Origin of the sequence: Neolewinella agarilytica (assembly GCF_900110645.1) — a bacterium.
GTDB lineage: Bacteria > Bacteroidota > Bacteroidia > Chitinophagales > Saprospiraceae > Neolewinella > Neolewinella agarilytica.
Genome location: NZ_FOFB01000039.1, coordinates 1 through 49216, shown reverse-complemented (window position 1 = coordinate 49216; position 49216 = coordinate 1). Strand labels below are relative to the sequence as shown.

The window sequence follows — 49216 nt, the reverse complement described above, 5'->3', positions numbered from 1 at the left end:
AGGTTGACTGTTCCCGTAAAGCCCGCCGCCGGGGTGTACGTTACGGCGGAAGGATTATTCGTCTGTGCCGTGCTGCTCAGGGTGCCGCCGCCGGAGACAATGCTCCAGGCACCGGTGGCTGCGCCACCACCAACGCTGGCGCCCGAAAGTGGTAGGGCCTGTGGGGTATCGGTCTGACAGAGGTTATCGGGGCCGCCGGCTTCGGCGGTGGACAAAGCAATAACTTCCACTTCTATCTCCTCTACCGGATAACAGTCTCCCACTACGGATTCATTTAAAATAGCGTAGACATAGTAAGTTCCCGGCGAAGGAAAATCTGCCGGATCATAATTGTAGGTAGCAGTGTAAAGCTCAGATGCGCCCGTTGGTGTGACGGTTTGAAGGACCGTTCCTCCATAAATATTATTTGCTTCTGCCTCCGTAGGTAAATCTCCTGCCATCTGATCCGTGGCAAATCTGACAAATCGAATGCTGTTCGCATTATTCACGTCCGTTTGCACCGTAATATCATCGCCAGTTTCATTTAAGCAGACAGTTTGATCCTGTCCGGAATTGATCACTAACTGGCAAGGCTGCAAGGACATGCCCAGTAAGTAGCGGTCTCCGGAGAACGCATTGAGAACCGTTGAACCTGCCAAAGGCACAAAGCCAAGTTGAGAAGACCACATCACTTCATTCCCATTTGCCGCTGCAATAGGATTTCCGTTTCCATCTCTTATGTTACCACCATCTCCGGTGAGATAGAGCCGAAAGGTGACTGATGTGATGCCGAAACCGTTAATAACGATACTACCTGTAGCAGCACCACGTATTATGTTAGATACATTTCCCGGAGTAGTTGGTGCTCCATAGAAAGTATTCGTATTTCGAATCGTAGTTGGGGTAACCGCCAAACCTGCATTTCCGGAAATTCTGGTCAGGCTCAGGCCTGGCGTCAGCAGATCAAGATCTGTCGTAAAGCCAATCGAATAGTTTATTTCGTTTGCAGTATTCTGATTTGTAGTAAATTGATAATGACCACCAAGACCTACGACATGGAGGATGGGGTTATTTACTGGCCTATTAAAAGTGATGGTCAGATCAGAAAAGTGAACCCTTGCGTTCAATGGTTCAAGATTGTTGCCTGAATTATCAATCAGGGCATCAGAGGAACTAAATAAATTTACGGCTTGATTGTTGACAACACTTATTCCCGTGCCTGGAGTGCATTCAGCACAGCTGGTAAAGTTGCCGTCTGTTGGAGCACTTACACCATTCATTGGGCCATAGGTAGCAATGGAGACTGCCGTATTATCTAATGGGTTGGGGCCTGTACGTATCGTTGTACCAAAGGTTGATCCAGGGACGGTTGGATTGCCTTCAACAGAGGTGTACTGCTGATTGGAATAAGAAAAGGTAGCCGTTATTGGTGGGTTAGAAGGAGTTGTAGCATTTTGGTAAAAGGTAATTACCTGAGGCGTCGTAGTAGGCCCCATCATATTTGGGCCTGAACCGGCACCAATAAACTCTACGGACTGCTGCGCCAGCACCGGACTGACAAAGAGTATCAGCAGGAAAAAAAGCGGAAAGCAAACATGCTTTTCACCTCCCCGAGTGTCGGAGAGAAAAGATTTTGGGAAGTTCATAGATAAATATTGCACGAGAGCAAAAAAGCAAGGGGAACTGTCAGGATAAACAAGAACACACAGTAGCTTATAAAAGAGTTGTTGTGTCAAATGGGATACCCAACAACTAAAATTTCAACTTAATCCTTACAAATATAACAAATCTTATGGGTTAACCTGAATTTTCATCTTTAAGACCCAGGGCAAACGCATCAAATCTAAAACTGTAATCTAATAATTGATTTTTGTTTCGATCGAACGCAGTGAGCTGTCACTTGCGGTAGCAAATCAAGAATCAAATATCGAGAATCGCCAATCGCCAATCAAAAACGTAGCAAACGAAGTTTGATGCGTTTGCCCTGCTTTAAGACTAGTCAGTCACCGTTGAGTCACCGTTTGCTCTAAATGCCTGCTGCTGTGAGAATAGCACTGTAACTGGAATTGCACTTTCCGGTACTCTATCCAAGCAGGCCTTTTGCCGCTTAGACAACCACAATTCGGTCAGCCGGGGAATTATAGCGGACCATGAAGTTGAAATATTCTCCTGATGAGTAAAAGCTTTTTACCTTGAGGCCCAGAACCAATGTTTAGTCGATCCATGCTCTCCAAGAACTTCCTTTGCACCTGCGTCCTCGCCCTTCTTTGCTTTGGCACGCTCTCCGCCCAACAATTTAAAGCTCTGCTCGTCGTCCAGACCGCCGGCTGGCAACATGAAAGCACCTTCAGTGCCCTTCCGGCTATGGAAAAGATGGCCGCCCGACATGACTTTAAACTCGATCTGAAGCAACGCGCCATGCCCGTCAATGATAAGATGCTGGCCAACTATGACGTCGTCATCTTCATCAACACCACCGGAGACATCTTCAATGACGCTGAGCAAATGGCCATGGAAAAATTCATTCAGTCCGGTAAAGGCTGGGTCGGCGTACACGCCGCCTCTGACACGGAGTACGACTGGAAATGGTACACTGACATGGTCGGCCATATGTTCAAAATCCACCCGGTCGTGCAAACGGCAATGGTAGACGTGCACGACAGCAGTTTCCCCGGCCTCGAAGGCTGGCCGAAGCGCAAAATGTGGACCGACGAATTCTACGAATACAAGGACGGCACTAAAAAGGAAGGCTTTAATTACCTGGTTACCGTTGATGAATCCACCTACGACTGGCAGGCACAGTGGGGCCCGGATAACAAAGCAAAGGGCCACGGCGATTTCCACCCCATGAGCTGGAATCATGAATACGACGGCGGACGGGCATTTTACACCAACTTCGGACACGTACCGGCAGTGTTCGAAGATCCGGACTTCCTGCAGCACCTCTACGGCGGTATTTGGTGGGCGGCTAAGGGGAAGAGGTAGTCTCGTGGTTCAGTAGTCTGGTAGGCTGCCGTACTTTGGCGACTAGCGGGTGATTAACCATGATTACTAACACCAACCAAGGGCTACCGCCTCATTTAATCAGAAGCAGTTATTCTCACACGATGGCTACATTGCCGCCTATTAAATGCGGTAGCCTACAAGACAACAAGACTACCAGACCACCTCCCGTGCATCCCAACAACCGCTATCACTCCCCCCACGATTTTCCCGCCCTGGCGAAGGTTGTACCTGCCCTGGCGGACTACTTCCTCAAAGCGCCAGATGGTCATTTAACCCTGAATTTCGCGGAGCCGGACGCCGTCCGACTGCTAAATAAAGCCTTATTACTGCGCGACTATGGCCTGAAGCACTGGGACATCCCCGCGGGTAACCTTTGCCCCGGTGTTCCCGGCAGGTTGGACTACATCCACGTCCTGGCCGACTTACTGGACGGAAAAAAGGGTAAGGAAATCAAAGGTCTCGACGTCGGCACTGGTGCCTCCCTCATTTACCCCATTCTCGGCCACAAAGAATTCGGCTGGCGCTTTGTGGGCACTGACGTAGACGACACCTCCCTGAAAGTAGCCAGTGCCATTGCCAAATTCAATCCCGGTCTGGCAAAAGCCATCAGTCTGCGGAAGCAGCCGGATCGCACGGCGATTTTTAACAACGTCATCCACGAAGGGGAAACCTTCGACTTTACTATCTGCAACCCACCTTTTTTCGAATCCGCCGCGGCGGCAGCCGCGGCCGCCGAAAAAAAATGGACCAAGCTCGGCAAAGCCCCCTCTCCTACCCTCAACTTCGGCGGACAGGCCAATGAGCTCTGGGCTCCGGGCGGAGAGCCCGATTTCCTCCGGCGGATGATTAGGGAATCCGTAGCCTTCGGCCAGCAAGTCGGCTGGTTCACTACCCTGGTGTCAAAAAAGGGTTACCTGAAGATAGCAGAAGTCGAATTCGGAAAGGCCGGAATCACCGACTATCGGGTAATCGGCATTGGGCAAGGAGGGAAGATCCGGCGGGTGTTGGCGTGGAGGGGGAAGTAGGTTTGTAGGCTGCCGCACGGTCCTCGTAGCTCGCAGAGCTTGGTAACACAGGCTGCGGCTTCAGCCATAGTAAGGAGGTCCCAAAAACCTCGCATTGTTAGGCTATCCAACGAAACAGGCGTTACAAAAGCAATACGATTGCCTCTGTAACGCCTATCCCATACGGTAGTCTACCAGACGACCGAACTACAAGACTAACTATACTGCGTCAGAATGTTCTCATACAGTTCCTGCCGGCCGCTACGCTGCTTAGGCTCACCGGTAGCGTGGCCGATTTTCGCGAGTTGCTCCAGGGTAAGAGTACCGTTTTCGAAGGCCTTACCGTTTCCGGCGTCGAAGGAGCTGTAGCGTTCTTCGCGCATAGCTTTGTATTTGCTGGAGGTAAGGATCCGATCCGCGGCAATGAGGCTGCGGGCGAAGGCATCCATTCCACCGATGTGTGCGTGGAAAATATCTTCCATATCCGTGGAGTTACGCCGAACCTTAGCGTCGAAATTGACGCCACCGCCCTGAATACCTCCGCCTTCAAGAATCACGAGCATGGCTTCCGTCAGCTCCGGCACATTGGTGGGGAACTGGTCGGTATCCCATCCGTTTTGGTAATCGCCGCGGTTAGCGTCGATGCTACCAAGCAGGCCTTCAGAAACGGCTACGGCCAGTTCATGCTGGAAGGTATGCTGCGCCAGCGTAGCGTGGTTTACCTCGATGTTGAGTTTGAAATCATCCATCAGGTCATACTTCCGAAGGAAACCGGCAACGGTAGCCGAATCAAAATCGTACTGATGCTTGCTGGGCTCAAACGGCTTAGGCTCGATGAAGAAGGTTCCCGTGAATCCCTGTGCACGTGCGTAGTCACGTGCCATGGTCAGGAACTGTGCCAGGTGGTCTACTTCCCGGCCGAGGTCGGTGTTGAGCAGACTCATATATCCTTCCCGGCCGCCCCAGAAAACGTAGTTCTCGCCACCAAGCTTGATGGTAGCGTCAATCGCATTCTTGAGCTGGGCGCCGGCGTAGGCGACTACCTCAAAGTCCGGGTTCGTACTCGCGCCATTCATGTAGCGGGGGTTGCTGAACAGGTTAGCGGTTCCCCACAAGACCTTGCGGCCGTCTGATTTCATTTTGGCGGCGAGGTAATCCGTTACTTCGTTCAGCCGGCTGCCGTAGGTATCCAGATCGGCGCCCTCCTCATCGAGGAGGTCAACGTCGTGGAAACAGAAGTAATCCATGTCTAAGCGGTCGAGGATCTCGAAGCCAGCGTCCACTTTGTCTTTTGCCCGCTGTACGGGATCATCAGCTTTTAGCCAGGGGTATTCAGCCGTTCCCGGTCCGAAAGGATCTCCTCCCGTATTACAGAGGGTGTGCCACCAGGCCATGGCGAATTTAAAATGTTCGTTCATCGTTTTGCCCGCAACGACCTTCGTCTTATCGTAGTACTTAAAGGCAAATGGATTGTCGCTTTCGGCGCCTTCGAAACGAATCTTAGGAATGTCAGAGAAATATGCCATGATCTTTTTTGGTGGTTTTTGAACTGGTAATGCCCGCCTTTCTGGGCCGGACTGGCCAGGTAGCTCAGGTAATTAATCCGAAGGTAGCGATTGAGTTGGATTAGGCAAACCATCACAAAAATTGCAATCGGTTGGCCCCAGCTGACAGCCCCAAAAAAATGAAAAAGGCCTCTGTTCTTAACGAAAAGTGGTACAAAAAGGGCGCTGTTTCACCAAAGTGATCTTGCAGGAAGGCTCTGCGTTCAGGCTCCGTTGAGCCAACAGGAAGGTTGGCTCCAGCTTAAGACGGAGAAAGTAAACAGGTCTCGTAGTAACTGCCCAGCTCAGGGTCTGAGCGAAAAGATCATCATCAAACCTCCCCTTCCTTCGGAATGGCGCCCGTTGCCTGCCCGAAATAAAAGACAAACTGCTGCATCTGATTAGCCAGCTCCTTATTGCCGGTGGCCCGGAAGTAAGTATCGGCCAGACCGCGAAGCGTCTGGTACATAAAGCGGTCCATTTCCACCACCTGCATCTCTTTAGTCCACAGGTCGATCTTCATCGTCTCCTTACTCTGCTCGTTGAAAAGGGCAAGAAACATGCCTTTACACGCTTCTGCAGGGCCGGGTTTATCGCTGGCGTTCCAGAGAAGTTCAGTGGGCATTTTATCGGCATCGAGACCGACATTAACGGTGATGGTACTGCGCTTTTTGACAATTGGCTTAGCCATAGTAAGATAATTTTGCGCGAAGGTACGGCCTTAAAGCATGTTTGGGCGCGGACGCAGGTGCAAGGGCAGGGCAAACGCATCAAACTTCGTTTGCTACGTTTTTGATTGGCGATTGGCGATTCTCGATATTTGATTCTTGATTTGCTACCGCAAGTGACAGCTCACTGCGTTCGATCGAAACAAAAATCAACTATTAGATTACAGTTTTAGATTTGATGCGTTTGCCCTGGTGCAAGGGGAAAATTATAGAGCAGTGGAGGTAACAGTATCCTTTAGCGTTGATTGCAGACAACTGCCTACGCCAGGATTCACCTCCAGCTCCCCCTGCCCTTAATACGTCCATTGCATCCTGCGGGCGCGCCACCACCACTGATCGCTATTCGCTTTCTTAATACTGGTCCGGGATGAGGGGAAGAACCTTTGTGCCCTTTACGGCGCTCCGCTTACTACGGCAAACCTCTATTCTGATGACACCGCCAGATGCCGGTCAAAGTACTCGATGATTTTGCCAAACAGGTAACGATCATAATGGCGCTCGCGGCTCCATGCGTGCGTCGCACCCGGCGCAAACGCAAAGTCGAAGTTTTTGCCCTGCTTAATCAATTCTTCGGCTAATGTAGCCGTGGTTTTGAACGGCACCACATGATCCTGCATACCGTGGATAAACAGGAGTTTTCCTTCCAGATTCGCCGCATATTTGAGTGCTTTTCTTTCGAAGATTTCCGGGTGTGTCTGTGGGCGACGAACAATGGCGACGTCATCGGTGCCAAAGAACACCGGATCAACGGCCGCAGCTGCGGCAACACCTACCTGGAATAAGCCCGGCTTCATCAACATAGAATAAACGGAAAGTGTGCCGCCATAACTGCTTCCCCAGATGCCGATGCGATCGGGATCTACGTAAGGCAAGGACTCCATATAGGCAACGGCACTCGCGTAATCATCAATATCCTCCCCCGCAAAGCCCAGCAAAAATTCTTCGCGAAATGCCCGGCCATAACCGTTGCTGCCACGGGAATCCACCTGCACGATGATATATCCCTTTTGGACCATTAGCTGTTGCACAAGACTGTAGTTACCGGCCCATCGATTCCTCGCTGTATTTGAATACACAGGCCCGAACACCACTGGATATTTCTTACCGGGCTGCATGTTGGCCGGCTTCAAAATCCGGGCGTGCAGCGTGTAGTCATCGATAAGACTGGGAAAACTGACGTATTCCGCAGCCGCCCAGCTTCGTTCCGTGAAGGCGGGCAAGGGTGAGTGAGTTACCCGCACAGCGTCTCCCCTTTCGCTGCTCACTACGTAAAGCTCGGTCGGTGATGTATCGTCGTTGTGCATGAACACCAGGTGCCGGCCATCCGGTGAGGGGTAGCCGTCGTTACGGCCCGCAAGGCGCGTTATCTGCTCGGGGTCGCCGCCGGATGTATTCAGGCGGTACACGTGCTGCTCGTATGGATTAACACCGTTGCCCGGATAAAACATTGTGCCACCAGCAATTGCGGGGGCGGACAGAACATCGTAAGACGGGTCCGTCAGGAGCTGCGGCTCATCTCCGGGCGACGAAGGATCAATGACGTAAAGGCCATAGCGATCCCCCATGTCACTTAAGAAAATGACCTGTTTTCCATCCGGATGCCACGCAGAACCGAAGGAGGTATACATGCGGCTCTCCCGAACGCCCCGCCAGATCTCGCGCACCTGGCTTTCTCCGGGTGCAAGGATGAACAACTTGCGTTCAACCGATGTGTCGGAGGCGATGTCAACCAGCAGCGCACCTTCCGGTGACCAGTTAAAGTCAACGACCTGGTTGGCGTGCGGGTCCGGTAAATCAAGATAGGTGATACTACCGCTTTCTACATCGAGCAGACCAACTCTGCGAATCTCGTTGGAATCACCCGGGTACGCCCGGCGTACCTCGTTGGGGTTGGTTTCGGCAGCGAGGTAATCCGGGAACGGCACCTTTCGCATCTCCCGCCGGTCGACGGCGTGGAACGCGATGGTTTTGCCGTCCGGAGACCACTTATACGTTGGCCCGCTCCAGATGCCCGGACCAATTTCACGGTCCGGTCGGCTGTATCGTCCCTGCGGCACGCTCGAGATACTGGCGACGCCGATATCAGTAAGTTGACGGTTCTCTTCGGAATGCAAGTCAGCCAGCCACAAGTCACCGTCTATTATGTACGCTGCCTGGCCGCCGGCGGGCGATAGCGACAGCTTATGCGCCCCCGCCCCGACGGACATAAGCGGGAGGTCTTCTTCCTGGCTCAGCGACGTCTGCCACAGGTGGTTGCCCCGCAGACTGACAATTGTGTTCGCGTCGGTCCAGGCGATATCGCGCACTGATGCGGATGACGTATCGGAACTGAGGCGCACATCCTTCCCGTCGCTAGTGGATACCCAGAGGCCACGCCCCGGTATTCCCGGTTCACTCCAGGAAAAGGCAAAGTGTTCGCTGTTCGGTGCCCACGCAGGCCGGGACGGGCTTGTCCCCGTCAGTTTTGGCATAGCGAACAGGTCATCAAGGCTGAGTTCCTTTTCCTGTGCCGCAACTGTTGCGGACATCATCATCAGCAGCAGGCCCGCCACTATCCATGTTTGCCAAAAAGAGATACGATGCATGTGTATGTTTTAGTAACGGTCTGGTAATATGGTCTTATACGGCTCAAACAGGCGCACCCCGCCGTTGAAGCATGCGCTTTCTATGGGTCTCAATCAGCTTGGTTCTGTTGGGTTTTCTCGCCCCCCTCTTCCCTGGTGTGGAACGAAAGGCGGGTTAACAAATCCCTGGCTTCAACCCATTTACAGCCCTGAAATCAGCCAGGCAGCACCAGCCACCCGGTCGCTCGCAAAGTACGGTATAAACCATAAGCTTCGTAAGCAGTTTGCGGTGGCAAAAAAGGTAAACTACTGACATAGTTTATGTAATATTCCCCAAGGAATCATCTTCACACGAAGCCCATCATGTATGTAGTTCCCGTTAACCAGACCTACTTGATGACCACTTTCTTAGTTATTACGGGACCGGTCTTTAGCTTCAGATAAAAAAAATAGATCTGTGGCACCAATTCTATCTTAAGGTCATTTACCCCCTTGAGTACAGGCAGATTTTCATAAACCAATTGACCTTTTGCATCGAACACGTTCAGGACTCCGTTTTGCGGGCAGTCCAAAATCACCTGTTCAGCTGAAGGATTCGGGTAAATTTGAACCAGATCTTTATCGACTAAATATTCAGTACCAGACAAGGGTGAATTGTTTTGCTGAACAGATAAGTCAGCGGACCAAATGATGTCTGCCAGCCCATCGTTGTTCAGGTCTTCGGATTCCACAACACTAATAAGGGTTGGCTCATCCTGAATAAGATTTGGCGCACCAAAGTCACCTGCCCCGTCATTTTCGTATAAGTAGAGATCAAAATCTTTGATTATTATAAAGTCCAGGTCACCATCATTATCAAAATCCTTTAGTGTGCCCGATCTTATATTGATTGCCGTTGAATCTATGATCAGTAAATTGGCAAAATTGCCGGCGCCATCATTTTCCATCCATCTGACACCCGTTGAGTTATTGTCTTCACTAAACAGATCCGCATCCCCGTCATTATCTATATCTTCTAACCGAACGAAGAGGTTGAATAAGCCAGGTATCTGATTACTTCTCAATGAATCGTAGACCAATGTTCCACTACTGTTTTTATACACAGAGATATTACTGCCACCAGTAATAACGTCTTCAAATCCATCAGCATCAATATCCCCTACAGTAAGATCAAAAAAATCTTCTATTGGTCCCTGTATTATTTGAGTTGTGAAATTTGACATGCCATCGTTATAATAGACTTTTAAAGTGGTCCCTCCGACGGCAACAATGTCCAGGTCATCGTCATTGTCTAAGTCAACGACATCAATATCGCTTTCGAAAAATGTGAAAGAATCGAGTTCTTCTGCAGAAAAGGACAATGCACTATTCATGTGCATTGTCACAGCGTTTCCAGCATCACCAATACTGACAATATCAAGCCAGCCATTGTCGTCGAAATCTCCTACGGAGATATTGGTAACCTGGCTACTACCTGTGGCAATTGTAGCTTCCGGACCAAAGCTAAAGTCACCCTCGTTCAGGTAATAAGAGATAAGGTTGTTGGCCGAAAATTTCCTCGTAGCTATGATGTCTTTTAAGCCATCATTATTAAGGTCTGCCGGCACAATGTTAGTTATTTGCCCCGTATTCGGCTCAATCAGAATCGGACTTGAGAATTGTGCATTTGCTATGGAGGAAAGCAGCAATGATAAAAATATTGCGAAGTAGATTGAAATTTCAGGCAAATTCATCCTGTTAACTTTTGTATGGCGGCTAAATCTGATTGACGTCTCCCCTAAAAACCGTAACCACTCAAAATTAGAAAATTTCAGCCGATCACTTAACTTTAAACAACAAAGAATCGGTTATGAAGAAGTCAAAATTTACAGAGGCTCAAATCACTTTTGCTTTAAGGCAGGCAGAACAAGGAACTCGGGTTGTTGAGATTTGTCGGAAGATGGGAATTAGTCAAGCTACTTTTTACAACTGGAAGAAAAAATTTGGCGGTATGGGAGTTCCAGAGCTTAGGCGCTTGCGCCAGCTGGAGGAAGAGAATAGGCAACTAAAGCAGTTGGTAGCGGACCTGAGCTTAGACAAACAGATGCTTCAAGATGTCATAAAAAAAAAGCTTTGACGACTCAGCAGAGGCGTGGACTGGTAACTTTCTTACTTGATGAATACCAAACATCAATTAGACGTGCCTGTAAGGTTATTCCGTTTAGACGAGAAACTTGGTATCGAAAAGCCAAAGGTAGAGATGATTCAGCGTTGAGGCGACGAATCAAGGAGATCGCTGCTTCCCGAGTTCGTTACGGTATATGGCGCATAGTAACTCTACTGAGGAGAGAAGGCTGGAGGGACAATCATAAGCGTATTTACCGTATTTACTGCGAGGAAGGGCTCAATCTTCGTACTAAGCGACCAAGGAGACGTAAAGCTTCCGCTCATCGCCAAAACCATACTCCAGCATCAAGTATTGATGAATGCTGGAGTATGGATTTTGTCGCAGATCAGCTCTTTGATGGCCGAAAATTCAGGGCCTTAACTGTAGTAGATAACTATAGTCGACAGTGTCCGGTGATCTACGTTGCTCCTTCAATAAAAGGGGGTGATGTTGTTAATACCTTAGCACAATTGAGTAGACGTCCAGAGCGAATCAAAGTAGACAATGGGAGTGAATTTATCTCTAAGGCTCTCGATAAATGGGCATATGAAAATAATATCACCTTGGATTTCTCTCGTCCAGGCAAACCGACTGATAATGCGTTCATTGAATCCTTCAACGGAAGCTTACGCGATGAATGCTTAAATACAAATTGGTTCTTATCTTTGGAAGACGCCAGGGAGAAAATCGAATCCTGGAGACGGGATTACAATAATTTTCGACCGCACAGTTCATTAGGCGGTATACCGCCTAATGAACTGTGCCAACTAGACAGCAAAACAGGCTGATTTTCTAGTTTAGGTGGTTGCGCTTTAAGGGAATAGGTCAAATAAGGTTATCTTTCTACTAAATTGTGGTTGCGCTCAATGGGAAGCGTACATCCTGAAATGGTCTTGGGTACTTCAGTAGGAGGGGCAAACCAAAACAAGCTGGTTCCTAACAAAACCAAGATGCCAATAACAAATCCTAATTTTCGCTTATAAGCATAATAGCATGCAGGTATAATGAATAGTGGGCGGGAATACCAAGAGAACTGGTTTTGGTGCCTGTTCCATATCCATTCACCAATGTGTACTCCATTCATCCATGCATTAGCTAACAATATGGCGGAATAACTAAGCATGGTTATTAATACAACTATGACAAAATGGTCCATCCACGTTTTTGTCTTTTTCATTTCCATAGAATATTTGCTATATAATTATTTGGCAGTGTATCAAAAATAATCATGCCCATTAAGTTAAGCCACTGCCAACAAATATAAAAATATCTCGAAAGACCGCTCACTGATTTCACTCGAGACAGCCCGCTTACCTTCCCTAGAATGGTAGCACTGATATGTGGACTAATGCGCAAAACCACAGCCATAGAGTTGTATGATTTTTTTGAACGCCTGAAGCAGTTACCCGTTACTAAGTCCGCTTTTTGCCAGAGGCGTAAACTCATTAAGCCAGTATTCTTTTTTGATCTCTTCAAGCTTTCCAGTACTATCTTCTATAAGCAGTTTCAGTACTACAAAACATGGAAAAATCGATTGCTATACTTGACATTTCCAGCCGACGAAAATATAGCTACCAAGTCAATCGGAACGTGACCGCCAGATTGATAAAAAGGTGTATGTCGGCCATTTTCCTGGATAGCAATCGACGATGGGTTAACCGTATCAAAGAACTGCAGAAACTACTCCTCAAACATCTCGAACCACAAAGAGTCCGTCCAGGCCGTGATCGAAAAAAGCGGATGATACAAGCTCAAGATCGCCATGTTTACGAAGGAAATTATCGATCAGCTATGTAAATGAACACCCATTTCTGAGGTCTCCTGCACCAACCACATCATGGCTGGAAGGGAATTCTTTATTCCAAATTTACGTAATTTTAGGCTGTTTCAATTCACTCCAAAAATGGTTGAAATCGAAGGTTAATGAGCTTGATCTAAAAGCCTTAACTTAATGGAATTGCTGCGGCCACAGTAGCACTCGTATAACGAGGGCAGGCTAGAGATTTGTTCAATCGGAATCTAAAAAAATACACTTGGAGAAAATGATAAAAACTAGCGGACACCGTCTAGCTGAGAGACTTGGATTTGAGCTTAGCTTAATGATTTTGGCTCAATGTTAGGTGCATTTTTAATATTCATCACGCATCTGTATCAAACACTTCAGATCCATAAGGAATAAGAAAACTTGGTATCCCCCATTTTCCCTTTTCAGCAATATAGCTATTCAAATAGTCACCGAAAGAGATAAAAGATTGAGTCCTTCTTGCAATTACTTCCTGCATAGATCTTGCCTTAAAGTTGGTCATATTTACATGATGCCAGTACGATTCAATTATACTTTCAATTTTTACTTCTCTTCTTTTCAATAAATCCTGAAATGATATCAATCCATCAATGTTAATAATGACAGGCGGAGTTATTATATTTTTTAGATTATCTACACCACTTTCTACAATTTCTGTTTTCCACCACTCTTGAATTAAGGCGTTTACACCTAGGCTATCAAATTGTCTGTCATTTACTATTATAATTGGATAGATTCTACAGTTCTCTTCTTTACAATCTGAGTCCAAATGATGATATTCTTTATTGGTAAAGCTAAGTATCATTTGTCCTAATTGCCTTACTGATCGGCTCACAGTTTTTGTAGCCTTATCTTCATACCACAATTTCCTTGCTAATGCAGGGGAAATATCATAATAGTTTCTTGACTGTTTTATATCTCCACGTAGTACAACATCTTTACTTTCAATTAAGAAGACTTTATTTTTAAATCGGATGTAGTAGTCTGGCTCACCTGAATGCCCCGCATTGAGAAAGTCTTGTCCAGAAAGATGAATCATTCTTTTAGGAAAAGCATCTTTCATCACGTCGTATAAAATAATATTCTCAGAAAAATTACCGCAAAACTCGGAACGAAAATTTTTAATCTTGTTCTCCTTTGATACTTTATTATTAACATCTAAACTAAACTCAAACGTGACGCTTTTGAACGTCTTTTCAACTGCGAATAGCTTGTAAATTACTTGATATGTATTCTCATTGATCTTAACTAGTGGATTACTTCTCATATTAATGAAGTCAGGTAAAACATGATCATCCGCTTCATTGATTGTTAATGCTTCAATAAACAATTTATTTTTTATATAATCTTCTGATTTCTCATCTAGTAGTAGGTCATAATGAGTGCCTCTGTATTCTTTCTCAATAAGGGGTAAGATAAAAGCATAGAATTTTTTAAGCCATTCTCTCCAATTATCAATCCCATACTTGACACAAAAAACTTCAATATGCTCCGATAAATTATTATTTTCAAGGTATTTGAAAAATTTGGTAATCTTATAAATTTGACTACTTAAAACCACTCTAATATCATAATTTGAATAATCATAATCTGAATAAGAGATAGAAATCATAAAAGCAATTTGCTTCTCAATATTATCTAAGTTAGGATCATCATCAAACTTAGGAATACATAAATCTTCTTTTTCTTTTTGGCTATTGTTTAGCCTTAAATATGCTTTTAAAAGCAATAATTCAGTCTCCTCGTCAGGTTGTTCGTCGACCTTTTCTTCATCTCTTGACAGAATGCACTCTGTTACTTTCAAACTACTATATGCATTCAGAATTTTGTATCCATCTTTATAGCCAGCTACTATTTTATCACTAATCGAAGTCTCGAACTTACTTACCCATTTTTCAATAAATTCTTCTTCGGACAATGGGAATTCTCGATTAAAAGTTGCCTCTATTAATGCACTTCCCAGTCGAAGTCCAATTGTTTTCTCGATTGAAAGAATGTAATCATCAATAGTTAGACCATCTTCTTCAAAGACGTGTTCAAATAACAATCTTTTACCTAATGTGACCATAATATCTTATTAATCAAAGCGAAGGTCAATAAATTTTAGTTATGGCCCTTTGCACCTAACGGATAGTGTATGCGGCGTTGCCAGCTTTTGCTGGCAATGAACGTTATACACATTGTTCTACCTCGTTTTTATTTTTTATTTTTTATTTTGAATTTCGATTATTTGATTATATACTTTTCTGGCATTTGGTATCAATTCTAATTGGGGATTCATTTTCATTCCTGGCCACCAGTTCATTCCGCTTCCCCAAACCATAAATGGATTCTTTGGTCCAATTGAAATTGTTCCAGTTCCGTTGCCTTTTTCACTTAATTCAATATCGCTTAAAGTTCTAATGTTTAAGGATTTTATATTCTTCGAAAAAACACCAGATTTTATTAGAATTCTATTTTCTGTTAATCCATAGACCGTATTTTCTCTTTGTTTAGAATCAATTATGAATCTTCCGAAAACGAAAATTAGTCCGACTATTACAAATGGAACTCCAAATAATGCAAATATTCCTCCTCCTTGTGATGCCATTATCACCCAAAATATTGCAAATCCACACCATAGAACACTAAATGGTATCATAAAAATATCCGCTGTTCTGAAAATGATTCCTGATTTAGGTTTCCCAGTCCAAAGTAGAGTTTCATCTCTATCTAAATGTTCTCTTAATTCTGATTGTAGATTTCCTAGCATTTTGCTTTTTTCTTTATTTTAATGAGGTAGAACGGTCTCGTATATGCGGCGTGACCAGCTTTTGCTGGGCATGACCGTCATATACAATGTTATGCTCAGGTTTCTTTTTATTCTAATTTAGATTTCGCTATTTTCAATGATTCGGTAATTTCTTCTTTTATTTCTTCTGAGGAATTCGACATTTCGATTTTCTCAATTATATCATTTATATCAAATCCGTCGTGAATCGGATTTTCAAATTCGCTTTTGATTAAGTCTTTATCTAACGAATCATTTTTATTTAAAATCTGCAAAAGAAAGTCTGGTTTGTTTTTAGCTACTTCAAAGAGTAATTCATTTGACCATTCTAAAAACTCGACATTATTTGCACATTCATTATGAAATGATGCAAGAAACTCAGCTACAGTTACTAAATCTAATTTATTTATGTTTTCGGATGTTTTCTTTAAAACTTCTATCGAACACCAAAATTCAACATAAGAAGAATCGGGTTTGAATTCCTCTTTTATTGGCAAATTGGTTTCCTTCTTTTTTTGATTGATTTCAGTATTTACTTCTTTATTTGCTGATTGCTTGTCTCCGCAACTAATTAAAACAATTGAAATCAGTATTTGAATGAGTGGTTTCATTTTTTTCTTACTTGAGCATAACGGTCTCGTATATGCGGCGTGCGACCGCTTAGGGAGCATGACCGTCATATACTTTGTTAGCTGCTGTGTTTTCTTCTCTTTAGAATCATTTCTTGTTGTTAAACCAATTCACAAAAATATAGCTTAAAAACAATCCGAGATTTATTAAGGTAATTGAATTGGTATCTTCTAATTTTTGATTTGCAATTCTTTTTAATTCTAAGATGTCATCTCCTGTTTCAAAGGGAGAAATCAAATATTTTTCATCTAAACCATTGTTTACTAAAAATAGAATATTCAATATTAGAATTGACACTACGATTAATATTAAGATGATTTTTTTCATAACAATTGATGGTTTTTTAGCTACTGCGTTCGCTTCTTTCTCTTATTTTTCTCAATCGTGACGAAATCGCTCCTTTATTTCTTCCCACAATTTCTCTAATTTCTTTTGCTGTTTTTCCTTGATTAGACAACTCTATTATTTTTCTTTCTTCCTCTTCATTCCAAGGTCGATAAGCATTTTGATGTGTATTTCGTATTTCCGAAATCGAATATGCTTTCTGAGGTTTATCCGCCTTTCTTTTTTCTCTCGAATTGTAAATTGGTTTTAATTTCTCCACCAATCTTTCTTCAAGTTCTTTTCGTCCGATTTTTACTACAATCGCTGAAACTTCAAAATTATCTTCAAATATCCTGTTTAATTTTTCTTCAAATTTATCTGGAAATTTTTTACTCGCTGTTCCAACTACATATCCTTCTTTATCTGAAAATCTTTTATTTCCAATCGTCCGTCGCAATGAATGATTTCGGGTATCAAGTAAATCTTTCATTCTTTTTCTGATACTTCCTGTTTCTCCAACATAGCAAAGTTTTCCTTCTTCTCTTATCGCATAAACTCCCGCTTCTGTATCAAAAGTCATCAACCAATCTTTCGAAAATTCAAATAATTTCCAATTTCCGTCTGTTATTTCGTTTTCTAATTTGGCTAAATACTTTTCGATTTTGTCATCCATTTCGTTGGTTTTTTTATTTTTTTCATAGCAGCTAACGAACGTTGAGAAACGCAGTGTCCTGACGAAGTCGGACATTGACGATTCTCTGACGTTCCGCAACGTTTGCGTTTCGAAGCCAAAAGATATTTCTTTTTTTTTGAAGCGTCAGCTTCTTTCTTTTGGCGGTTTCCTCCAGATAAGGAAGTATGGACGTGACTACGGGTAGTCTCGCCGTTCTTCCGGAGGAATCGTTACGCTGCGCCGAGGAGAAATGATCCACTGATCGTTTTCCAATGTCCGGCAGACGGACGGTTGAATACATCTATTCTCCCGACTGCCGGAAACAAATATACCGAATGCAAAGGAGCACTTTTTAATTTAACTGGCCGGTGGCCCTAAACTTTTTCCCGACTCGCATCGTTCGCAAGCTCAAGTCTTACAGACCTGTAACGACTGGTAGCCAAGTGCTACAAAAGCTTCTTTTGCCGCTTTGTCTGCCCTGCCGCTAATGATTTGCCTTGAAAATCAGGGCTTGCGAACGATGCGATATTCGGTCTTCCAGGCCACCAGCCCTTTGTAGTGATCCTTTGATCAAACATTCGGACGGGGCGATAGCCCCACAAATATTTGTTGCGCATATGTTGCGGAACATACTTGTAACCGCATCTATTACACATACAGCCAATATCTCAATCACTAAATTGCGCATACAGGACCAAATTCTGGAGCAAAACCGCAACTTCATCAAATGATTGTCGTGAACGATGCAATTTACGGTTACGAGGCCATATTGGGTACTGTTGACGCAACTTTTCACAACCGATTTTCGAAAAAATCGCTTGCACGCTCCTCCGACTATACTGCCCGCCACTTTGCCCCTCAAACAGACAGTAGGACGGCCGATACTCCTTGTAGTACTCCCGCAGTTCTACCAATAAACTATCCGAAAGCGTGGTGTATCGGTCTTTCTTACCTTTGCTGCTCAGCAAAAGGGGCCGGGGGGCATAGCTAAACCAACAAAGGAAGTCATCCCGCAAACAGCAGCGCCCATCCCCTGCTCCTTCCCCCCCCCCTGCACCTGCGGTCCCGCGCCCAAAAAAAGACCCGGCCGTCACCGAAGCAACGACCGGGTCCCAACCCAAATTCAAAACTGATTAATTACTGTTTGATGATCCGCTTGATGGCCAGGCCCGTTTGACCTCCCTCCAGACGCAGGAAGTACATTCCTGCCGGGAAGTCATCAAGGCGTAATGGATGGGTAGCAGAGAGCCCACTCAGCTTTTCGCGTAGTAGCACCCTACCCTGTCCGTCCAGAACGGTAAGGAGGTCCGGGCGGAAATCCGGGCTCCAGCTCAGCGACACGAATCCGGTGGTCGGATTAGGAGCCACCCGGAAGGCCTTGTCGAATCGAAGCTCCCGGTTGGACACCACCATTTCACAGTCTTCCCATTCCCAGCAGACATCATTGGGGTCATTGTTGTTCAGCTCGGTTTGCAGCAGGCAGATGCTCGGAGGAATGGAGCCCGTGTAGCTGTGGCTCACGGGGAAGCCCCCCTGGCCGACCTGCACCGTAGTACCGTCTCCCCAGTCGATATCAACGAGCATACAGGCGCCGATCAGTGGATTGTCTATCGTGATCGTGTTCCCGATCCGGTTCACCTGGTAGGCAGCGGTGGCATCAAAGAAGCGCATCTCATCACAGCAGTCGATGCTGTCCGTTCCGCTACACAGGTTCCCATTCTGGTAGTTGGGCGGCACGGCGGTGAGGCCGTTGGTGGGCACAGGTAGCTGGTAGAGGGTATCGGGCACCTTCGTGCGTTGCATCTGGATCATGTTGCCGACGTAGACCAGGGTCGTGTCTACCAGACAGGTATCGGCCAGGCTGAGCGAGAACGAGCCGTGGAAGACGTCGAAGTCGCCAAAGCCATCGGGGTGGTCCTGCCGGCCATCGGTGTAGTAGAGGCGGCCATCAGCGGGCGTGGTGTACAGGCGTGCGCGGAAGTAGTCCGCCGCCGGTTCGTTCAGGTAGCGGGTCTTGTTTTCCAGTATCTGCTGGGTCGCGGCGTTGTAGGTGTAGTTGAGGATGAGCGGACGGCCGTTGCGGTCCGTCGCCGTAGCGTAGAGCTCGCCGTTGGCACCGAGTTCGATGTCGGTGAGCAGGCCGGCAGACTGGTTTACGTAGCGGAGATCATCCAGTTCCTGGCGCAGGCTTGCGTCAAAGAGCCAGATCATGCCATCAAAGACAGTGGTATTACCACTTCTTTGGTACCGGCCACCGACGACAACGATACGTCCATCGGGCAGCTCCAGCGCATCGCGGAAGCGGATGTCCTGATCGGTATAGAAAGCATTGATGGTTTCTCCGGTCGGGCCGAAGACGAGGTGAAGTACGCCTTTGCGGTCCTGCTCGTCGCCCACCAGCAGTAAGTTGCCGTTACGGAGCGGTGTCATCCCTACGATCTGATCATCGCTGCTGTCCAGGTTGTCCGTTGGGTCCACGTAGGTATACTCCTGACCCCAGTTGATGTTGCCAGCATCGTCGATGTTGTAGAGGTGGGCTTCGTCGTTGGCACTGTTGTTGGTGCCATCCTGGTTCTCGAGGCCAAGGATGTAGTAGCGGTTAACGGGGTCCGCTGCCCAGGGATGATTGATGATGCGGATGAAGGATTCCCGCCCCAAATTGTCATACTCCCGGATAAAACCGAGGGTGCCGTTGGCGTTGATTTTGGCCAGCGCGGAGCGATTGTTCTGCCAGCCATTGCTCAGCAGAGGCGTCGTGCGGCCCACCAGCAGGAAGTCTCCGGCGGCGGTGGGCGTGAAGTCCAGCATTTCTACTTCCGCCGTCAGCTTGGTTTCCCAGATGAGGGTACCGAAGCCATCGAATTTGGCGAAGACGGAGTGGGTTTGTCCGGCAGCATCGGTCTCTTTGGCCAGCACGAAGTTGTGGCCAGCGAAATGCTGAATGCGCTGCGGCACGTTGGCCAGCTCATTGCCGTAGACCCAGAGGCTGTCGCAGCAGTCGCCGAGGTCTTCCATTGGCGGACATTCGGGAATAATGATACACGTCGTATCCCCGTGGCAGCAGAAGTTGCCATCTGGCGGCGTGTTGATCGTGTTGTAGATCGAAGCGCGCAGACAGAACTGATCGCCCGGGTTCACGTTGCTGACGTTGATGGCGGGCATACTGATCGGGGCAACGTTTGGCGGAATCGTCACGGCGAAGGAGTACGGTGCACCGGGCGTGATCACCCCGCCCGCTGGCGTCGTGTAGCTCGTGTGCACGTAGATGTGCGTAGCGGTGGTGTTACTCTGGTTCACGACGTCCCACTGATACGCATAAGTGCCGTCGGGCAGGCAGATGATGGTGTCGTTCAGGATTACCAGACAAGTGTCCGGCGGCAGTGGCGCACAGTCGAAGGTCAGGCTGTCCTGACAAACAATGCTGTCCTGCATATCGATCCAGTTGATCTCCAGCAGTTGTGGCAGCACGATCGGGTTATCGTAGTTCGTCAGGCAGAACTCGATCTTATTGTTGATCGGGCCGGTTGGAATCGGCGTCGTGCCCGGAGGCGGCAGCAGTGGCTGGAAGCGGGTCACGGAGTTGTTCAGGTTCTGGAAGAACCAGCCGGAACCGGCGCTGAGGGTGCGAAACTCCACGCCGCCCTTCAGGTTCAGCTCGATGCTCTTCATGTCGATCAGGCAGGGATTCTCGATGTCGAGTGCCCAGCAGCAGGTGGAGTCGGGGCCGATTTTCGTGGTCGTGTATTCCAGGTCTTCACAGCCATCACAGGGGCATTCCGGAATCTCCATCCGCAGGGTATCGGAGAAGCAGAAGCAGCAACTATCCTCGAAGAACTGGAGTTGAAACTCCAGGAAGTTCGCCGTGCCGATATTGTCGAAGCAGAGCGTTCCGCTTCCCGTTCCGTTGGGGCTGACCTCCGGGCTGAAGCTGATGCTGGTCGGGGAGACCGTCGCTCCGCTGGGGTCCAGGTAATTGACGGTCAGCGATTTGATGTCTTTGTCCCAGCAACTCAGGAAGTCGAAATCGTATTTATACTGTCCGTTCTGGTCGCAGTAAAAAGTATCGCGGGTGATCTTGGCACAGCCGGTCGGTTCCTCAATCGGGCAGAAGAAATCAAGCGTATCGGAGCAGGCCTGCCCGTCGCAGGTCAGCCATTCCACCTCCACTTGTTGGGGGCTGCTCGTGTAGTTATCCAGACAGATGGTGACGGGCGAGTAAGTGCCCGTAGGCATAAAGGCCAGGCCGCTGCCGGGGCAGGCGTTGCCCTGGGTTTGGATCAGTTGCAACTCGCTGGTCGTTTGGCTCAGGTAGAACCAGTTGGGGTCGGTGATAACGGGACTGACGATGCTGATGCCACCGAGCGCCTTCACGTTCACCTGGGTGAACAGATCGGGGCGGGTGTTGGTCAGCAGAATATCGTAACAGCAAGGTCCGCTCATCGTATCAACGGCACTTTGGGCGCTGACGCCGGTGCAAAGATTGGGACAACTAATGGGGCAGTCCGTGACCAGGGTATCACTGCAAACCACTTTATCGAACGAACAAGGCAGGTCTACGTGGTAGTCAATGATGACCGACTGGGGGATCTGCTGGTAGGAGCAGATGTTGGTCAGGTCAAAGTCGACCAGCTGCTGGGCGTTCGTGCGCGGAATGGGGCCGCCTCCGGCCACCTCAATACAGATCTCCGTCGCCTGCGGCGGGTAGAGTGCGCAGTACTGGTAGCCCGCCTTCGGGCTGGAAGCGCCGAAGGTGACGCCGTTGGTGGTGCGCAGGTGTACCCGTTGCAGGTCGAGGCAGAGATTGTTGTCAATCTCCAGCTCATGGGTGCAGTTGGGGGTGGTGGCGGTTTGGGTCAGACGGCTGGCTTTGTCGGCCGCGCAGTCGATGTCGATGGTGTTACCGAAGTCGAGGTTGAAGTGGTAGCTCTCGCCGTTGGTGCTGAAGTCGTGGCGGCGGTTGGCCGCCGCGCTGGGGAAGGTCTGGCTCCAGCAGTTCTGGTTGACTTCCCGGACGCTGTAGTCTCCCGCGCAGAGGTTGCTGAAGGCGTAGAAGCCGGCGGAGTTGGTCGTGGCCGTTTGCACGACGATACCGGTGATCCGATCCACCAACTCGATCTGCCAACCACAGAGGTTGGGGTCGAAGGGATCTTTGACGCCGTCTCCGTTTGTGTCCTCAAACTTCACTCCGGAGACGTAGGCGCAGCAGCCGGAGGGGCAGGGGGTTCCGGGAGGGCCGCTACCGCAGCCCGTCGAGCACTCCGCCTGGTGGCGGCCGAGGATGGCCGTTCCCCAGTCCTGAAAGTTCACCACTTCCACGATGCCGAGGGCATCGACCGGTGCACAGTTTACGTCCGGCATCGGCTCTTCGAAGGAAGCTTCGAGCGGATCGAAGCAATCGCAACTCGGCAAGATGCCGTTGGGGTCTACGCGGACGGCCCAGATGTCGTTAGTATACGTACCGACGGGGACCGCACTGCGGAAGGTAGACGTACGGCCGGCGGCGGCGAAGCCCTCGCCCACTGCAATCAGTTTTTCCAGGTGATTGGCCTCATTGTATTGGTGTTGCCAGCGGGGATCCCCGCTGTCGTCGACCTGCATAATGAAGGGTCGGCGGCGCTCGGGGCCAATGCCAACGACACCACCCGCGTTCAGGTCGCCACCAAAAGTATATAGCAGGTTCCCCCCTTGCACCTGCGTGCGCGCCACCAAACTGTTGACTTCTTCCTGGTCTCCCGGAAGGTCATATACCCGGTTCAGTTTCACGTTGTCGCACTGCGGTAAAAGGGGCAAGCGGAAGGTGGTCAGGAACACCTTTGACGATCCCTGAAAGCCGCCCGTTTTCTGATCACCGACCACCGCTAATTGGTTGTTAGGCGTCAACACGATGTCCTTACCCGTTTCTTCCGTCCCGCCGTTTGCGTCCACGTCCACTACTTCGGTGTGGATCACGTTCAGGCCGTTGTCCAGCTGCATCACGTACATCTTTTTGTCCGGCGTCTGCCCGGTGATGAACCAGCTTTTGTTGGCATCATCGTAGGTGATCGCCTCGCCCGTCGTGCGGGAGGTGCCCGGCGCATTGATGGCAAACTCCTGGCGGTTGCGGGTAACGCCGGTGGTGGAGCTGAAGCAAATTCGTTGTACAAAAGACTTCGTGGTTACCGGCAGATTGCTGCCGTCCCGCCGCGTGCCCACGATGCCGAGGCAGTTGGTTACGGGGTCGTATTCAATGTCGTGCACGAACTCGTCGGGGTCAGACTCGAAGATCTCCTCCATGGCAAAATCCAGCGTTCCGTCCGCCTGCAGGGTCACGACTACGTAGTCGTACCGATTGCCTTTCTTGACGGTTGCTACCGCAACATATTCAAAAGGATTGGTCACGTCATCCAAAGCCAGCCCCTCGCCAATGGTGCTCACCACGCGTACATCCTCAATCTCGTAGGGGATGGTCCGGTTAGCGCCCGTAATTATGGGCAGACTGGTCTGCTCTCCGCAGTCATCAATATGGGAAAAGTAGATGTTCCCGTTGCTGCCGAGTTCATTGAGAAAACTGGTGATTCCCGCGACGATGAATCCCGGGTTCCGCTCGTCAATCAGAATGTCGTAGCCTCGCTCTTCGTAATCGACCGGGTTGGCGGCATCTTCCTTTGCTTTGATCGTGGTGCTGAAGGTATCGCCCTCCGGCTGGCAGCTCGTACACGTCAAATCAACGGTCTCCGTACAGACCACGGTTGGCCCGATGAGCCACTCTACCTCGACGGTTTCCGGGCCGGTTGGCGGTGTCGCCAGGCAGAAGCGGAAGGCGGGGGTCACGCCCGTCGGCAAATGCCGCGCGCCGGTGTAATTGAGGTGTATTTCGTTAATCGTCGGCGGGGCAGGCAATCCCCAGTTCGTCGCATCGAAACTGGCGAAAGGGTTCAGGTTGCCGCTGGCGGACCGTAACCGGACGCCCGTAAAGAATTGATTAACGGGGTTGTCCAGGCTCAGCTCGAAGCAGCAGTTGTCTACATCGGTGAAGATCGCCGCGGGGCCGGTGCAGCAGTCGGCCCGATCGATGGTTACTGCTTTGCAGATGGTCTGCGTCGTCACCCCGTTGGAAGCCGTCAGGCAGGCGTTAAAAGTGCCGTCAATGCCGTAGAAATGGACGGGGCTGGCGGCGGGGTCCTGGTCTCCGTCGCCGAAGTCCCAGTTCTGGGCCACCGGCGTGCCGCCGGTAATGGTGAAGGCTACTTCATTACAATTACTCACCGTGAAAGTGAAATCAAAAGGACTGGCTGCCGTAGCCGCCAGAGGGAAAAACAAAAGCAAAATCCCTACACTAATTTTGGATAAGAGCGAACGCATTGGGTTGTCATTTGGTGATATAATGCCGGCGGGTTGGAGCCGGATTTTTCACCTTATTGCGTGTTGGGCGGGATGCTTACCCTGGAGGAGAGATATTTTTTGATCTTGCTAAAAACCTCTCCCCCGGCCCCTCTCCGGCAAGTCTCGCCTACGGCTCAACGGAGAGGGGTGACCCTTCGCCAAAGACGTATACCAAGCAGGATAGATGTATGTTATAGTCTTGAAAACGACCTGGCGGAAAAGCAGTCGCCTCCGTGGACCTCTGTGTCAACCTCTGAGCATCTCTGTGGTTCCCCCTCTCGCTGCGCAGCAGCCCCAGAAACCTCTCCCCCGGCCCCTCTCCGGCAAGTCTCGCCTACGGCTCAACGGAGAGGGGTGACCCTTCGCCAAAGACGTATACCAAGCAGGATAGATGTATGCTATAGTCTTGAAAACGACCTGGCGGAAAAGCAGTCGCCTCCGTGGACCTCTGTGTCAACCTCTGAGCACCTCTGTGGTTCCCCTCTCGCTGCGCAGCAGCCCCAGAAACCTCTCCCCCGCCCCCTCTCCGGCAAGTCTCGCCTACGGCTCAACGGAGAGGGGTGACCCTTCGCCAAAGACGTATACCAAGTACGATAGATGTATGCTATAGTCTTGAAAACGACCTGGCGGAAAAGCAGTCGCCTCCGTGGACCTCTGTGTCAACCTCTGAGCACCTCTGTGGTTCCCCCTCTCGCTGCGCAGCAGCCCCCTCAAGGCCGCAACAACTCCTGTGCCTCCACCGAAGCATTCGCCGTAGCATAATTATAGGCCGTTTCGCCATATTGATCTACCGCTTCCCGGTCCACCAGTTCATTATCGAGCAGGTAGCGGATCAATTCGGCATTATCTTCCTCAGCAGCGGTATGCAGCAGGGTTCGGCCGGTAGTACAATCGTTCTCCAGCGTGGCACCTCGTTCCAGAAGGAAGGCCAGCATTTCAACGGTATTGGAACTATGGATGGGTGTACAGCCGTACTCATCGTCAAAATCTTGCTGGGTCATGTCAGCTCCATGGTCGAGCAGGTAGCCCACGAGCTCCAGATCTCCTCCTCCGATGGCGTAACTGAGTGCGTTCTCCCCGATGGCATCCGTACCGTTGATATAAGCGCCGGAATCCAGCATCATCTTGACCAATTGTAATCCATTATCCGGACAAGCAGCCGCCTCCGGTAATTGATGACTATCCCATAATTCGGTGTTAGGATCAACACCTCTGGCCAGCGTTTGCGCCATCAGCATGGAATCACAATAAATCGCGGCCAGCTGAAAGACGTGAACGTTGGTCATTTTCTGATACTCCAGCGCCAGGTCAGCAGCCGTAATCTCCAGGTGTGCGACATCGTAGCCCGCTATCCGTTCAATGATGGGCGGCGGTGTTGGATCAAGATATACTTTTTCCACTTCAATATTATTAGCACAAGCCGCCAATAGAAGCAGCGATAAAACAGGAAGGTAGTTTCTAACGGGCATAGTCGGGAAACGACAGAAGTAGGGTAAAAAGTTCTTTTTGGGCGCTACCGCAGGTGCAAAGTAAAGGTAGAAAAGCAGGGAAAAAACGGGCTTTGATTATCTTTATCCGCCGACTAAAGTCGGATGTACTAAAAATTTCCCCACCTACTCTTTGATATATCCCTGAGGCTCTTAAGTTTATACCTGAATGAATACAAACATTGACAACCCTTCCATCCCTGTCACCTACCCTGTCACCGAAAAAATTGAACATACTGATCACTATGGCGACGTCGCCATCCGCGACGATTTTCACTGGCTCGAAGACGACAATGCCGAGGCCACCAAAGCCTGGGTCGCTGCCCAGAACGAAGTCACCTTCGGCTATCTGGAACAAATCCCTTTCCGGCAGGCCTTTGCTGACCGGATGACGGAACTTGTCAATTATCCCCGCGTAGGCCCGCCCAGCAAAGTGGGCGATTACTACATCTGGAGCAAGAACGACGGCCTGCAAAATCAGTCTGTTTTTTACTACAAAAAAGGTCCGGAGGGCGAAGAAAAGGTCTTTATGGACCCTAACACCATGAACGAGGCCGGCACCACCGCCATCGGTTTGTTGGGGTCCGATAAGCAGGACCGCTACATGGCCTATCGCCGCAGCGAGGCGGGTTCCGACTGGGGCAAAATTTACGTCCGCGACCTGGCCACCAACACCGATCTCGACGATGAGCTGCAATGGGTAAAATTCGGCGGCACCGGCTGGTACAACGATGGCTTTTTCTACAGCCGCTATCCCGCTCCCGCCGAAGGCGAAGCCCTGAAGGGCAATAACCTTATGCACAGCATTTACTACCACAAGCTCGGAACACCGCAGGCGGAGGACCAACTGATTTACGAAGACAAAGACAACCCCACCTTCTACCACTATGGTGGCACTACGGAAGAAGAGGATTACCTCATAATGTATGCCGCCCCGGGTACGAATGGTTTTGCGCTCTATTACCTTCCCCTTGATGGCAGCAACCTGCCCACCGTGGCACCAATCGCCATCTTTCCGGAAACTACCCAAAAGAGCAGTGTGGTTCACAACGAAGGCAAAGATTTCTGGATCATCACTGACGTCGACGCCCCTAACTACCGGCTGATAAAAATCAACCTCGACCGGCCTGCACCGGAATACTGGGAGGAAATCCTGCCCGAAAGGGACAACCTTCTGGCTGGTGTCACCACCGGTGGTGGCTACCTCTTCGCCAACTATCTGGAAAAGGCAACCGACCGTTATTACCGCATGAACTATGACGGCAGTGATCAGCGCCCCATCCAACTCCCGGGCCTTGGCGCTGCCGGAGGCTTCAGCGGGGAGAAAGACGAAAAGAAGCTTTACTATGGCTTCACGAGTTTCACCTATCCTTATACCATCTTCGAATACGACGTAGAGACCGGCGCCAGCAAACCCTTCTTCTCGCCGGAGCTGCAGTTTGACCCGACGGACTTCGAAGAAAGCCAGGTCACCTATCAAAGCAAAGACGGCACGCCCGTTACCATGTTCCTCGTTCACAAAAAAGGTCTGAAGCTGGACGGGCACAACCCCGCCTATCTCTATGGCTATGGTGGTTTCAACGTCAGCCTGAGCCCGAGCTTTTCAGCGCTGCGGATCCCGATGCTCGAGAACGGGGCGGTCTTCGCCATGGCCAACCTTCGCGGTGGCGGCGAGTACGGGGAAGCCTGGCACCAGGCGGGCATGCTGAAGAATAAGCAGAACGTCTTCGATGACTTCATCGCTGCTGGCGAATGGCTGATTGAGCGGGGCTATACCCGTAAAGAAAAGCTGGGCATCGCCGGCGGCTCCAACGGTGGCCTGCTGGTGGGCGCCTGCATGGCGCAGCGGCCGGATCTCTTTGCCGTCGCCTTCCCCGCCGTTGGGGTAATGGATATGCTGCGCTACCACAAGTTTACCGTCGGCAAGGGTTGGATTCCCGAATACGGATCTAGCGAAGATCCGGAGATGTTCGACTATTTGCTCGCTTACTCCCCGCTCCACAACCTGAAGGACGGCACCCATTACCCCTCCACGATGGTGACTACTGCTGACCACGACGACCGCGTAGTGCCCGCTCATTCCTTCAAGTTCGCCGCCCGCCTGCAGGAGGCCCATGGCGGAGATAACCCCGTTCTGATCCGCATCGCCGTCGACGCCGGCCATGGGGCCGGCAAGCCCATCTCAATGATCATCCAGGAACAGGCCGACATCTGGAGTTTCTTCTTTTGGGAGACGGGGAGTGGGGTTCTTTACGAGAATCAGCCCTAGGTCCTCCACTAAAAACCCGTAACTTTATCTTACCATAACTCGTTTGATTATTATGGAAGCTTTAGAACTCGAATCACGGCCCTATTCCAAAGAGGAATACTTTACGCTACTAGAGCAATCATTGCATAAACTGGAATTCTTGGATGGGGAGGTCAGAATGATGTCGGGTGGGAGTATTTCCCACAACACCATCATGGCCAACACTTTCGGTTTTCTTTGGGCTAAAAAAGGCTCTTGCAAAGTTCATAATAGCGAGAACGCCGTATCTGTTTCGTCCATAAAAAGTTACTTTTTCCCTGACCTAACCGTCACTTGTAATCAACCGACCTACGAAAAAGGTGGCATCGCAAAACTTACTAACCCCGAGCTGATCATTGAAGTCCTATCCGAAAGCACGGCAGATTATGACCGGACGGATAAGTTTACCGCCTATCGCCAGCTCGAAAGCTTTAAGGAATACATTCTCATTGATAGTCGTAGGATGCGCGTCGATACTTTTTACCGCGAGAATCACCAATACTGGCATATCGGTTCCTATTTCAACCCGGACCATGAAGTGGAAGTCCGAACCCTTGGGCTGAAGCTATCCATGGCGACCATTTATGAAGGCGTTGAGTTTTCTACTTACCAATGAGAAAGCTCCCTCCCATCCTACTCGACCTCGGCGGCGTCACCTTCCAGTCTACCGGCGTGTCCAATGAGGTTATCAACTGGACCGAAGTATCAAAACTCAACTACAAATACGCCAGAGAGATGAGTGTCGGGGACGTAGGCCTAACCGCCTTTCTGGCGGACTACAATGCCGCAACCAATCAGCAGCTCGCCGACGAGGAATTCCTGGACGCCATCTGGGACACCCTGAAGATGAATACCGAACTGGTTGATTACCTGCGCACCCGTTACGAGATCATCATCGTTAGCGATAATTACCGGGAGAACATCGAGTACGTTGCCAAACGCTTTGAGTTTGACGCCTGGGCCAGTCAGCAGTTTTACTCTTACGATTACGGCCTACTGAAAGAAGACCCACCTTTTTTCGAACGCCTGATCAACGAGCTTCCCTACCCGCCGGAAGAACTCTACCTGATTGATGACAGCCCCAACAAACTGGCGTCAGCCGCCAAAGTCGGCATTGGCGGGATCTTGTTTACGACTAATGAGGAGGTGTTTCGGACGCTGGAAGGAGAGGGGTGACGGTCTGCCATCAATGCCTTTACACCATTATCCTTTCTCGCAGCATCTCCAAACCATGAAATCAACCATTAGCATTCTTCTAACGAGTGTAGCTCTGACCACTGGTGGTTACCTGGGATGGCGGGAATGGCAGCCCAATCTAACCGGACACTGGGATATTGTCGAAGAGCCTCTTGACGAACACTATTCGACACTGGCCTGGATGGAGACACTAGACATCACGAATGACAATACCGTATACCTCAACTATTCCCCGGATTCTCCATCCCCGACCATTGGAGCAGTCAACCGTCTTTTCAGAAGTATGTACATCGGGCCAGGTTGCTTGAGCCTCAATATAGACTATCACCCCGATGGCAACACACTATTTCTTGAGATCGAAAATCCCATAGATAATTCGTCGCCATATCGATTTACGGCAGTTAAGCGTAGCAAGTGTCCTCATAGCTGGCGGCCCGAAGCGAATTATATAAGATAATCTTGCGCGTCGCTTGCTAGCGCACGACTAAAGTCGTGGCTACCGAACCACCACCGGCCAGCCCGGAAACTGCTCTGCCTCTGGCTGGGAGACATCCACTTCACGGGGCCAACACTCAAAGACGACTTCCTCCGTAGCCGGGCGGAAGCGGATGATGCCGAAACCGGCGCCGTTGGATGCCGCGTCCGGGTTGGCGTAAGCGGCCATCCGGATGTGATTATCGAAGCCATCGCGGTAATCCCCCGTCCAGGGCAGCGGAGAATCCGGCACGGCATTAGCGCCGGCTTGTTCGTTTTCGGGCCACCACCAGCGGGAGTAATAGTTATTGACGATGGCGGGCACGATGAAGGCCCAGGGGCCGTCTCCCGGCGCATCAATACCGTGCTTAATCACGGTGGGCAAGTGCTGGTCTCCGCCGATGTGGACCGCGCCAGCTGCTTGAATCAGTGATAAGGCTTTATTGCGCCCCGTTTGCGGCCAGCCATTGGAGTCCATATCGGCGTGGAGACGATTGTCGATCTGACCGTGGATGTGGGCACCGCCGCAGAATCCGGTTTGTGAGAGCACGGCTTTCATCCGTCCGGGGGCCTGGTCTTTGCCCCAGGCATCGAGAAAGGTCAGTTGGCGGTCTCCGAGTAGTTTCAGGCCGGGCACATCAACGGAAGCCGGGTCGTAATCGGGGTTGCGGATATGGTCCGGTCGGGGCCCTTGCTGGGGGATTTTGCCGTTGGGGCCAGACTTAAACTTCCGGTCTTCGATGATGGCGAAGTCGACCGGTCCGAGGCGATAATTCGTGTAATAGACACCGATTCCCTGTTCAATCAACCGGCCATCATAAGGGTCCGGCAGGTGACTTGTCTGGCAGCGCTCCACCATCTTGACGTACTCGTGGTGGTAGAAATAGCCGCCGTCGTGGCCGGCAGGATTCTTAGCGACGATTCCGTTTTCGCCCCAGAGGTTGCCCTGGCCGATGTCGTGGTCGTCAGGGATAGAAACCATGGGCCGGTGGCGGAAGGTTTCGCGAAACTGGAGGCCGAATTTCAGCCAGGCGGCGGTGTGTTCTTTGTGGTCATAAGACTGGTCTCCGGCGAAGAAGACGAGATCGGGGTCAAGGTGATTGAGGTTGCGAACGTAGTTTTCGCGCATTCCCCGGTCTTTGTTGGAATTACAGCTCAGGGCGGCAAGTACGACTTCTTCCTCGTTGGTGGGCAGGGCACGAATCGTACCTTTATAGCTGGCCTTTTCACCGTGGCGGAGACGATATTTCACCTCCTCAGTCATATCCCAACCGGTCACGCGGAAGCTGGCCGACCAGCCCAAATCGTGTACGGCCTGAGTGGCTTCAGGCCTCCACTTACCGTCTTTCCAAAACTCCAGGGTGACGTCCCGGCTTTCAGCCGGGTAGAGTGGGTAGAGCTGAGCCATTAGCTTTAAGGTGCCCTCAGAGACGGTGTAAGCTCCGAAGGCGATGACGGAATCGCGACTGACTTTCAGGTCGATGATCGGGTTCCATTTCCTGTTCCACCAGTCGTTGGTGGCCAGGGTGTCCAGACCAGAGAAAGGGGCCTTCAGGTAATCGCCCTGGGTAAGATCACCGGTAGCAGTGGGTGACGGCGCGTGATCACTGCGCTCACCGGACGTGCAGGTGCAAAGAAGGGTTAAGAAGGCAAGGAGGCTTAACAGTCGATATTGCATGAAGGAGTTGTAGTGGATTCCTGACGAATGTAAGGTTTACAAAACATTGCCCCTTAACTTAGCTGGCATCCTGCGTGCGCGCCCCTAAACTGGTTAAAATTATGCCATCATCAGACAAATCGTAGAGACAGCCTCATAAATAATGAGCTTTTCGGGTAGAAGTACCCTCAATTTTCGGGTACATCTACAGTTATACCCGAAATGCTTAGTTTGCCCTACTTCCACCACCGTTTCTGACTAATACTCTCTGGAATATGACCGCAGATTATTCCGTTCATCAATTACTGCCGGCTCCCCCACCAATCCTCATTCGGCTCATAACCTTCGCTGAGCATTTCTTTGCGCTGCCTTTCCAGACGAGGAAGTAAAGTATCCCGCCTGAATGCCGCCACCCCTGCTGCTTTTACCGGATCATAGAGCGGGTCCCGGTCCGGGAAACGCGCCCCAACGGAATTGAGATACTCCATAAGCTCCGTTTTCAGTTCCTGGCTCACCTTAGGTTGCTGTTCGGTTACCGAGAGGCGTTCACGGGGATCTTTGTACAGGTCGTAGAGTTCATCTTTGCCCGTCTCGTGGTAATGGATAAGCTTGTAGTTGTCGCGCAGAATGATCGAGGAAGGGTCTCCGCCCTGGTTCCCGTAATGGGGGTAATGCCAATAGAGAGAGCGGCGTGGGGAGATACCGCGTTCAACGGCTTGCACCATATCCATGCCGTCCATCGGCTGTCGGTCAGCGGGCGATTGGCCGGCTAAGGACAGTAAAGACGGGTATAAGTCCGCCCCTGAAATGGGCACAGAAGATTTCTGCCCGGGGTCTACCCGGGTCGGGAAGCGGAGTAAGAGCGGCACCCGCAGCCCGCCTTCCCATTGGTAGCCCTTGCCGCCGCGCAGCGGCGCGTTAGAGGTGGCATAGGCGTCGCCGCTGGCGACACCGCCGTGGTCGGAGGTAAAGACGACGATGGTGTTATCGGCGATCCCGGCCTCTTCGAGGGCGGCCATAACCAGACCAACGGCATCGTCCATCTGTTCCACAAGACCGGCGTAAACCGGGTTGTCCTGCTGCAAACGAATCGGCAGGCGTCGCTCCATTCCGAAACCGTGTTCCGCCAGTCCATGCTCAACGGCTTTGGCCTGATATTTAGCCCATTTCTCTTCGGTCGTTTGAATGGGGCCGTGCACGGCATAAAAAGAAAGCATGGCAAAAAAAGGCGCGCTACCGTCGCGTTGGTTGATGAAGTCAGCCGTTTCCCGCGACAATCGCATACTCAGGTTTTCACCGGCTTCCTCGTTGGGCAGTACGGGGTTGTCCCAGGGAGAGAAGTAGCCGCCACGGGGGGAGCCACTTGAATAGCCGCCCTTATTGATGGCGAAGCCGTGGTCCTCAGGCCGGGATTGTTCCCCGCCGATGTGCCACTTCCCCGCAAAGAAGGTCTCGTAGCCAGCGGCAGCAAATGCCTCGGCCATTGTGTAGTGGGAGGTATCCATGTTGTGGTGATAATCGGGCGGAAGCAGCTGATTGTGTCGGCCGACTTTCCGCCAGTCTTCTCCGGTTTTTGCGCCGATCCAGTCGGTGATGCCGTGTCGGGCGGTAAACTGTCCGGTCATAATGCTGGCTCTGGCGGGGCTGCAGACGCGACTGGCCGTGTAGGCATTTGTGAACTGCATTCCGCCTTTGGCCAGGGCGTCAAGATGGGGCGTTTCGTAGTAATCGGAGCCGGTAACGCCGAGATCGTGATAACCCAGATCATCCGCAATAATAAAAAGGACGTTGGGCGGCAGATCGGGCTCGGGAGCACAGGCGGTGAGCAGGAGCAACAGGCAAGGCAAAGGGAGGAGGCGGAAGGTAGACATGAAGCTAATGTAGTGGGTTTTGTGGGGAGATTCTCGGTTTTCGGGTACATCTACAGTTATACCGGTTTGGCGCGGACGCAGGATGCAAAGGAAGTTAATAAGAGCAATGCCTTTACCCCTCCCAAGCTACCAGTCCCTATTTTTACCCCATGGACAACGCCGCACTCATCAATACCTTCTATCAATCATTCGCCAATCACGACGCAGAAGGCATGGTGGCTTGCTATCACGACCAGATTGAGTTTGAAGACCCTGCCTTCGGGCCACTTAAAGGAGACCGCGCTAAAGCCATGTGGCGGATGCTGCTCACGGGCGCCAGCTCAAAGGTTACCTTCAGTAATGTTCAGGCAGAAGGGAACAAGGGCTCCGCTGACTGGGTAGCAGAATACACCTTCGGGCCAGATAAGCGCCCCGTGGTCAACGTCATCCACGCTGAATTCGAATTCGCTGATGGTAAAATCATTCGCCACACCGATACCTTCGACCTCTGGAAGTGGAGTGGCCAGGCCCTCGGCATGCCGGGCAAATTACTCGGGTGGTCAGGCTTTATGCGCAACAAGATCCGGCAGACGACGCATGGGCGGCTGGCTAAGTTTATGGGGAAAAAGTAAGTCGCTGAGCGACGGGTTTCCTCAAGCAGAAAGACGCAGAGGAGACATCCTAGCGTGTAATACATTTCCTTAGCTTTTACATTCTGTCTTAAGCTCAGAATAAATAAATTCTACGTAGCCTTTCTCTCCAAGGAAAGCCAAAGAAGCTTGAAAATCCATGTATACCGCCAGAAACCATAAAGCGTCCTTTCCATTAGAGCATCGGAAACAACTCGGATTAAGCCTATTCTTTTCAGAGCTCACCAACTCTCCACCGTAATTTTCCCTATAAACCTCACTAATAAAAATTATAATGGGGAGATACAATTCTTCCTGAACCTCCTTTCGAGTAATACTGCTATTTGATAACTTGTCAACCAAGAGCTTATCTACGAGTGCTATCTCTGACTCTTCAAGCGTGAATTCTACTCCGAGCTTTTTTTCGAGTTTCACGAGTTCTCTTTTAATTTTCTCACTATTTTCCATATTGATGAAGGTTAGAGACAGACATTAAAAAAACGTAACTGTTTAGAGATGGGCCTACAATCAGCCCCTTCGACAGGCTCTGGGACCGGCTCTGTTGGATGGAAACAATCATAAATTCGCCTCAGGCGAATTTATGACAGTAAATCATGATATAATTCGATAGCTGAGCCTGTCGAAGCCACCTACCTAAACAATTACTAAAAAACAATATTAAGAAGAGGGCACCGAATTTTCCTGGACATCCTAAGCATCCTTTTTTCTAATCCTAAAAATCCAACTCCCCTAGCCAGGCAACTTGCAACTTTGCAACCTGCAACTTGACAACCTGAACCTTGCAACCTTGCAACCTGCAACCTGCCCCTACCCCAACCATTTCCCCTCAAAGCCCGGTCCCTCGCTCATTACCAGGTCCAACAATGCACCTGCGTCCGCGCCTACGTGCATTCGGTCTCCCTGGGAGTCCTTCAGGAATCGCTCCGCTACCATGTGGCCCAGCAGGGCCGATAAGTGATCGTAGTAGCCCTTCACATTGTACAGCCCGCAGTGTTTGTTGTGGATGCCCAGTTGGGTCCAGGTAAAGACCTCGATGATTTCTTCCAGGGTTCCGATGCCGCCGGGCATGGCGATGAAGCCGTCGGAGGCTTCGGCCATGATACGCTTGCGCTCGTGCATCGTTTCGGTAACGACCAACTCCGTCAGGCCGCCGTGCCCCACTTCCATGTCCATCAGAAACTGAGGAATGACGCCCAGCACCTCGCCGCCAAGCCGTAAGACTTCGTCCGCCACGATCCCCATCAGACCGACCGAACCCGCACCATATACCAATCGTAAATCGCGATCAACAATGGCGGCCGCCATTTCCCTGGCGGCGTCAACGTAAGCGGGATCAGCACCGGAAGAAGATCCGCAGAAAATGGCAATGGAGGGCATAAAAGTTGATTTTAGAAGCGCAAACTTACGGATCAGACTTTTAGCATTTAGCCCAGTTCATCAAGCCACCGCCGTCAAGTCAGGAAGCAGGCTAATGTCTGGTCCTTCGGCCTCGTCCTCTTCCCGGGAAACAGGATACAACAGACCGTGCAGTAAATACTGACAGCGGGCAACATCTGCCGCGTAACCAAAGCTGAAAAACCGCCGTAACTCATCGTTCATCAATCGAAGCACTTCCCCTACTTCTGCCGTCGCCGGCCGACCGCCATAAGAGGCATTTACGCTCTGGAGGTATTCCCCTACCGGCCAGTAGATCAGGCCTTCATAACCAAAGGGAGACAGAAAGTAAAGATCCTCTCCCACCCGCAGCATTTCCTCTTCATTAGCCCAGGGCCGACGACCCAACAGTTGCCGCAGCAAACTGCTGACGACGGCATAAAACTGGAAGTCAAAGCGGTCCTGTTCCTGCGCGAGCCGGGAAATTACGTAGCGCGTGAAACCATTCAACTCCGTACGTGGCAACAGCTGTAAAGCCTGCTCAAACTCCGGTACGTCCGTCAGCTCCCCATTGGAATACCGATGCGGAAATCGCCGTAAATAGGATAGGAAAAAGTAACGGTACAGCTGCAACGAATCCTCGTCTGCGTCTAACCGAAACTCGTACCCACGCTCCCTCCCACGGAGCCGTTGCACGTGATCAATCAGGCTGGAAACATAGTCAGACAAATGGGCGAAAAGGGAAAAATCTGGCATAAAGCAGGTGTGTTTGTTTCTGTTATAAAGATACGAAAAGAAACACACTTTTTACACTATTTAGCGTATTAAAATTACAATTATCATCTTTTTGAATACAGAAATAAATTTCACTTTTTCTGCCCTTTTAAGGTCACCTGACCTTCATCCGGAAAGTCCTACCCAAATCTTATCAATCGTGATCTATTTTTGCCGCCTATGCCCATTCCCTCTCCCACTCCTTTCCTCGAAAAATTACTGAACCATCTGGAGCCAACGCCCGGTTTCCTCGATCACCTCTTCCTCGATCACCTTTGCTATCGCGTAGAGACGGTGGATTCCTACGTCAGGCTGCGCGATGGGCTGACAACGGAAAACGAGCTGCTGGTGGAAGGTCTCATCGGCGGACGCCGTATCTCTACCTTTAAAATGAAAACGCCTTTCCACTTTCGGGGAAGGGAGATCCCCTTACTGGAATTACCGGAGCCAAAGGACGGGAGCTTTTACGCCGAAGGATGGGAGCACGTGGAATTCGTTACCGACCGGCCACTGACAGACTTTGCGAACTGGCTGGTGGCAGAGCTCGGCATTGTCCCCGAAGCAATTGACCGCTCCGGGATGAACAAAGCCCGTAATGCCGACCTGCGCTTACGCCTGCCTGATGGACTTAGTGTTAAGTTTCACGAGCAGTCACTTGAAGCAGTAATCCGGGAAGAATTGGCGGAGTAACGACAAACTAAAACCGATACCGCACACCAGCAGCCAGCTCTGGCAACACATCAACCCCCAGGCTTATGCGCTTGTGGACCTGATACTGGACTCCTACCTGAGCAGTTACGTTCAGGATGAGCTCTCTCAGCCCTGTATTGGAGTTGTACCGACTGGACAAAAATTCTTCAGAACGACCATCCTGCCCTCTGAACAAATAGCTCTTGCGCTCTCCTTCCTGATAGAAGTCGAGTCCAATTCGAAGACCTAAATAAGGTCGTACTTTCCGACGGCGCAGGAAGGTGTACCCACCCGTCATGAAGGCGCTGAAACGCTTCTCATAAGACCAATTATAGGTAGCAAACTCTCCCTCCAGAAGCAAAGGTGCCAGAACATCGTTTGGGTTATTCAAACCTGACAGGCTGTAAGGTGAATAGGCCATTCCCAGCCCCAACCTGACCCCACTGGCAAACTGCCGGGCACCTTCCAGACTCATCGATGCCAGTTGCAGTTGCTGCCGTACCTCCTGATCAAAAATATCGTCGGCAAAGAGTTCGATTTGTTGATTATTGAAATTAAAAACCTGCGGAGCATTCCCATTATTCTGCTCCGTAAAAACCCGTGAAGTAACCCTCGAATTCGTCAGGCCCGGAGCAAAACTGAGCCCGACTTCCCAACGGCCAGCGGGCGTTGGCCGGCGACCGATCGTCTTCGGAAGAGGGATGAAAGCACTGCCAGCGTATTGCTGTAAAGTTGCCATTGATTTATCCCGCTTCCTCATCCGGGGGAAAGTCTTCTGCGGCAAGGTAGCCAGCGGGATAGTTTTAAAACGGCGGGGCAACTGATCTTTTTCGGCGCGGACGCGGGTGCGGGGGGAGTTTAGAATAGCAGGGTTTTCAACCTCCGGGCTCCCCTGCTGTATTTCTCCGTCAAACTGACTAAACCGGAGATGCTCTCCAACAGCATCCATAACAGGCTCTGTTGTCGTGACCGTTCCCCTGGAAGTAATCCCCGGGGAAGCCTCACTAACAGCGGGAGATACGCGCCGTTCAAGTTTATCGGCTTCTACAGCTAACTCCCTGGCGGGCATTACAACCCTCGGGAGACTTTCTTCTTCCTCTGCTTCAACCAGGGGCAGTGCGGACAGCGATTGCTCCGCAGCCGACAGTTCTTTGTTTACAGTTTCTGATTCAAGCGCTACAGGATTATCAACGGCATATATCGTAGTATAATACCACATCGCAGAGCTGCCAATCAGCAGCCCCACCAGTAAACTACCGACCACCCAGTAGCCGGCAAAACCTGAAGGACCAGGCTTTACCACCAGTTCCCTCCGCTGAATTTTTTCCCACTGCCCCGGAGGCGGGTTAGCATCCGGAATATTTTGGAGCCCTTTGCGGAAATAGTCATCTAACTTACCAGGCATTTTTATACATTTTATAGCTTGAAATAAGGACCGGCAAGGCTGCGAAGACGCTTTCTCGCTTTGGAAAGATTTGATTTGGAGGTTCCCTCTGATATCCTCATTCGTTTTGCTATCTCAGGATGAGACAGCCCCTCCAGGACAAAGAGATTGAACACCAACCGGTATCGTGGAGGCAACTGTTGCAGGAAGCGAAATACGTCCTGTTCTTCCAGCTCTACTTCTGCAGCGTTGACGGAATTACCCACCTTAACCCGACGAAGGTTATCCGCCAGTAAACTCCGGCGCTTCCGGGCCCGGTAATGATCGATACCAGTGTTGACAATGATCCGCCGGAAGAATTTATCGAAGTTCCCCGTAAAAGCATCCGCTTCCAGATAGCGAAAGAGCTTGATGAAGGAATCCTGAACGATGTCATCAGCACCCGATTCATGGTCGGCATAAGGAAGTGCCACATTGCGGGCAAAGGGGTAGTATTGGTGGTACAACCTACGTTGAGCATCGGCCGTCCTTCGGTGGCAGGCTTCCAGTAACTCTGGCAGGGATAGCTCTTGTAAGGTCGGCGTCACACCCATGAAGTTAGAGATGTTTATTTAAATGTCTGACGAATGGGACCTGTCTGCCGTTGCCCGGACAGCGGTTTTATTTACGCATTGAGTGAAAATCTATTTTCAAAAGCATAACAAGAATTTTCTGGATGAGTAATTACAAAACAACAAATTCCCCATCTTCAACCTTATCATTCCAAACCACCTTTTACCATGCAACGTCGAGACTTCCTGTTCACCAGCGCAGCCGCCCTTGCTGCTACTCCCTTTACGAAACTCTTCAGCCGGGATTTCCGGGCCCCGCTGGACGGTGACTTTCAGATCATCCGCGGCAATGTGGGCTATTACACCAATCGGGGTGGCACCATTGGTGTCTACTTACCTGACGGCAAACCCGAAGGAGGAGTCATCGTTGATACCCAGTTTCCCGAAGCGGCCCAAAGCCTGGTAGATGTGCTCAAAGAAAAAGGCTCCCTCTCCCAGTTTGCCCTCCTGGCCAATACCCACCACCACGGCGATCACACGAGCGGCAACACCGTTTTCGCCCCACTGGCCAAACAGCACGTCAGCCACGCCCGGGCGAAGAGCAACCTGATCGATAATCTGGCTAAAAACGACAAGGCGGGAACCGTCCCGCTTCCCGGCACCACTTTTGACGCCAGCTGGTCCACTAATCTCCCGGACGGGAAGGAAGCCATCAGCCTGCGCCATTTCGGCGCAGCGCATACGGGTGGAGACGCCGTCGTCCACTTCGAGAACGCCAACGTTGCCCACGTCGGTGATCTCATCTTCAACCGCCGCTTCCCCTACATCGACCCCGCCTCCGGCGGCGACCTCATCAACTGGGCCGGCGTGATGAAGAAGATCCGCAAGCACTACGGCAAGAACACAATCTACATCTTCGGCCACGCCGCTGAAGGCTACCCCGTCTTTGGCACCGCCTCTGACATCAAAGCCTTCGAGAACTACCTCAAGTCGCTCCACAAATACGTCAAGAAGGAAAAGAAGCGGGGCACCAGCCTCGAAGACCTCCAGAAGAAGACCGTCACCATCCCCGGTGCGCCGGAGTGGTCCTTCGGAGAACGGCTGCGGGATGTGAACCTGAAGGTGATGTTTGAGTCGCTTTAGATAGTATGTTAGTAGTGGTAGTTTGATAGTACCCGCTATCAGTAATCAATTTATTCTCCGCATCTGATGACCGCCAATCCTACTTACCAGCTAATCGCCTCCCCATCCCGGAAGAACCCGCCCGAAGGCCCGCCCTCCGGCAGGAGTGCCGCCCAGATAATGCTGGCGGCGCCTTCCTCTACGGAACGCGGAGCATTCTCTCCGCCCATCGCCGTACGCGTCCAACCGGGACCGACGCTGTTGACGAGGATGTTGGTATCCTGCAGGTCAGCGGCCATTTTCATCGTGAGCATATTGAGCGCTGCTTTAGACATGGAGTAGGCCGGCGTGCCGGGCCAGGAATCTTTGAACGAGCCCGAACTGGAGGATACATTCACGATACGTCCGGCAGTGCTTTTGCGAAGCATGGGCATCAATGCCTTACTCAGCTTCCAGGGCCCGAGGGTATTAACGCGAAGCGCTTCCTCGACGATGGACATATCCGCATCCAGGGTACTCTGAAACGTATCGTAGTGAATGCCGGCGTTGTTGATCAGCACGTCGAGGTGGCCGTATTCGCTGGAGACAAAGTCAGCCACTTCAGCAATACTTTGCCCGTTACCAACATCCAGCTGATGAAAAACGACATCGAGGCGAAGGTTCTTAAACTCCTCGGCAACTTCCCTGCCGGCTTCAGAGCGGCTGGTGAGAATAACGGTAAAGCCTTTCTGAGCTAATTGGTGGACAGTCTCTTTGCCCAGTCCGCGGTTAGCACCAGTGACAAGGGCGATTTTTGGGGTTGACATAGGTCTTGTTTTATTGGATGGCAAGTCGGAAAATTAGGTAGTCAAGCAGTCAATTAGTCAGAGAGTCAATCAGTGCTTCCCATAGTTCAGTAGCGACTGTTTGACTGTTTGACTGTTTGACTGAAAACCCTGCTTTTTGAAAAACGTTGCCTGCATCCTGCGTCTGCGCAAAAGTAGTCAAGTAGTCAGAGAGTCAAACAGTGCTTCCCGTAGTTCAGTAACGACTATCTGACTAAAAAGCTTCGCCTTTTTTGCCAACGACGGTAAAGCGCCGTAGCTGAGACCAAAAACCAGGTTCCCTCAAGTAAGACAAAGGGCAGGTACTCCATGATGACGGAGGCCAGGCAGGCCAGGAACGCCCCAACGAAATTAAGCAGGACGTACAGGAGGTGATCCGTGTCAAGTATCTTCTTCAGGTTAAGGAAATAAGCCAGCAGGATCATGGAAACACCCGCAAAACCAAGGTAATCAGTAGGAGTCATTGGGAAAGCATTCATTTGGGTAGCGCACATAATTACACTTCAGGAACGGCCTACGTTGTGCCTTTTAGGCCAGGACGGAAGTTTTATCGACAAAACAGTCAACTCCCGTTAGTAGCTTTGGTAAATGAGACGTTTTTTATTGCCAATAGCCACTTTCCTACTCCTCTTTTTTGCCTGCCAGGCGAAGGAACCCGCGACTACTGAAGGCCCTGAAGTCATCCTTAAACTGGACGACGCCTGGTATGAAGACGGGCTGCTACACCCCGGTTGGTTGCAAACCTTCGACTACCTCAACGAACGCGACATTACCGCCACCATCGGTATCGTCGGCGAACGAATGCAGGATGCCCCACCCGCTTACTACGACTGGCTGCGCGATCAGGCTGACCGCGGACACGAGATCTGGAACCACGGCTGGTGCCACTGCAAACCGACCGTTAACGGAGAGGAAGTTCGGGAGTTTCGGGGCACTTCTTATGACTATCAACTCAGCCATCTACAGCAAACCCAGCAGCTGGCCAAAGAAAAGTTAGGTCTGGAGTTGACCACTTTTGGCGCTCCCTACAACGCCGTAGGCTCCAATACAAGCAGAGCCCTGGCGCAGCTACCCGAGATTGGAATCTGGCTTTACCCTCCGGCAGGCACTTCAACGGAACTCAAAGCACTGCCCCGCACCCCCGTAAATATCGAATACCCCGTTCATCAGCCTGATTTTGCCAGTTTTCTCAAACATTATCAGGAAAATCAGGACGAGCCGGTCTTCGTCATCCAGGGTCATCCACGGAGTTGGGTGGAGCCCGAAAGCCGGATGGTGGAGTTTCAAAAGATCGTCGAGTTTCTGGTGGAGGAGGGAGCGGATTTTGTTACGCCAGCGGAGTATTTTGAGTAGCAGATCGCTCACCAATTGCTCATAGGTACACGTAAATTATTTCAGGCACCTATGCAGGTGCAAAGGAAGGGTGGAGGGCAGGGAAAGGCGGGATTAACCCCAAACTGAATTAGTCTTCAGGTTCTATTTCTCCCCAAGCCCCGCCGAAAACAAGCGGTGCAGATGGTGCACTCCTTTCTCCCGGGCCGGGGAGAAACGTCCGGTCCGGTAAAACTGGGACCGCAGACCTTTTTGCACGGCCTCCACTACAAACTCATCCTCTCGCTCCGTCTTCTCCGCCAGCTGAGCGCCGTTCATCTGCTGAAAGGTCTCATCGTCATGGATGTAATACAGGAATTCCACCTTAGTGAAGGTTGGAGACACCGGCCGAACGACATTAAGCTGCACGCCCCAGGGGTAAATATTGAGCATAAAGTTGGGATATACCCAGATATAATAAGCCGTTACGTCGCGTCCGTAGTCGGGGTGATCCGCTGGAAAGTCAAAGGTAAAGTCCTCCTTGCTGGCGTAGCCGATCTGCCAGATCACGTCGCCATCAGGAATAGTGGTATAGCTGCCATAATCCAGCAATGCCCCCAGGTCGTTGTGCACAAAAGGGACGTGGAAGCCCTCCATATAATTATCCAGATATAAGGCCCAGTGGGCGCTGACATTGTAGGTCTTAGAGAGCTCCGGCCGGAAAGTAAAGTTCTCAAAGTCCAGAAAATAGAGCCGGCTTTCCAGCTTCTCTACGATGGCCTCAAAGTCTACCGACGGATCTACACCGGAGAACAGGAATTGCCGCCACTTTTTGAGAGGCAACTCGTGCAGATGGTCGCAGGGACGGGGAAAGTCTTCCGCCCCCTTAAACTCGGGCATATGCTCGAACTGTCCGTCCAGCCCGAAGCGACGGCCATGGTAGGCACAGGTAATCTTGCGGGCTTGCTTCGGGTGCTGAGCCAAAAGCATCCCCCGGTGAGTACACACATTGCTGAGGCACTTAATGGATTCGTCCTGCTGCCGGGACAGTAGCAGCGGCTCATCCAGGTAATTCTCCAGCAAGGAGAGTGGATGAAGATTTTCCGGACCGGCGAAGAGTAGCTGTTCGTCGCCCAAAAACTGCCAGCTTTTGACGAAGATGCGATCACGGCAGGCTTCCCAGGCTTCAGCACTCAGGTAGAAATCAGTGGGAAGGGTTTCTGCGCGGGCGGGGTCGGGATGGATGGGGTACATGGAGGGGGCTGTAGAGCGGTAGACTGTAGACTGTAGACTGTAGACTGTAGACTGTAGACTGTAGACTGTAGACTGTAGACTGTAGACTGTAGACTGTAGACTGTAGACTGTAGACTGTAGACTGTAGACTGTAGACTGTAGACTGTAAGAAAAAGTAATCCCCGCCAATTTCCAAATATGATGCTACTTTCTCAGCTCAAATTGCTGGGGATTGTTCATCATCCATGTCAGTAATCGGCCAACCTCTTCGGCTTGACGGGTAAGCGCATTGTGAGACTCTTCGGTGATGTAACCTGATTGTAACGCAAAATCCAGCCAAACCTGGGTTTCTGCATTTTCGCCTGCACAATCTGTCAGCTTGGATACAAAATGTTTAGGGTATCTACGCTTCCAGAATGCTTCCGCCAGATTGGCACAAACAGACCGGGAAGAGCGCCTGACCTGGTCCGTTAAACTGTATTTTTCCTCCTTAGGAAAAGAAATACTAAGGCGAAATATATCAGTTGCTAATTTAAAACTCTTAGCGTATGCCGCCCACTTTTTGAAATTACTGAATGCCATGTCAAATTGGTTTTTAGTTCGACACAAACATCCGGACGGCAAAAAGGAATAGTCGTTTTTTAAACGTTTACTTACGTTTATAAAAGTATAAATACGACTAAGGGCCACCATCTACCGCACTACCGTCTAAAAAACTACCGTCTACCGCTCTACCGTCTACAAAACTACCGTCTACCACTCTACCGTCTACAGCTCTGCCGTCTACAAAACTACCGACTACAAAACTCCCCCCTCACTCCCCAATCGTCAACACAATTTTCCCCACATTAGCATTAGCTGCCATGTAGGCATGAGCTTCGTCTACTTGCTCCCAGTCGTAGATGGTATCGACTACGGGCTGGAGCGTCCGGTCAGCGAAGGAAGGCCAGATGCGGTCGCGGAAGTCGGCCGTAAGCGCAGCACGGTAATCATCCGAGCGGCTACGCAGCGTCGTTCCGCTGATGGTAACCCGCTTAGTGACGATTCGAACCATGTTAAGATGCTCCACCCCCGCTCCACCGAGCAGGCCAAGGCAAACAATCGTTCCGTCCATAGCTACTGCGTGCAGATTCTGTTCCAGGTAGGGCCCGCCGACAAAATCGAGGATGATATCCGCCCCCTTGCCGTCTGTTTTAGCCAAAACTACTTCATCAAACTTCTGGGACCGGTAATCAATACAGATTTCCGCCCCCAGGTCCTTCAGTCGGGCGTGCTTCATCGGGCTGGCGGTAACGATGGGCGTAGCCCCCGCCAGTCGGCAGAGCTGAATGGCTGCCGTCCCCACCCCACTGCCTCCGGCGTGGATCAATACGGTCATCCCTTCCTGCAAGTCCGCAATCCAGTGCAGCGCCTGAAAGGCGGTAAGAAAGGTCTCCGGTACTGCAGCAGCCTTCGTAAAAGACAGCCGCTCCGGCAGCCGCAGCAACATCATCTCATCCACGCAGATCTGCTGGGCGTAGCCACCACCCTGGACGAGGGCGCACACGTTGTCGCCCACCTCAAAGTCGGTTACCGCTGAGCCCAGACCGATAACGGTGCCGGCCACGTCGAGGCCCAGTAATTCACTCGCGCCCTTCGGCGCGGGGTAATGGCCGGCGACCTGCATCAGGTCCGCCCGGTTGAGAGAGGTCGCCGTGACGTGCAGCAACACTTCCGTTGGCCCGGGCGTCGGGTCAGCAATTTCCAGAATCTGATATTGCCCGCGGGCCGGGCTGTTGTGGTGAATGGCTTTCATGGGGGTAAGGTAGGAAGGGTTTGTGATTTTACAGAGGCAAACAGCATTTTCACTCCACCCCCATCTCAAAAGGCGTCACCGGCAGCCCCTCCTTCGAGAACAGGTTAGCATCCTCCGGATTATTCGCCCAGGCGTAGCGAACAGTGACAATTTTGGTGCCAGCTGGGTTAGCGATGATGACAGCGTCCTGTTTGGCATCCAGCAATGCCTGCGCGAAATGCCAGTCGCCCTGGTCGTCTTTCACCGTGAACCCTTTCAGGTAGCGGTAGCGATCGCCATCTTCTTTGATCATCAGTCCTTCGCCAACTTCTTTGAAGTTGACGATCACCAGGTCTCCCAGCCGTTCCGTGCTCTCCGCCACGGGGCTGGACGCCTGCACCTCCTTCCCGTAAATATCCTTCAGGGCGTGGAGAGACAGCCGGCGGCCGACTTCCCATTTATTTCTCGGGTGAATATCACCCGCCTCACCGATGTCAATAATCACGGCCTGGCCCGTGAGGGGCAGATCCGTAGCGGCGGTCTGGCTCTGGCGCAGGATGGCCCAGCCGGGTTCGTTGGGGCTGCTGGCGGCCTCGCGAAAGTTGGCCAGTTGCACCCAGTAAAAAGGCAGGTCCGGATGGTCAAAAAAGCCCCGCCATTGCTTCACCAGTCCGCGCATCAGGTCCGCATATTTCTCAGCGTCACCGGCACCGGCGTTGCTTTCGCCCTGGTACCAGAGCACACCGGTAAGCGGATAGCCTTTGAGCGGAGCGATCATGGCGTTGTAGAGTACGACGGGAATCTGGTTATAATTGCCACCAACGGAGAATTTGCCAATGTTGTATTTCCAATCGCCTGCGAGACTGACCTTTCCGGAGCTTGTTTCCAGCAAGAATTTATCCTTTGTGGCGGAGAAACCGCCACCGCCGCCGCCGTCCGTCACCCGGATAGCGATGGTGTTTTCCCCGGCGCGGAGTTTACCGTACCCAATCTTATACACCCGCTCCGTTGAGTAAGCATTTTTATAGCTACCCACCAGGCTGCCATTGATGAACGTATAGTCTCCATCATCAATGGCCCCTAGAAAGAGGGTGGCGGGATTAGCCGCCTGCTCCTCCGTCAGCGTAAAGGTCCGACGGAAATAAAAGGAACCATCCACATTAGGATAGCCCGCTGCTTCCCAGAAGGTGGGCAGGGTCATGCTTGGCCAGCTTGCGTCGTCGAATTCATCCTTTAGCCAGCCCATAGACTCGCCCTTGTCTTCGGTCGGGATGCCCTGACCGGGGAACTCCCCGGCAAATTTCTTGCGGCCTCTGGCACCGGCGCGGTCCATGATGTCACGGTTTTTACTCGCGAATTCGTCGGCGTCCATCCCCAGCGCCTCGGGGCTCATCCAGGGCTCAATACGGCTCCCGCCCCAACTGGCGTGAAGGAGGCCGATGGGCACGTCGACGTCCTTGCGCACGTAGTGGGCGAAGTAACTTCCGACGCCGCTGAAATTCCGGATGCCTTCAGCCGAACCGACCATCCAGTCTTCGCTATAGTTTTCGTCGATGTCGAGGTGCTCGCGCTCTACGCCGTCATAGGCCTTTTTCACTTTCAATTCGCGGATCATCGGGTCCGCAATGGCTTTGGCACGGCTACCGTCGGGGTCAGATTGCGTCAGCCGCCATTCCATATTTGACTGTCCGGAGAGCAGGTAAACGTCTCCGAAATACACGTCATTCAGCGTAATCGCTTCCCTGCCGGAGGAGACCGTGATCAGATGCGGTCCGCCGGCGGGCATGGCGGGCAGCTGGAGTTGCCAGCGGCCGTCTTTCCCTGCTTTGGTCGTCATCGTTTGATTGCCGAGCGTCACGGTGACTTTCTTTTTCGCCCTGGCCCAGCCCCAAATCGGATGGTCTACGTTTCGTTGCAGTACGGCATGATCGGTGAAAGATTCAAAGAGCTGCAGGTTTTGGGCGCTGACGCTGGTGCAGAGGAGGGTTAAAAAAGCAAGGATGGGTAGTCGCATGTGTTGATCGATTTAAAGATTGTTAATATCGGAAAAATGTCCGCCTTCCCTAAATGCCGAAAGGTAATTGTCTAATTTCTCACCACAACTCATCGAAAAAAACACAAGCCTGGCAGATAGAATACCGATAATGCATTTAGCCCCGCACTCTGCTGGCAAAAGAAAAACCTAAGTCCAAGTGGCAAAAAAAATCTTTCAGGTAGTATTGATTACTGGTTCCCTGGCCTCCTTATACTTCGTACCCTGGGTTTTAGTGTTTGCCTGGCTCTCACCTCTGCCAGATACCGTAGAGGAACAACTTGACGAAGCCATTGAACGGGGATTTGACGGCATGATCGTTTACGTGGACCAGGCGGGTAAGCCGCCTGAATTTTACGCTGCCGGCTGGCATGACCGGGCCAACAAAATACCGGCCTACCCGCAGGCTTTGTTTAAGATTGCCAGCATCAGCAAGCTCTATGTAGCGGTGGCCATTACCAAATTAGCCCATGCCGGGCGATTATCCCTGGATGACCAGCTCGCTGATTATTACCCGGAGCTTGTCGGGAGAATCGAAAACGCCGAAGAAATCACCCTCCGGCAAATGGTACAGCACCGGAGTGGCATCCCTAATTTTACGGACCATCCCGGCTTTTGGTCAGATCAACCCGAGGGCAGTGACGGAGCACTTCAGTATGCCCTTGACCTGCCGGCCAACTTCAAACCAGGCGAAGGGTATGCTTATTCCAATACCAATTATCTGCTGCTGTCGGAGATCATTGAAAAAATCGTGGGGTACAACCGGCATCAGTTCCTCAGGGAGGAGATTCTTATACCTCTTGGGCTGAAGAACACCTTCGGCTCACTAAGCGAAGTAGACACTACCCAACTGATGAGTGGCTACTACGTGGGTATTGATGAGGACATGAAACTACAGAATGTGGGCATGATCGCCACTGCGGAAGATGTAGGCATATTCCTGAGAGCACTAAATGATGGCTCCCTGTTTGAGGACGGAGAACAGGCCATTTACTCCTCCATTTATGAGTACGAACATACCGGATTGGTTCCCGGCTACCAGAGCATCGCCAAATATCATGAAGACATGAACACCGTTGTCGTTCAGTTCAATAATACCACCGACTTTAATGGATATGAATGGAATTTAGCGGAGATTATGTACGGACGGGTAGTAAAAATAGTGCGTCGCAGAAAAGAATAGAAGCAAAAAGTATTACTTTTCTCTCTCAATAGATAGCCAGGCGGCTAAGATCGTGACTACAAATTGCCCGATAAGAAAAGGCTCCAATCAACTATACCAGGCTTAAATCTTAGAAAAAACAACCCCCATGAAAGACGAGGACATTTACGAAAAGGCCAACAAAAAGGTAAAAGCAAAAAAGGGATTCTTTTACCACCTTCTGGCTTATGTGCTGACCATCGGGATGCTTTATGTAATCATGCAATACGAGAACAACGGAGAAATTCTTCCCGTCCTCATTGTGGGGCTGAGTTGGGGGATCGGCCTGGCGGCGCATTACCTGACGGCTTTTGGAACGGAGAACCTTGAAATTTTTGGCATCAGCGCCAACTGGGAAGAAGAGGAGTTGGAAAAAGAGCTCGAAAAACTGAGAAGAAAGAGAGAACTAAAAGAGGAGATCAGAGCAGAGAAAGAACTGCTAGAGGAGCCCGAAGGCTTAGCCTTGAAGGATATTGTAAAAAAACCATTAGAGCGAGACGACTATGTTTAGTGGCTGACCATCAACGTTCGGCTCCACATCGTCTTTCTCAGAGCGGTAGCTTCTTGCATATAACTATGGTCCGCTATGATTTTGATTATTAGACATGATTGATCTATTGTACTCCGTTAAGCTTCCCGTCTTACATGCCTGCCGGCGGCCTACTTTTGAAGGGCAAAAGGTGCTATGTAAAGATCCAAGCTTTTGAGCGGAAAGTTTTATCTTTAATGAATAAAGCCGCCGGCTTGCGCCGTCGAGCTACTGCAGGCAGTCCATCAGGGCTGCCTGCTCTGTTTTCATGTTGTTGTTGT

The 49216-nt window shown here is 50.7% G+C and carries 38 protein-coding genes and 1 pseudogene; 13 read left to right on the top strand and 26 right to left on the bottom strand.

Annotation, left to right across the window (positions count from 1 at the left end; genetic code table 11):
• Positions 1 to 1625, bottom strand: a pseudogene (locus tag BM123_RS22680) (hypothetical protein); the annotation flags it as partial.
• A gap of 577 nt (positions 1626 to 2202) precedes the next feature.
• Here BM123_RS22680 and BM123_RS22675 point away from each other — a divergent pair.
• Both BM123_RS22675 and rlmF read left to right on the top strand, forming a co-directional pair.
• Positions 2203 to 2964, top strand: coding sequence for a ThuA domain-containing protein (locus BM123_RS22675; RefSeq protein ID WP_217642209.1), 762 nt, complete (start codon positions 2203 to 2205; stop codon positions 2962 to 2964).
• Between the two features lie 188 nt (positions 2965 to 3152).
• Positions 3153 to 4010, top strand: coding sequence for a 23S rRNA (adenine(1618)-N(6))-methyltransferase RlmF (rlmF, locus tag BM123_RS22670; RefSeq protein WP_217642208.1), 858 nt, complete (start codon positions 3153 to 3155; stop codon positions 4008 to 4010).
• A gap of 194 nt (positions 4011 to 4204) precedes the next feature.
• Here rlmF and xylA read toward each other — a convergent pair whose 3' ends face one another.
• The 4 genes from xylA to BM123_RS22650 all read right to left on the bottom strand — a co-directional run bounded on the left by xylA (position 4205) and on the right by BM123_RS22650 (position 10558).
• On the bottom strand, positions 4205 to 5515 hold the full coding sequence (xylA, locus tag BM123_RS22665) for a xylose isomerase (RefSeq protein WP_090173252.1): 1311 nt from the start codon (positions 5513 to 5515) through the stop codon (positions 4205 to 4207).
• A 349-nt stretch (positions 5516 to 5864) separates the two neighbouring features.
• Positions 5865 to 6224, bottom strand: coding sequence for a gliding motility protein GldC (locus BM123_RS22660; protein WP_090173250.1), 360 nt, complete (start codon positions 6222 to 6224; stop codon positions 5865 to 5867).
• Positions 6225 to 6683: 459 nt separating this feature from the next.
• Positions 6684 to 8813, bottom strand: a complete 2130-nt coding sequence (locus BM123_RS22655) for a S9 family peptidase (RefSeq protein WP_245748660.1) — start codon at positions 8811 to 8813, stop codon at positions 6684 to 6686.
• A 401-nt stretch (positions 8814 to 9214) separates the two neighbouring features.
• The gene (locus BM123_RS22650) at positions 9215 to 10558 is read right to left on the bottom strand and encodes a T9SS type A sorting domain-containing protein (protein WP_090173246.1); all 1344 of its coding nucleotides are present in this window, start codon (positions 10556 to 10558) and stop codon (positions 9215 to 9217) included.
• Between the two features lie 116 nt (positions 10559 to 10674).
• Between BM123_RS22650 and BM123_RS22645 the strand changes: the two genes are divergently transcribed.
• Positions 10675 to 11759, top strand: a protein-coding gene (locus BM123_RS22645; RefSeq protein WP_406603256.1) for an IS3 family transposase whose coding sequence is annotated in 2 segments (ribosomal slippage) — positions 10675 to 10930 and positions 10930 to 11759 — 1086 coding nt in all. Because the reading frame shifts where the segments join, the coding sequence is not laid out codon by codon here.
• Positions 11760 to 12144: 385 nt separating this feature from the next.
• Here the strand turns inward: BM123_RS22645 and BM123_RS24090 are convergent.
• The 8 genes from BM123_RS24090 to BM123_RS22600 all read right to left on the bottom strand — a co-directional run bounded on the left by BM123_RS24090 (position 12145) and on the right by BM123_RS22600 (position 26003).
• A complete protein-coding gene (locus BM123_RS24090) occupies positions 12145 to 12417 on the bottom strand; it encodes a hypothetical protein (protein ID WP_139212066.1) in 273 nt (90 codons plus the stop codon).
• 692 nt (positions 12418 to 13109) lie between these two features.
• Complete coding sequence (locus BM123_RS22630; protein ID WP_090173240.1) at positions 13110 to 14843, bottom strand: hypothetical protein; 1734 nt, start codon at positions 14841 to 14843, stop codon at positions 13110 to 13112.
• A gap of 135 nt (positions 14844 to 14978) precedes the next feature.
• Complete coding sequence (locus tag BM123_RS22625; RefSeq protein WP_090173238.1) at positions 14979 to 15527, bottom strand: PH domain-containing protein; 549 nt, start codon at positions 15525 to 15527, stop codon at positions 14979 to 14981.
• Between the two features lie 107 nt (positions 15528 to 15634).
• Entirely contained in the window at positions 15635 to 16156 is a 522-nt protein-coding gene (locus BM123_RS22620; RefSeq protein WP_090173236.1) for a hypothetical protein, read from the bottom strand.
• A gap of 106 nt (positions 16157 to 16262) precedes the next feature.
• Entirely contained in the window at positions 16263 to 16502 is a 240-nt protein-coding gene (locus tag BM123_RS22615) for a hypothetical protein (RefSeq protein ID WP_090173234.1), read from the bottom strand.
• A 16-nt stretch (positions 16503 to 16518) separates the two neighbouring features.
• On the bottom strand, positions 16519 to 17172 hold the full coding sequence (locus tag BM123_RS22610) for a GIY-YIG nuclease family protein (protein WP_175489516.1): 654 nt from the start codon (positions 17170 to 17172) through the stop codon (positions 16519 to 16521).
• 1137 nt (positions 17173 to 18309) lie between these two features.
• Complete coding sequence (locus BM123_RS22605) at positions 18310 to 24513, bottom strand: SdrD B-like domain-containing protein (protein WP_090173230.1); 6204 nt, start codon at positions 24511 to 24513, stop codon at positions 18310 to 18312.
• A 731-nt stretch (positions 24514 to 25244) separates the two neighbouring features.
• Complete coding sequence (locus BM123_RS22600; protein WP_090173228.1) at positions 25245 to 26003, bottom strand: ankyrin repeat domain-containing protein; 759 nt, start codon at positions 26001 to 26003, stop codon at positions 25245 to 25247.
• Between the two features lie 187 nt (positions 26004 to 26190).
• On the opposite strand from BM123_RS22600, the gene BM123_RS22595 reads away from it, so the two are divergent.
• From BM123_RS22595 to BM123_RS24085, 4 genes are read left to right on the top strand one after another with little or no spacing between them, the layout of a single operon-like run.
• Positions 26191 to 28290, top strand: a complete 2100-nt coding sequence (locus tag BM123_RS22595) for a prolyl oligopeptidase family serine peptidase (protein ID WP_090173226.1) — start codon at positions 26191 to 26193, stop codon at positions 28288 to 28290.
• A 52-nt stretch (positions 28291 to 28342) separates the two neighbouring features.
• Entirely contained in the window at positions 28343 to 28924 is a 582-nt protein-coding gene (locus tag BM123_RS22590; protein WP_090173224.1) for a Uma2 family endonuclease, read from the top strand.
• Positions 28921 to 29484 (top strand): HAD family hydrolase, encoded by a 564-nt coding sequence (locus tag BM123_RS22585; protein ID WP_090173223.1) that lies wholly within the window; start codon positions 28921 to 28923, stop codon positions 29482 to 29484. Before BM123_RS22590 ends, BM123_RS22585 begins: the two co-directional genes overlap by 4 nt.
• Positions 29485 to 29539: 55 nt before the next feature.
• Positions 29540 to 29962: a hypothetical protein gene (locus BM123_RS24085; RefSeq protein ID WP_139212065.1), complete on the top strand. Its 423-nt coding sequence runs from the start codon at positions 29540 to 29542 to the stop codon at positions 29960 to 29962.
• Positions 29963 to 30001: 39 nt separating this feature from the next.
• On the opposite strand, the gene BM123_RS22580 is transcribed toward BM123_RS24085, so the two are convergent.
• Both BM123_RS22580 and BM123_RS22575 read right to left on the bottom strand, forming a co-directional pair.
• Positions 30002 to 31657 (bottom strand): alkaline phosphatase D family protein, encoded by a 1656-nt coding sequence (locus BM123_RS22580; RefSeq protein ID WP_090173221.1) that lies wholly within the window; start codon positions 31655 to 31657, stop codon positions 30002 to 30004.
• A gap of 281 nt (positions 31658 to 31938) precedes the next feature.
• Positions 31939 to 33507 carry a sulfatase gene (locus tag BM123_RS22575; protein ID WP_090173219.1) on the bottom strand — a complete coding sequence of 523 codons (1569 nt, stop codon included), beginning with the start codon at positions 33505 to 33507 and terminating at the stop codon, positions 31939 to 31941.
• Between the two features lie 149 nt (positions 33508 to 33656).
• Here BM123_RS22575 and BM123_RS22570 point away from each other — a divergent pair, with 149 nt between their 5' ends.
• Positions 33657 to 34118: a nuclear transport factor 2 family protein gene (locus BM123_RS22570; RefSeq protein ID WP_090173218.1), complete on the top strand. Its 462-nt coding sequence runs from the start codon at positions 33657 to 33659 to the stop codon at positions 34116 to 34118.
• Between the two features lie 69 nt (positions 34119 to 34187).
• Here the strand turns inward: BM123_RS22570 and BM123_RS22565 are convergent, their stop codons facing one another.
• The 3 genes from BM123_RS22565 to BM123_RS22555 all read right to left on the bottom strand — a co-directional run bounded on the left by BM123_RS22565 (position 34188) and on the right by BM123_RS22555 (position 36266).
• Complete coding sequence (locus tag BM123_RS22565; protein WP_090173216.1) at positions 34188 to 34583, bottom strand: hypothetical protein; 396 nt, start codon at positions 34581 to 34583, stop codon at positions 34188 to 34190.
• A 360-nt stretch (positions 34584 to 34943) separates the two neighbouring features.
• Entirely contained in the window at positions 34944 to 35513 is a 570-nt protein-coding gene (locus BM123_RS22560) for an LOG family protein (RefSeq protein WP_090173214.1), read from the bottom strand.
• 60 nt (positions 35514 to 35573) lie between these two features.
• Positions 35574 to 36266, bottom strand: a complete 693-nt coding sequence (locus BM123_RS22555; protein WP_090173212.1) for a hypothetical protein — start codon at positions 36264 to 36266, stop codon at positions 35574 to 35576.
• Between the two features lie 198 nt (positions 36267 to 36464).
• On the opposite strand from BM123_RS22555, the gene BM123_RS22550 reads away from it, so the two are divergent.
• Positions 36465 to 36974 (top strand): VOC family protein, encoded by a 510-nt coding sequence (locus BM123_RS22550; protein ID WP_090173210.1) that lies wholly within the window; start codon positions 36465 to 36467, stop codon positions 36972 to 36974.
• Positions 36975 to 36981: 7 nt separating this feature from the next.
• Here the strand turns inward: BM123_RS22550 and BM123_RS22545 are convergent, their stop codons facing one another.
• Together BM123_RS22545 and BM123_RS22540 are read right to left on the bottom strand one after the other, a co-directional pair.
• Positions 36982 to 38379 carry a hypothetical protein gene (locus tag BM123_RS22545; protein WP_090173208.1) on the bottom strand — a complete coding sequence of 466 codons (1398 nt, stop codon included), beginning with the start codon at positions 38377 to 38379 and terminating at the stop codon, positions 36982 to 36984.
• Between the two features lie 11 nt (positions 38380 to 38390).
• Positions 38391 to 38945 (bottom strand): RNA polymerase sigma factor, encoded by a 555-nt coding sequence (locus BM123_RS22540; RefSeq protein ID WP_175489515.1) that lies wholly within the window; start codon positions 38943 to 38945, stop codon positions 38391 to 38393.
• 192 nt (positions 38946 to 39137) lie between these two features.
• Between BM123_RS22540 and BM123_RS22535 the strand changes: the two genes are divergently transcribed.
• Entirely contained in the window at positions 39138 to 40052 is a 915-nt protein-coding gene (locus BM123_RS22535) for an MBL fold metallo-hydrolase (protein ID WP_090173203.1), read from the top strand.
• An 83-nt stretch (positions 40053 to 40135) separates the two neighbouring features.
• Here the strand turns inward: BM123_RS22535 and BM123_RS22530 are convergent, their stop codons facing one another.
• Both BM123_RS22530 and BM123_RS22525 read right to left on the bottom strand, forming a co-directional pair.
• Complete coding sequence (locus BM123_RS22530) at positions 40136 to 40837, bottom strand: SDR family oxidoreductase (protein ID WP_090173201.1); 702 nt, start codon at positions 40835 to 40837, stop codon at positions 40136 to 40138.
• A 224-nt stretch (positions 40838 to 41061) separates the two neighbouring features.
• Positions 41062 to 41319, bottom strand: coding sequence for a CBU_0592 family membrane protein (locus BM123_RS22525; protein ID WP_090173199.1), 258 nt, complete (start codon positions 41317 to 41319; stop codon positions 41062 to 41064).
• 124 nt (positions 41320 to 41443) lie between these two features.
• On the opposite strand from BM123_RS22525, the gene BM123_RS22520 reads away from it, so the two are divergent.
• Positions 41444 to 42208 carry a polysaccharide deacetylase family protein gene (locus BM123_RS22520; RefSeq protein ID WP_090173197.1) on the top strand — a complete coding sequence of 255 codons (765 nt, stop codon included), beginning with the start codon at positions 41444 to 41446 and terminating at the stop codon, positions 42206 to 42208.
• Positions 42209 to 42331: 123 nt separating this feature from the next.
• Here BM123_RS22520 and BM123_RS22515 read toward each other — a convergent pair whose 3' ends face one another.
• The 4 genes from BM123_RS22515 to BM123_RS22500 all read right to left on the bottom strand — a co-directional run bounded on the left by BM123_RS22515 (position 42332) and on the right by BM123_RS22500 (position 47187).
• The gene (locus tag BM123_RS22515; protein ID WP_090173195.1) at positions 42332 to 43420 is read right to left on the bottom strand and encodes an aromatic ring-hydroxylating oxygenase subunit alpha; all 1089 of its coding nucleotides are present in this window, start codon (positions 43418 to 43420) and stop codon (positions 42332 to 42334) included.
• Positions 43421 to 43603: 183 nt separating this feature from the next.
• Entirely contained in the window at positions 43604 to 43981 is a 378-nt protein-coding gene (locus BM123_RS22510; RefSeq protein WP_090173192.1) for a four helix bundle protein, read from the bottom strand.
• Positions 43982 to 44213: 232 nt separating this feature from the next.
• Entirely contained in the window at positions 44214 to 45194 is a 981-nt protein-coding gene (locus BM123_RS22505) for an NAD(P)H-quinone oxidoreductase (protein WP_090173188.1), read from the bottom strand.
• 49 nt (positions 45195 to 45243) lie between these two features.
• Positions 45244 to 47187, bottom strand: coding sequence for a sialate O-acetylesterase (locus BM123_RS22500; RefSeq protein WP_090173186.1), 1944 nt, complete (start codon positions 47185 to 47187; stop codon positions 45244 to 45246).
• A gap of 178 nt (positions 47188 to 47365) precedes the next feature.
• Here BM123_RS22500 and BM123_RS22495 point away from each other — a divergent pair, with 178 nt between their 5' ends.
• The gene (locus BM123_RS22495; RefSeq protein WP_090173184.1) at positions 47366 to 48388 is read left to right on the top strand and encodes a serine hydrolase domain-containing protein; all 1023 of its coding nucleotides are present in this window, start codon (positions 47366 to 47368) and stop codon (positions 48386 to 48388) included.
• A 127-nt stretch (positions 48389 to 48515) separates the two neighbouring features.
• Positions 48516 to 48917 carry a 2TM domain-containing protein gene (locus BM123_RS22490; RefSeq protein ID WP_090173182.1) on the top strand — a complete coding sequence of 134 codons (402 nt, stop codon included), beginning with the start codon at positions 48516 to 48518 and terminating at the stop codon, positions 48915 to 48917.
• The last annotated feature ends 299 nt before the right edge of the window (positions 48918 to 49216 follow it).

What these genes read in the sequence shown, in the direction of transcription:
- BM123_RS22585 (WP_090173223.1), top strand. Translation starts at nt 28,921, where the DNA reads ATGAGAAAGCTCCCTCCCATCCTACTCGACCTCGGCGGCGTCACCTTC.
- BM123_RS22610 (WP_175489516.1), bottom strand. Translation starts at nt 17,172, where the DNA reads ATGGATGACAAAATCGAAAAGTATTTAGCCAAATTAGAAAACGAAATA.
- BM123_RS22675 (WP_217642209.1), top strand. Translation starts at nt 2,203, where the DNA reads ATGCTCTCCAAGAACTTCCTTTGCACCTGCGTCCTCGCCCTTCTTTGC.
- BM123_RS22535 (WP_090173203.1), top strand. Translation starts at nt 39,138, where the DNA reads ATGCAACGTCGAGACTTCCTGTTCACCAGCGCAGCCGCCCTTGCTGCT.
- BM123_RS22555 (WP_090173212.1), bottom strand. Translation starts at nt 36,266, where the DNA reads ATGCCAGATTTTTCCCTTTTCGCCCATTTGTCTGACTATGTTTCCAGC.
- BM123_RS22520 (WP_090173197.1), top strand. Translation starts at nt 41,444, where the DNA reads ATGAGACGTTTTTTATTGCCAATAGCCACTTTCCTACTCCTCTTTTTT.
- BM123_RS22630 (WP_090173240.1), bottom strand. Translation starts at nt 14,843, where the DNA reads ATGGTCACATTAGGTAAAAGATTGTTATTTGAACACGTCTTTGAAGAA.
- BM123_RS22550 (WP_090173210.1), top strand. Translation starts at nt 36,465, where the DNA reads ATGCCCATTCCCTCTCCCACTCCTTTCCTCGAAAAATTACTGAACCAT.
- BM123_RS22595 (WP_090173226.1), top strand. Translation starts at nt 26,191, where the DNA reads ATGAATACAAACATTGACAACCCTTCCATCCCTGTCACCTACCCTGTC.
- BM123_RS22625 (WP_090173238.1), bottom strand. Translation starts at nt 15,527, where the DNA reads ATGCTAGGAAATCTACAATCAGAATTAAGAGAACATTTAGATAGAGAT.
- BM123_RS22525 (WP_090173199.1), bottom strand. Translation starts at nt 41,319, where the DNA reads ATGACTCCTACTGATTACCTTGGTTTTGCGGGTGTTTCCATGATCCTG.
- BM123_RS22490 (WP_090173182.1), top strand. Translation starts at nt 48,516, where the DNA reads ATGAAAGACGAGGACATTTACGAAAAGGCCAACAAAAAGGTAAAAGCA.
- BM123_RS22510 (WP_090173192.1), bottom strand. Translation starts at nt 43,981, where the DNA reads ATGGCATTCAGTAATTTCAAAAAGTGGGCGGCATACGCTAAGAGTTTT.
- BM123_RS22565 (WP_090173216.1), bottom strand. Translation starts at nt 34,583, where the DNA reads ATGGAAAATAGTGAGAAAATTAAAAGAGAACTCGTGAAACTCGAAAAA.
- BM123_RS24085 (WP_139212065.1), top strand. Translation starts at nt 29,540, where the DNA reads ATGAAATCAACCATTAGCATTCTTCTAACGAGTGTAGCTCTGACCACT.
- BM123_RS22660 (WP_090173250.1), bottom strand. Translation starts at nt 6,224, where the DNA reads ATGGCTAAGCCAATTGTCAAAAAGCGCAGTACCATCACCGTTAATGTC.
- BM123_RS22500 (WP_090173186.1), bottom strand. Translation starts at nt 47,187, where the DNA reads ATGCGACTACCCATCCTTGCTTTTTTAACCCTCCTCTGCACCAGCGTC.
- BM123_RS22505 (WP_090173188.1), bottom strand. Translation starts at nt 45,194, where the DNA reads ATGAAAGCCATTCACCACAACAGCCCGGCCCGCGGGCAATATCAGATT.
- BM123_RS22615 (WP_090173234.1), bottom strand. Translation starts at nt 16,502, where the DNA reads ATGAAAAAAATCATCTTAATATTAATCGTAGTGTCAATTCTAATATTG.
- BM123_RS22575 (WP_090173219.1), bottom strand. Translation starts at nt 33,507, where the DNA reads ATGTCTACCTTCCGCCTCCTCCCTTTGCCTTGCCTGTTGCTCCTGCTC.
- BM123_RS22515 (WP_090173195.1), bottom strand. Translation starts at nt 43,420, where the DNA reads ATGTACCCCATCCATCCCGACCCCGCCCGCGCAGAAACCCTTCCCACT.
- BM123_RS22570 (WP_090173218.1), top strand. Translation starts at nt 33,657, where the DNA reads ATGGACAACGCCGCACTCATCAATACCTTCTATCAATCATTCGCCAAT.
- BM123_RS22545 (WP_090173208.1), bottom strand. Translation starts at nt 38,379, where the DNA reads ATGCCTGGTAAGTTAGATGACTATTTCCGCAAAGGGCTCCAAAATATT.
- BM123_RS22590 (WP_090173224.1), top strand. Translation starts at nt 28,343, where the DNA reads ATGGAAGCTTTAGAACTCGAATCACGGCCCTATTCCAAAGAGGAATAC.
- BM123_RS22605 (WP_090173230.1), bottom strand. Translation starts at nt 24,513, where the DNA reads ATGCGTTCGCTCTTATCCAAAATTAGTGTAGGGATTTTGCTTTTGTTT.
- BM123_RS22560 (WP_090173214.1), bottom strand. Translation starts at nt 35,513, where the DNA reads ATGCCCTCCATTGCCATTTTCTGCGGATCTTCTTCCGGTGCTGATCCC.
- BM123_RS22530 (WP_090173201.1), bottom strand. Translation starts at nt 40,837, where the DNA reads ATGTCAACCCCAAAAATCGCCCTTGTCACTGGTGCTAACCGCGGACTG.
- BM123_RS22580 (WP_090173221.1), bottom strand. Translation starts at nt 31,657, where the DNA reads ATGCAATATCGACTGTTAAGCCTCCTTGCCTTCTTAACCCTTCTTTGC.
- BM123_RS22620 (WP_090173236.1), bottom strand. Translation starts at nt 16,156, where the DNA reads ATGAAACCACTCATTCAAATACTGATTTCAATTGTTTTAATTAGTTGC.
- BM123_RS22650 (WP_090173246.1), bottom strand. Translation starts at nt 10,558, where the DNA reads ATGAATTTGCCTGAAATTTCAATCTACTTCGCAATATTTTTATCATTG.
- BM123_RS24090 (WP_139212066.1), bottom strand. Translation starts at nt 12,417, where the DNA reads ATGAGTTTACGCCTCTGGCAAAAAGCGGACTTAGTAACGGGTAACTGC.
- xylA (WP_090173252.1), bottom strand. Translation starts at nt 5,515, where the DNA reads ATGGCATATTTCTCTGACATTCCTAAGATTCGTTTCGAAGGCGCCGAA.
- BM123_RS22600 (WP_090173228.1), bottom strand. Translation starts at nt 26,003, where the DNA reads ATGCCCGTTAGAAACTACCTTCCTGTTTTATCGCTGCTTCTATTGGCG.